The 57671-nt window shown below is 33.6% G+C and carries 56 protein-coding genes, 1 pseudogene and 1 riboswitch (1 of these 58 only partly in view); of the genes and pseudogenes, 18 read left to right on the top strand and 39 right to left on the bottom strand.

Annotation, left to right across the window (positions count from 1 at the left end; all coding sequences use genetic code 11):
- The first annotated feature begins 8 nt into the window (after positions 1–8).
- On the top strand, positions 9–464 hold the full coding sequence (locus D2K40_RS08740; RefSeq protein ID WP_117155065.1) for a hypothetical protein: 456 nt from the start codon (positions 9–11) through the stop codon (positions 462–464).
- Between the two features lie 134 nt (positions 465–598).
- On the opposite strand, the gene yfcE is transcribed toward D2K40_RS08740, so the two are convergent.
- Both yfcE and D2K40_RS08730 read right to left on the bottom strand, forming a co-directional pair.
- Positions 599–1141: a phosphodiesterase gene (gene yfcE / locus D2K40_RS08735; protein ID WP_117155063.1), complete on the bottom strand. Its 543-nt coding sequence runs from the start codon at positions 1139–1141 to the stop codon at positions 599–601.
- A gap of 308 nt (positions 1142–1449) precedes the next feature.
- On the bottom strand, positions 1450–3468 hold the full coding sequence (locus D2K40_RS08730) for an SIR2 family protein (protein WP_117155061.1): 2019 nt from the start codon (positions 3466–3468) through the stop codon (positions 1450–1452).
- Between the two features lie 562 nt (positions 3469–4030).
- Between D2K40_RS08730 and D2K40_RS08725 the strand changes: the two genes are divergently transcribed.
- Positions 4031–4540, top strand: coding sequence for a sigma-70 family RNA polymerase sigma factor (locus D2K40_RS08725; RefSeq protein WP_162879179.1), 510 nt, complete (start codon positions 4031–4033; stop codon positions 4538–4540).
- A 327-nt stretch (positions 4541–4867) separates the two neighbouring features.
- Here D2K40_RS08725 and D2K40_RS16710 read toward each other — a convergent pair whose 3' ends face one another.
- The 3 genes from D2K40_RS16710 to D2K40_RS08720 form a co-directional block, all read right to left on the bottom strand.
- Entirely contained in the window at positions 4868–5002 is a 135-nt protein-coding gene (locus tag D2K40_RS16710; RefSeq protein ID WP_268237316.1) for a hypothetical protein, read from the bottom strand.
- Between the two features lie 28 nt (positions 5003–5030).
- Positions 5031–5177 carry a hypothetical protein gene (locus tag D2K40_RS16395; protein ID WP_162879178.1) on the bottom strand — a complete coding sequence of 49 codons (147 nt, stop codon included), beginning with the start codon at positions 5175–5177 and terminating at the stop codon, positions 5031–5033.
- A gap of 385 nt (positions 5178–5562) precedes the next feature.
- Entirely contained in the window at positions 5563–6651 is a 1089-nt protein-coding gene (locus D2K40_RS08720) for an acyl-CoA dehydrogenase family protein (RefSeq protein WP_117155058.1), read from the bottom strand.
- A 424-nt stretch (positions 6652–7075) separates the two neighbouring features.
- Here D2K40_RS08720 and D2K40_RS08715 point away from each other — a divergent pair, with 424 nt between their 5' ends.
- Positions 7076–7333, top strand: coding sequence for a helix-turn-helix domain-containing protein (locus tag D2K40_RS08715; RefSeq protein ID WP_162879177.1), 258 nt, complete (start codon positions 7076–7078; stop codon positions 7331–7333).
- Positions 7334–7336: 3 nt separating this feature from the next.
- Positions 7337–7801: a competence protein ComK gene (locus tag D2K40_RS08710; protein ID WP_117155054.1), complete on the top strand. Its 465-nt coding sequence runs from the start codon at positions 7337–7339 to the stop codon at positions 7799–7801.
- A gap of 43 nt (positions 7802–7844) precedes the next feature.
- Here D2K40_RS08710 and D2K40_RS08705 read toward each other — a convergent pair whose 3' ends face one another.
- Together D2K40_RS08705 and D2K40_RS08700 are read right to left on the bottom strand one after the other, a co-directional pair.
- Positions 7845–8063, bottom strand: a complete 219-nt coding sequence (locus D2K40_RS08705; RefSeq protein ID WP_117155052.1) for a hypothetical protein — start codon at positions 8061–8063, stop codon at positions 7845–7847.
- Positions 8064–8365: 302 nt separating this feature from the next.
- Entirely contained in the window at positions 8366–8563 is a 198-nt protein-coding gene (locus D2K40_RS08700; protein WP_117155050.1) for a helix-turn-helix domain-containing protein, read from the bottom strand.
- 569 nt (positions 8564–9132) lie between these two features.
- On the opposite strand from D2K40_RS08700, the gene D2K40_RS08690 reads away from it, so the two are divergent.
- Positions 9133–9507, top strand: coding sequence for a hypothetical protein (locus D2K40_RS08690; RefSeq protein WP_117155047.1), 375 nt, complete (start codon positions 9133–9135; stop codon positions 9505–9507).
- Positions 9508–9595: 88 nt separating this feature from the next.
- The gene (istA, locus tag D2K40_RS08685; protein ID WP_117155045.1) at positions 9596–11005 is read left to right on the top strand and encodes an IS21 family transposase; all 1410 of its coding nucleotides are present in this window, start codon (positions 9596–9598) and stop codon (positions 11003–11005) included.
- Between the two features lie 215 nt (positions 11006–11220).
- On the opposite strand, the gene rfbB is transcribed toward istA, so the two are convergent.
- The 26 genes from rfbB to D2K40_RS08555 form a co-directional block, all read right to left on the bottom strand.
- Positions 11221–12243, bottom strand: a complete 1023-nt coding sequence (gene rfbB / locus D2K40_RS08680; RefSeq protein WP_117155043.1) for a dTDP-glucose 4,6-dehydratase — start codon at positions 12241–12243, stop codon at positions 11221–11223.
- Entirely contained in the window at positions 12244–13098 is an 855-nt protein-coding gene (gene rfbD, locus D2K40_RS08675) for a dTDP-4-dehydrorhamnose reductase (RefSeq protein ID WP_117155042.1), read from the bottom strand.
- Between the two features lie 6 nt (positions 13099–13104).
- Complete coding sequence (rfbC, locus tag D2K40_RS08670; protein ID WP_117155040.1) at positions 13105–13665, bottom strand: dTDP-4-dehydrorhamnose 3,5-epimerase; 561 nt, start codon at positions 13663–13665, stop codon at positions 13105–13107.
- 16 nt (positions 13666–13681) lie between these two features.
- Positions 13682–14560 (bottom strand): glucose-1-phosphate thymidylyltransferase RfbA, encoded by an 879-nt coding sequence (gene rfbA / locus D2K40_RS08665; protein WP_117155038.1) that lies wholly within the window; start codon positions 14558–14560, stop codon positions 13682–13684.
- Between the two features lie 113 nt (positions 14561–14673).
- Positions 14674–15699, bottom strand: a complete 1026-nt coding sequence (locus D2K40_RS08660) for a glycosyltransferase family 2 protein (protein WP_162879176.1) — start codon at positions 15697–15699, stop codon at positions 14674–14676.
- Positions 15700–15966: 267 nt separating this feature from the next.
- Complete coding sequence (locus tag D2K40_RS08655; RefSeq protein ID WP_117155034.1) at positions 15967–17235, bottom strand: flippase; 1269 nt, start codon at positions 17233–17235, stop codon at positions 15967–15969.
- Between the two features lie 92 nt (positions 17236–17327).
- The gene (locus tag D2K40_RS08650) at positions 17328–17834 is read right to left on the bottom strand and encodes an acyltransferase (protein ID WP_117155032.1); all 507 of its coding nucleotides are present in this window, start codon (positions 17832–17834) and stop codon (positions 17328–17330) included.
- A 110-nt stretch (positions 17835–17944) separates the two neighbouring features.
- Positions 17945–18979 (bottom strand): pseudaminic acid synthase, encoded by a 1035-nt coding sequence (pseI, locus tag D2K40_RS08645; protein ID WP_117155030.1) that lies wholly within the window; start codon positions 18977–18979, stop codon positions 17945–17947.
- 16 nt (positions 18980–18995) lie between these two features.
- Entirely contained in the window at positions 18996–20447 is a 1452-nt protein-coding gene (pseG, locus tag D2K40_RS08640; RefSeq protein ID WP_162879175.1) for a UDP-2,4-diacetamido-2,4,6-trideoxy-beta-L-altropyranose hydrolase, read from the bottom strand.
- Between the two features lie 17 nt (positions 20448–20464).
- Positions 20465–21199, bottom strand: a complete 735-nt coding sequence (locus D2K40_RS08635) for a cytidylyltransferase domain-containing protein (protein ID WP_117155026.1) — start codon at positions 21197–21199, stop codon at positions 20465–20467.
- Positions 21200–21208: 9 nt separating this feature from the next.
- Complete coding sequence (gene pseC / locus D2K40_RS08630; protein ID WP_117155024.1) at positions 21209–22381, bottom strand: UDP-4-amino-4,6-dideoxy-N-acetyl-beta-L-altrosamine transaminase; 1173 nt, start codon at positions 22379–22381, stop codon at positions 21209–21211.
- Positions 22382–22426: 45 nt separating this feature from the next.
- Positions 22427–23395 carry a UDP-N-acetylglucosamine 4,6-dehydratase (inverting) gene (gene pseB / locus D2K40_RS08625; protein ID WP_117155022.1) on the bottom strand — a complete coding sequence of 323 codons (969 nt, stop codon included), beginning with the start codon at positions 23393–23395 and terminating at the stop codon, positions 22427–22429.
- On the bottom strand, positions 23389–24846 hold the full coding sequence (locus D2K40_RS08620; RefSeq protein ID WP_117155020.1) for a hypothetical protein: 1458 nt from the start codon (positions 24844–24846) through the stop codon (positions 23389–23391). The genes pseB and D2K40_RS08620 overlap by 7 nt, the downstream gene beginning before the upstream one ends.
- A gap of 74 nt (positions 24847–24920) precedes the next feature.
- Positions 24921–26048, bottom strand: coding sequence for a glycosyltransferase (locus tag D2K40_RS08615; RefSeq protein ID WP_117155018.1), 1128 nt, complete (start codon positions 26046–26048; stop codon positions 24921–24923).
- A 38-nt stretch (positions 26049–26086) separates the two neighbouring features.
- Complete coding sequence (locus D2K40_RS08610) at positions 26087–26893, bottom strand: glycosyltransferase family 2 protein (RefSeq protein WP_117155016.1); 807 nt, start codon at positions 26891–26893, stop codon at positions 26087–26089.
- Positions 26894–26895: 2 nt separating this feature from the next.
- Complete coding sequence (locus D2K40_RS08605; RefSeq protein ID WP_117155014.1) at positions 26896–28152, bottom strand: hypothetical protein; 1257 nt, start codon at positions 28150–28152, stop codon at positions 26896–26898.
- Positions 28153–28207: 55 nt separating this feature from the next.
- On the bottom strand, positions 28208–28981 hold the full coding sequence (locus D2K40_RS08600; protein ID WP_117155012.1) for a glycosyltransferase family 2 protein: 774 nt from the start codon (positions 28979–28981) through the stop codon (positions 28208–28210).
- The gene (locus D2K40_RS08595) at positions 28978–29850 is read right to left on the bottom strand and encodes an NAD-dependent epimerase/dehydratase family protein (RefSeq protein WP_117155010.1); all 873 of its coding nucleotides are present in this window, start codon (positions 29848–29850) and stop codon (positions 28978–28980) included. The genes D2K40_RS08600 and D2K40_RS08595 overlap by 4 nt, the downstream gene beginning before the upstream one ends.
- Entirely contained in the window at positions 29847–30476 is a 630-nt protein-coding gene (locus tag D2K40_RS08590; protein WP_117155008.1) for a sugar transferase, read from the bottom strand. The genes D2K40_RS08595 and D2K40_RS08590 overlap by 4 nt, the downstream gene beginning before the upstream one ends.
- Positions 30477–31368: 892 nt before the next feature.
- Positions 31369–31779 carry a type II secretion system protein gene (locus D2K40_RS08585; RefSeq protein WP_117155006.1) on the bottom strand — a complete coding sequence of 137 codons (411 nt, stop codon included), beginning with the start codon at positions 31777–31779 and terminating at the stop codon, positions 31369–31371.
- A 439-nt stretch (positions 31780–32218) separates the two neighbouring features.
- Positions 32219–34045 (bottom strand): polysaccharide biosynthesis protein, encoded by a 1827-nt coding sequence (locus tag D2K40_RS08580; protein WP_117155004.1) that lies wholly within the window; start codon positions 34043–34045, stop codon positions 32219–32221.
- Positions 34046–34071: 26 nt separating this feature from the next.
- Entirely contained in the window at positions 34072–34959 is an 888-nt protein-coding gene (gene galU, locus D2K40_RS08575) for a UTP--glucose-1-phosphate uridylyltransferase GalU (RefSeq protein ID WP_117155002.1), read from the bottom strand.
- 241 nt (positions 34960–35200) lie between these two features.
- Positions 35201–35968 (bottom strand): tyrosine-protein phosphatase, encoded by a 768-nt coding sequence (locus tag D2K40_RS08570; protein WP_117155000.1) that lies wholly within the window; start codon positions 35966–35968, stop codon positions 35201–35203.
- Positions 35969–36134: 166 nt separating this feature from the next.
- Positions 36135–36896 (bottom strand): tyrosine-protein phosphatase, encoded by a 762-nt coding sequence (locus tag D2K40_RS08565; protein WP_117154998.1) that lies wholly within the window; start codon positions 36894–36896, stop codon positions 36135–36137.
- 351 nt (positions 36897–37247) lie between these two features.
- Positions 37248–37943 (bottom strand): CpsD/CapB family tyrosine-protein kinase, encoded by a 696-nt coding sequence (locus D2K40_RS08560; protein WP_117154996.1) that lies wholly within the window; start codon positions 37941–37943, stop codon positions 37248–37250.
- Complete coding sequence (locus D2K40_RS08555; protein WP_117154994.1) at positions 37918–38682, bottom strand: YveK family protein; 765 nt, start codon at positions 38680–38682, stop codon at positions 37918–37920. Before D2K40_RS08555 ends, D2K40_RS08560 begins: the two co-directional genes overlap by 26 nt.
- Before the next feature lie 388 nt (positions 38683–39070).
- Positions 39071–39163: riboswitch (cyclic di-GMP riboswitch) on the top strand.
- Positions 39164–39231: 68 nt separating this feature from the next.
- Here D2K40_RS08555 and D2K40_RS08550 point away from each other — a divergent pair.
- The 9 genes from D2K40_RS08550 (at position 39232) to D2K40_RS08510 (ending at position 49054) form a co-directional block, all read left to right on the top strand.
- Positions 39232–39963, top strand: a complete 732-nt coding sequence (locus D2K40_RS08550) for an EAL domain-containing protein (RefSeq protein ID WP_117154992.1) — start codon at positions 39232–39234, stop codon at positions 39961–39963.
- A 216-nt stretch (positions 39964–40179) separates the two neighbouring features.
- Positions 40180–41646 (top strand): zinc ribbon domain-containing protein, encoded by a 1467-nt coding sequence (locus tag D2K40_RS08545; RefSeq protein ID WP_162879174.1) that lies wholly within the window; start codon positions 40180–40182, stop codon positions 41644–41646.
- A 23-nt stretch (positions 41647–41669) separates the two neighbouring features.
- On the top strand, positions 41670–42464 hold the full coding sequence (locus tag D2K40_RS08540) for a zinc ribbon domain-containing protein (RefSeq protein WP_117154988.1): 795 nt from the start codon (positions 41670–41672) through the stop codon (positions 42462–42464).
- Between the two features lie 140 nt (positions 42465–42604).
- On the top strand, positions 42605–42760 hold the full coding sequence (locus tag D2K40_RS08535; protein WP_117154986.1) for a DUF1540 domain-containing protein: 156 nt from the start codon (positions 42605–42607) through the stop codon (positions 42758–42760).
- Between the two features lie 837 nt (positions 42761–43597).
- Positions 43598–45532, top strand: a complete 1935-nt coding sequence (locus D2K40_RS08530) for an anaerobic ribonucleoside triphosphate reductase (protein ID WP_117154984.1) — start codon at positions 43598–43600, stop codon at positions 45530–45532.
- Positions 45529–45999 (top strand): anaerobic ribonucleoside-triphosphate reductase activating protein, encoded by a 471-nt coding sequence (gene nrdG / locus D2K40_RS08525; protein ID WP_117154982.1) that lies wholly within the window; start codon positions 45529–45531, stop codon positions 45997–45999. Before D2K40_RS08530 ends, nrdG begins: the two co-directional genes overlap by 4 nt.
- Before the next feature lie 169 nt (positions 46000–46168).
- The gene (locus D2K40_RS08520; protein WP_117154980.1) at positions 46169–46525 is read left to right on the top strand and encodes a PilZ domain-containing protein; all 357 of its coding nucleotides are present in this window, start codon (positions 46169–46171) and stop codon (positions 46523–46525) included.
- Between the two features lie 96 nt (positions 46526–46621).
- Positions 46622–47575, top strand: a complete 954-nt coding sequence (gene corA, locus D2K40_RS08515; RefSeq protein ID WP_117154978.1) for a magnesium/cobalt transporter CorA — start codon at positions 46622–46624, stop codon at positions 47573–47575.
- Between the two features lie 522 nt (positions 47576–48097).
- Entirely contained in the window at positions 48098–49054 is a 957-nt protein-coding gene (locus tag D2K40_RS08510) for a nuclease-related domain-containing protein (protein WP_117154976.1), read from the top strand.
- A 30-nt stretch (positions 49055–49084) separates the two neighbouring features.
- Here D2K40_RS08510 and D2K40_RS08505 read toward each other — a convergent pair whose 3' ends face one another.
- Positions 49085–49306, bottom strand: coding sequence for a hypothetical protein (locus tag D2K40_RS08505; protein ID WP_117154974.1), 222 nt, complete (start codon positions 49304–49306; stop codon positions 49085–49087).
- A gap of 63 nt (positions 49307–49369) precedes the next feature.
- Between D2K40_RS08505 and D2K40_RS08500 the strand changes: the two genes are divergently transcribed.
- Positions 49370–50554: an MFS transporter gene (locus D2K40_RS08500; RefSeq protein ID WP_117154972.1), complete on the top strand. Its 1185-nt coding sequence runs from the start codon at positions 49370–49372 to the stop codon at positions 50552–50554.
- A gap of 46 nt (positions 50555–50600) precedes the next feature.
- Here the strand turns inward: D2K40_RS08500 and D2K40_RS08495 are convergent, their stop codons facing one another.
- On the bottom strand, positions 50601–51767 hold the full coding sequence (locus D2K40_RS08495) for a nucleotide sugar dehydrogenase (RefSeq protein WP_117154969.1): 1167 nt from the start codon (positions 51765–51767) through the stop codon (positions 50601–50603).
- A gap of 162 nt (positions 51768–51929) precedes the next feature.
- Between D2K40_RS08495 and D2K40_RS16805 the strand changes: the two are divergent.
- A pseudogene (locus D2K40_RS16805) lies at positions 51930–52114 on the top strand (MFS transporter); the annotation flags it as partial.
- A gap of 89 nt (positions 52115–52203) precedes the next feature.
- Here the strand turns inward: D2K40_RS16805 and D2K40_RS16390 are convergent.
- Positions 52204–52347 carry a hypothetical protein gene (locus tag D2K40_RS16390; RefSeq protein ID WP_162879173.1) on the bottom strand — a complete coding sequence of 48 codons (144 nt, stop codon included), beginning with the start codon at positions 52345–52347 and terminating at the stop codon, positions 52204–52206.
- Positions 52348–52602: 255 nt separating this feature from the next.
- On the opposite strand from D2K40_RS16390, the gene D2K40_RS08490 reads away from it, so the two are divergent.
- Positions 52603–53589, top strand: a complete 987-nt coding sequence (locus tag D2K40_RS08490) for an LCP family protein (RefSeq protein WP_117154967.1) — start codon at positions 52603–52605, stop codon at positions 53587–53589.
- Positions 53590–53621: 32 nt separating this feature from the next.
- Here D2K40_RS08490 and D2K40_RS08485 read toward each other — a convergent pair whose 3' ends face one another.
- From D2K40_RS08485 to D2K40_RS08475, 3 genes are all read right to left on the bottom strand, one after another.
- The gene (locus D2K40_RS08485) at positions 53622–54701 is read right to left on the bottom strand and encodes a glycosyltransferase family 4 protein (protein WP_117154965.1); all 1080 of its coding nucleotides are present in this window, start codon (positions 54699–54701) and stop codon (positions 53622–53624) included.
- Between the two features lie 203 nt (positions 54702–54904).
- On the bottom strand, positions 54905–55468 hold the full coding sequence (locus tag D2K40_RS08480) for a hypothetical protein (RefSeq protein WP_117154962.1): 564 nt from the start codon (positions 55466–55468) through the stop codon (positions 54905–54907).
- A 142-nt stretch (positions 55469–55610) separates the two neighbouring features.
- Positions 55611–57671, bottom strand: partial view of a M14 family metallocarboxypeptidase gene (locus D2K40_RS08475; RefSeq protein ID WP_117154960.1) — the 3' portion only. It continues 342 nt past the right edge of the window; only the last 2061 of its 2403 coding nucleotides appear in the window; the start codon falls outside the window, past its right edge — the gene reads right to left on this strand; its stop codon occupies positions 55611–55613.

Genomic DNA, 57671 nt, shown 5'->3' with positions numbered 1-57671 from the left:
TGAGAAATATGGTCAGGAAATACAAGACAGATCCAGGATATGTAACCATTCCTGAAGCTAATGATATTGTTAGACGAATGCTTAGAATTGTAGATAAAGATGACAAAACATACTACAATAAAATTTTAGAGAAGGCTAAACATGGTGCTTTTGGTGGAAAAAAATATAAAAAAAGGATGTATCAAGTACGCAGAAAAGATATTGAACAATATGCTCAAGAACTATTAAAAGATCAACAACTTAACTTGTATGATTTTGAATTTACTAGTAATTTAAATAACGTTAATAAAATTAATAATCTTCATAACATAGATTCTGACACAGCACGAAATATCAATTCTTACCTAAACTATTTAAAACACTTTGAAATCATAACAGAAGAAGCATTTCAACACGGAAAAAGAAATTTAATTTTGCTATTAGAGTTAAACAAATTAGCTGTTAATCACCACAATAGTCTATAACTGTAGCCGTTAAAAAACGTGAACACAGCTACAGTTATAATGTTCTTCCATAATAGAGCTACTAGTTGATGTTTAAGATGTTTATATAAAGCTTAGCATAAGCCCCCTGGTATTTGTCCTACGCCGCATCACACCTACAACTTTATACAATCGATTACAGCTTGGCTTTCCAAATCCCAAAGTTCAATTTGTCCATTCTCATATAACGCAATGGACCTTGACCCATCTTTAGGAATGGTTGTACTTCCAGGATTTAATACGATAATCCCGTCCTTTTCTTTGAGTACTTTAACATGTGTGTGGCCGGAAACAACAACATGACAACCAAGTTTTTTTGCTTCCTGAATTCGCTCATCTTCCGTCTCTTCATATCCATGTACAAGATAAAATTTAAAGTTGTCAAAGGAAACTACCCTCGATTTATTAGAAAGATCTTGCCCTAAGACCATCTCGTCAACATCCGCATCACAATTTCCACGGACATAGACAATATCTTCCCGTCCCTTAAGAACTTCAATTATCTTTTTAGGATCGTACGTTTCTGGAATGTCATTTCTTGGCCCATGATAAAGAACATCCCCGATGTGACAAATTTGCTCACAACCTTCAAGCAGATTAAGAGCTTGTACTAAATCATCATAACCTCCATGCGTATCACTTATAAAACCCATTTTCATACAATCATTCCTTTCATGTTACTGTATTTTTTATGAAACTCTGGACTGTTTGCTTCGAGAGGAACCTAAAGACAAACGTTTTTTATCACATACGCTGATGGTTAAAATTTGCCGTTTATGTTTATTTTGAATTCCAATCTCGCTATAGTCAGAAGCCACTCCTAAAATTTTATATTCATCACGACATACTATAAATCCAGGAAGTGACAAACACTCCCCACAAGACCCTCTCAATATCTTAAACTATTTGATTTGACAAAAAGGGGGAATGAGGGTCACCAAACATAAAACGTGCACACTCACTAATATTAATCTACTATTGAATCCTCTCTCAGCCATTTTACTATATTTTCCTGCAATATTTCTTTTATAGCATTTATGATATTATCAGTTTTTGATTCCTCAATTGGTATGCTTGTTTGATCTATCTTAAGTATCATATTTACGTTATCACAATCAACATAGTATTTGATTAGATGAATTTGATTATTGACGATAAAGTTAATTTTATCTAATCCCGAATAAAATTTGACACTTATTTTATTAGTATCTTTTTCAAATACATATCCCTCTTCATCCCAACTTTCCTCATAGTTTAACTCATCAGTTAAAATTTCTTCTAAATAATCACATAGCTGCCTTTCAAGTTTAAAATCAATCTTAGGTCTTATAATATACCGATATTTTAATTTGCATTGGTTACGTTCATCAAGTGAAGCTAATAAAGCACTCATTTGTTCTTTTTGAATTTTATTTCTAAAGGGATTATTTGAAAACTTTTCTAATAGTTGCTCTATCATATCAACACTTAATACGTTTAATTTATGTTTGACATCATTCAGACTTTCCCATGAGTACCCTAGAGTTCTGCTATAAGTTAAATATCTATAATTGGAGATAAATGCATCAATAAATTCTTCTTCAAATCCCCATAACTGACCGTTGTTTAATTGATAAAAATCTAATAACGCAGTTGCATACCGCTTATAAAGATAAAAATCATTTATTGAATTAGATACAGATATAAGTGTTTCTAAAAACTTTTTCATGTAGTTATTATCAATAAATATCTGCTTTAGTCTCTCGTCTTCTTGAAGAATTTCAATTATATATAATATATGATTACCCTCTACAGCTAAAATATCGATTATTTTGGATTCATGTTCTCTTAACTCATCTTCCGTAAAATGTGATATTAACTTAAAAAAGGCTTTGTTTATTTGATCTCTTTCTCCTTCGCTTACTGTAAACTTATTAAACAAACTTGTTAAAACCTGTTCTTTTTTCTCTGAAAAGTTAATCTTATTTATCAGATCAGTATAAGTAGTATCATTTGTTTTTTTATCAACGAGATCCTCAACAGCCTTTTCCCATTCAGCTTCAACCATCTCCAAATCTTTCCACTTAGTTTCTGTTAAGATAGTTAGTTCATCGAGAAAACTAAGAATCTCTGTTTGATCAATAATTTGAATAGAGTAGGTATTTTCATAGAATTTTTTATCTGTTTCATTAATTCTATCTCTGTTAATCCAATAGATTTTTTTCTGTTGCAATTTATTACTTTTAATCTCATCAATTACTTCACTAAGTAGACTTCTAATATTAGGATCATTTAGACTGTATCCGATAAAAACTATATTATTCTCCATAAATGTTGAGTATATTTTATTTAATATGTATTTATTACTACTATTAAAGTTTTGATAATCCTCCTCTGTAATTACAATTTCATTTTTTTCATCTTCTATACATCCATGTATCTTATACAATCTTATATTGTCTTTTACATATTGTCCTCTATTGTTATTTATGCTCTCTAGGTTCCTATGAACTACTGATACGTTTTCCAGACAATATTCTATGTTTGTATCATAATTCGTTGTGATTATCTCTGTAATATAGCTATCAATCTTATTAAAAGCTTCTCTATATTTACGATATTGGGCTTCATTTTCTACTCTTTTTGACTCAAACTCATAAATATGCTCTTTAATTTCGGAATGGATATCTTTATTTCTATCCCTTAATAATAGATCAACATACCCCGCTAACCTTAAAAAGTCTACTCCTATCAGTTTGTCTATAATCAGGTCGTTAATACTTTCAAAGTCTTCATGTTCATCATTAGATAATAAGTAAAACAGACTAGATTGTTTTAATTCTCTCATAAGCCCATGTTCAGCTATGATATTCTTTAGTAATTCACCCCAACCTGGATAATTTAAATCTCTTGAAAATCCTGCTCCTATAAAAAATACAATTCTATTACCTATTAAATCCATAGCTATATTACTTATTTTCTTTATCTTATAATTATTTGAAGTCATCACAACAACCTCCCCTAGGCATACAAAAATATTATCTATCTAGTAGACTAACTTAATTTTACCATAAAAAGAAATTTTTTTTGCATTCCTCTGAATAACATACTCCTTTAAGTCGTTAATAGAAATACAAAATTTATTATATTCCTCACAAATTCAAAACACTATGTTACCCCCATGGATTTTCCTACTGATATCAATATAGTTTTAATTAGTATGAGGTGTAGATGTATTTAAAAGGTCAAAAAATAAGCTCATCACCAGGGCCATAAGTTTATTTTGCAAGTAAGATTTTCGTCCTCTCTTCACAGATAAGCTTCAATTTGTCTTTCGACAGGGGGTTCGCTTATTGCCCCCGTTAGAAGAAGCAAAAATCAACCCTAACTTACTATATACCCCCTCCAAACTCACTTTTCTCTTGCAGGTTTTTCGATTTCCACCAGTCAAACTACAATTTCTAGCTATGCAAACTTAATTATCCCTTCTGCACCAATCTCACCTTTCTCTTAAACTGAATTTACCGCGGAATAACTGTTAAAGGTGCACTTTTAAGATAGAGGCTATGATGAATGAAGAGAAAATGCTAGATTTTGAAAATGTATTAAATGATCATGAAAATATCATTTACCACTTAATTAACAAGTATAGGATTCGTGATTCGGACCAGGAATTCTATCAAGAAGGAACGATTACACTTTGGAAGGCGATGGAGACGTATGATGAAAAGCGGGGGAAATTCTCTAGTTATGCATACTTTCTGATAGATAAAGCTTTTCTCAGTATGATTCGATCGCGGGTTCGTAAAGCGGAGTTGCAGGAATCCTATATCGCTGGGATCGCATCGGAAACTGATCAACTGACAGCAACACTTGAAATAGACTTTGATCCTTATTTACTAGAGTCCATCGAGAAACAGTTATCAGCCAATCAAATGAAGTGGTTTACGCTAGCTGTGTTATACGACAAAACCTATAAAGAAATTGCCACGCAGGAAAATGTAACCGTCGATGCAGTAAAAAATTGGGCAAGACTTGCCAAGCCGAAAATCAAAAAAATATTAGCAAATGAGTGCTGAATCTTACATCAATCAACTTTAACAAAAATTACACAAATGGAGGAATAATATGATAGAGCAAAGTCAATGGGATAAAAGTATAAGATCTAGATCAAAGTAAGTGAAGAATATTAATCTACTGACTTCCGACACCTGAGGTATATTATCAAATTCAAGGTGGTAGATTTAAACATGGTGGCGGATCAATTGCAGTTCTACGGTACTTATTAATGAAATATAAATTTTGAAAACCAAATATTATAGTAAAGGGAGCATGCAACTAGTACATGCTCCCTTTACCACTTAACCCTTAACGATCCCTACGTCCAAAATCTCAGCAAGAAACCATTAATTTTCTTGCATTTGAGTTAATTCTTTTTGCATTAGTGACATTACTTCCTCTATTCCAGCTCCATTATTTGCATCTTGGTATACCTTTGTTAGAAGTTCTTTTAACTTTTCTGTATGAGACAACGTTTGCACGATCAACTCTCCATTCTAAAGATTCAGACTATTTATCTTGTAAAATTTCTTTTTTCTTTTGTATTGCTGCTAATAACTGCGTTTCTATATCTGCAAGATTCTGAGCTTCAGCATCTTGTAATATATATCGAACGGTCTTTTTTACTGTTTTCGGTAGTTTATGAAACTTCGTCATAGGAACATTCCATTTCTCTGCTAGTCATAAAATAATTTTCAATGTATTTTATTATATCAGAATATCTATGTCACACAAGAGGATAATAGTCTGATTTAACTAGGTATTAGACAATAATTTTACAAAAAAGATACATTCTATTCACAGAGTTTCTTTACCACAAGAAAAACGCCATTAATCACGTAACTTAATTAGCCCAATACAGTTAAATGTGAAATTGTACAATTCATAATTTTATTCTGATATGTATACTAGCTTAGTCATTGATTTATTCCTAAGAAATAACCGTCTATCCACTAGTCATGGAGACGGTTATTTCTTTGTTTGAGTGATTTAGTTTCAGCTACCAGTTGATCACCAGCATTTCCTATTTAAGACTTATAATCTAAAATGGTCTTGAATCTTCATCTTTAACTGGGATTAAGAAGGCATGTTGGGAGGCTGTATATAAATCACGCCAAATTTGATTTAAGTCATTAGGTTCTTTAACAGCTTGCATTCCGATGTGTCTGAATAAGTTATTTGCACAAGTGATCGCTGATGATGCGCTCCTTTTTGCAACCGTTGAGAATCGTTCGATAAGTTCTTCTGAAAGTACACTGCCATTACTATGAATGTCCCAAGATTCTTCTACTATGTTATGAAAAGCTTGATTTGCCTTTTCCAAGCGCTGTTTTTCAGATGCTAGTTTTCGTTTAAGTAATTTATAGCGATCGACCGGTCCCTGCTGCCAATTCTGTTTACTTATTTCTAACAAGGAACCAACCTCTTCCAAGAAGTGTTCACCAATCCCAAGAGAAACTGCAGCAAATGATGCTTCAGCAAATGGCACAAACGGGAATGTATGAACTAGACCTCCAAGGTGATTTTGGTTCTCAAAAATAGAAAATGCACGGTGATTAGGAACAAATTGATCAACAACTTCAATACTATGGCTGCTTGTACCTTTTAATCCAAACGCTTTCCAGTCTTCTATAACGGTCACTTGATCCGGATCAAGTATAAAAGCGAGAATTTGATCTTGCTCTGTAGTTTCACCTTTCACACGACAACTCACTGTGAATAGCGTCGCATATTGGGAACCACTACAGTACATCCATTTCCCATTAATGATATAGCCATCTTCTCTAACTTCTGCTGTACCGGCCGGAAAGCCACTACCTGCAATGACAGCATTTTTAGGTGAATAATAACTTTTAGCAGCTTGTGTCGTCATATTTTGCGTGAACATACCACCGCCTGAACCTACAGTGACAAGCCACCCGAAGTTACCATCAATAGAAGACGCTTCTTGAAAAATCCTTACAGCACTTGGCAAGCCAAGCATCTTCCCACCCATTTCCTCAGGAACAATAAGTTTAAACAACTGATGCTCCGTCATAAATGCATGCAAACGTTCGGTTAAACGTTTGTTTTGTTCGCACCTCTTACTTTCCCTTCGAATAAACTGAATTTGTTCTGTAGTAAACAACATATAAAAACTCCTTTTCAAAAAGCAGGGACGGTGGTCCTCTGCTTCCTGTTTGCTTTAATATCAAATTCGGTGGTACACATTATTTCCTGAAGCACGGTAATAATGTATGATTTCAATTTGGTAGTATCTCCTTCCAACTCCCTACATTTATTATAACTTTTATAAATGACCTTTCTAATTCTGGTTTTCTATAACTCCCAATCAGCCCTGGGTATCTATCATTATAATCTTGTGCGATCGGAGTAAAGCCATAACTAGATCCCCACCAAGAGATAACAAATCTCTCCACAACGAGGATCTAACCCCAACATCTTACCACACAAAAAAATATCACCAAAATCCCATATACTACCATAATTCCAACCATAGCTTATGTTACTCTGTTTTGCCTATATAGATAATGGGTTTAAAAAGGGCGATTCTGATGGAAAATCCAAAGTTACTAGAGGAAGAATTGGGTAAGTATTTACGCTTGCGAAGAAAAGCATTTGATCTAAAACAAGCAGAAGTAGCAGAAAAAGCAAAACTTAGTGTAACTTATTTAAGTCAAATTGAGAATGGTTCCAGCTCGCCTTCTTTTATAACATTATTAAAATTAGTTGAACCATTAAAAATTGATCTGGGTGATTTATACAAACAATTCAAACCACTAATTGACCAAATCAAAGAAAAGGAAGAGTAAACGATGCGACAGATTGATGACGCCTATCATATTACTCGAGATACACTAGCCATCGTCCCTATAAGACATTTCGATTATACGACACGTATTATAGAAAAGAACCAAACTTTAGTGACGCGCCAAGCACCTCTAGCGATCATTAAAGGAAATTGCCTAGCTGGTGCATCCTCCTATCAAGGAAGACGAAAAGCCGCAAGTCATCTAATAGGCGCGATCCATAAAGTACCGATTCTCATTTATGAACGCACAAATATTTATGGATTACCGACACAATCACCTACTAATTATGCTTGTAGTTGGCTGTTTGCACAGCATATACTTAAAATAGTCCAACACCCAGATACCAACCATTCAACGGTCATTTTCCGTAATGGCACTACACTAAACCTCGAAGAATCTACCTATCAGCTACGCACACAACTTAAACGTACGATACAACTACACTATGCCATCAAGTATCATAATTAACACCCATTTAAAACTGTTTGAAAATTGACAAAATGCTTTCCTTTCAAAACTCCTTCATGCATTCCAACAAAATCCCTAACATCATGTTATTTGAAAAATAAAATACTTCTCCCTCTTCAGGGACAAATCTATCAATTTGTCTTTTGAATGGTTCTGACCATAGCCCTTCACTTCCTCCTCTAATTTCTTTTTGTATTTCTTTTCTTTTAAGTATGTCCCGGGTTTTGTTCCGGAATGGTTCCGGATTTACGCCTGGAATCATTCTGAAATTGTCCTAGAAACAATATTGAGCTTCCCCTTATTCCTGCTTGATTTCCTGCCCCGCAACGCATACATAAAATGCTCGCTAAATAAATAGTTCGTGTATTCCTGTAATATTTATTTATAACAACCAAGACAATAATCGCTACAAAGTATTAGATAATTGTTTAATAGTTACAGCTTCTAGATGTTGTGCCATTAAACCAACTAAGCCAATTCCAAGCAGCGTGTACCATTAAGCTATGGCACACGCTAGTTGTTTATAGCAAAACGCCCACGCTATTATAAGGATCTAAGCCAACATCAACTCTCACCCCTGCTGGTTACAGAGGCATTTGACTGATCTCGTACCCATCCATCAATTGCTTCCTTGTAAAACAAAATCTTCCTCCCGAAACGAATATGGGGAAGGCATCCCTCACGCACCAAATCATAAATCGTATCCGTGTGCACACCTAAATACTTTGCTACTTCTTTTACAGTAATTGTACACCTTTCCATTGTTATTACCTCCCCTTATAGCTCTTTATATATATATGATCGTTACATTGCTGGTGTTTAGTGTCTTAGTTGGGTGAGATTGTATGAATTTATAATTTACTTTTCGTTTAACCGATAACAAAACATAGTCAATATCACAAGTCACAATTACATAATGGTAAAAAAGGAAGAATGCATTTAGGTCACAAGGAAATGCTTTTGGGAGTCGTCTGTCTTCCTGACATCCCTTCATCTTCTTCTCTATTTTCATTTTGTATTTCTTTTTCTTTAAGTATGTCCCGGGTTTGGTTCCGGAATTACGCCTGCATTCCGGAACCAAACCCGGAAACAATATTGAGCTCCCCCTTATTGCTGCTTGCTTTGCTGCCCACTCGTATTCATAAAATGCTACACTACCAACCAGTATACGGACCGCAGTCTGGACAACTACTTGACGGTTCCATTATTAAACTAAAAGAGTAATGAAAACAGAATATACAACAAACAGACACCAACTGAAACGATCCAAACGATTATAGAATCGAACGGAGATTTATAATAAACACTTCACATAAACAGGAAGCGATCAAATGAACTACATAAAAGAAATCAATCCTTTATCCTCATCCGCTGTTGTTGCTTTGTGGCATACGTTGATGCATATCAATAATAAAAGAGGATGGAAACAAACATTCACTGTTGCAGCTGGCGTGCTCCGAATGAAAGCAGGACTAAAAGATAGTGCATTCAAACGCGCTCGAATAGAATTACAAGAAAAAGGCTATATATCCTTTCAATCCAAGGGCGGCAATCAAGCAGCACGGTACGATATGAAATCACTACAGTTTACTATTGAAAGCAAAAAAGTTAAAGACAAACCACAGGAAATAAACCATGCGTTGGAACAACACAGCACAGAAATAGAAGGAGAAGCACCACAAACAGCACTTCTCATTCAGAAGTAGATATATACTTTCATAAAAAGATCTTTAGTTTTCAACCAGATAATGGTAGTCTATTAACTTGCTAGATTAATTTAATGGAGTTGTATAAATGACACTAGATGAAACAAAATACACCGAGATATTAGAATTTGTTCTAAACGGAAAACCTTATCGTGAAATCGCTGATTCAGTTGGTGTATCAAAGAATACAGTAACAAACCTTATTAAAAGATTGCGGGAAACAGGGTCGATATTTCCTTCAACAACAAAGCAATCCATATATGATCCGGTCATAAAGGAAATACAGGAACATATCATATATTTTCTTCGATTAAGAAGAAGTACTTATAATTTACGTCATAAAATCAAATTAAGTAATAAAGAAATTTACCTTTTACTACTTGCAAAGGGATATAATATTTCCTTTACCAAAGTGAAAGAACTTATTAAGCTTGGGAAAAATGTTATCAAGGAAAGTTATCTAAATATTGTTCATTTGCCAGGTGAAGCAGTAGAATTTGATTGGGGAACAATTAGAGTACAGATAGGGGATAATCCGAAAGCTACTAAGGTCTCTCTAGCGGTATTTTCATTTCCATATAGCAATTATAAAATGGCCTATGTTCTACCTAATGGTAACAGTGAATCATTTGTTATTGCTTTTAAGCAATTTATAAACGACATGAACGGTGTACCACCTAAGCTTGTGCTAGATAATATGAGAATTGCTAGAATATTTTCTTCTGCTAAAGATAGTGATGTAAAATTAACAACATTATTTGAAGATCTGTCTAGTCATTATAAATTTAACGTCTCCTTTTGCTCTCCTCACTGTCCTAATCAGAAGGGCAATGTTGAAAACAATGTTGGCATTCTTAAGAAGCAATTCGAACAGTCTTATATTAATTCATTTGACTCCATGGAGGAACTTCAGGAATATGTTGATAACATTACAAGAGAGCTTAATATAAGGAAACATCCGAGAAAGAACGATAAGTGTGAAAATCTAATTAATCATGAACGTAATAGGTTGATTGCATTACCTAAACATGAGTACATATATTATCATAGAAAAGTTGGCAAGGTATCTAACAATTGCATGCTACGGTTTAAAAACAATCAATACTCTATACCAGAAATGTTTAAAGGCGAGAAAGTTTTAATCAAATATAATGATAAAACAATCTACATCATCACAAAAGACGGAAAAGATGTAATTGCAAAATACGCAAACAATAAACAAAAGGGTAAGAGGAAACACCGCGTTTGGTATATCATCAATAAATTAAAGGGAAAATCAAACGGCCTACTGGATAGTGAAGAATATAAAGCGATGTCTAAACCAGAAAAGCTTTTACTTACCAAAGTGTTTAAATCTAATAGTGATGATTTTCTTGCTTTTTTAGAAAAGATAAAACACAAGCCTAGAAATTTGATTCGAAAATTTGTATATAAAAACAAATATACGTTGGAATATTTTAGTAGCGAACAATTAATGCATGAAATCTTAAAAATCTAGATTATTTCCTGCACCTTGAAATTTTTAAAAATGAATTTATAAAATTGGTTTTTTATAGCCTTTTTCATTAACGGAATATTCTGAATTATACCATAAATACAAATAAGCCCTCTAATTTCTAGAGGGCTTTCTTTTGTACCAAGTTTAAATAGTTATTTTTTGATTGAGTCGTTAATTTCTATCCATCATACTTTTAGACAAGTATTTTTAATTTATTACTTTAAACTGTATTGCTTTACGAAATAATTCTGATACTCTCCACTTATAATACGTTCCCACCACTCCTGATTATCTAAATACCATTGTATAGTCTGAGCAATTCCAGTATCAAATGTGTAAGTAGGTTTCCAACCCAATTTTTCTAGTTTTGAAGGGTCAATTGCATAACGTTTATCGTGTCCTAGTCGATCCTTTACAAATTCAATTAGCTCTTCAGATTTACCTAAAGTTTTTATTATAGTTTTAACTACTTCTAAGTTGGTCCGTTCATTATGGCCACCTACGTTATATACTTCGCCATTTACACCTTCATGTAGCACTAAATCAATCGCTGCACAGTGATCAATTACATGTAACCAATCACGAATGTTTTTTCCGTCTCCATAAACAGGCACCTTTTGCTCATTTAGAACACGTGAAATTGATAAAGGGATCAATTTTTCTGGAAAATGGTAAGGCCCATAGTTATTTGAACAGCGTGTAATATTGACTGGCAATCCATAAGTTTCATTATAAGCACGTACTAATAAATCTGATGATGCTTTACTTGCACTATACGGACTATTAGGCTGTAAAGGAGTCTCTTCTGTAAAGAATGTAGTAGGATTAAAATCTAACTCGCCATATACTTCATCTGTTGATACGTGAACAAATTTTGTAACATCAACTGCTCTCGATGCATCTAATAATACTTGTGTGCCGACTACATTCGTTTGCACAAAAACCCCAGGATCTACAATGGAGCGGTCAACATGACTTTCAGCAGCAAAATGAACAACGTAATCAAATTTTTCTTTTTCAAAAAATGCTATTATTGATTCACGGTCAGCAATGTCTGCTTTAACAAAATAATAATTGTCTTTTGTTTCAATATGTTTGTGCTTTGTTAAATCCCCAGCATAGGTTAATAAATCTAAATTATAAATGTCATATTGAGGATACTTGTCTACCATATATTGAACAAAGTTACCGCCGATAAACCCGGCACCACCTGTAACAAGAATTTTTTTTCGTGCCACTTATCTCACCTCTTGTGCTAATTCATTTAAATAATGTTTTAAAGCATCTCGCCAATTTGGTAATGGCTTAAATCCATTGTCAATTAGCTTTTGCTTTGACATACGTGAGTTTTTTGGTCTAACAGCACGTGTTGGATATTCTTCTGTTGAAATTGATTTTACTGTAACATCTTTATTAGCTTGTTTAAAGATTTCAGAAGCAAACTCTGCCCATGTACAAAAGCCTTCGTTTGATGCATGGTAGACACCATACTTGTCCGTTTGAATCATATCAATTATTAACCGTGCTAGATCAAATGTATATGTTGGTGATCCATATTGATCTCCGACAACATTTAATTCATTTCGAGTTTCTGATAATCTAAGCATGGTTTTTATAAAATTATGTCCGTTGATTCCGAAAACCCATGAAATACGAACGATAAAATAATCTTCTAGGAATTCTCTTACAATCTTTTCTCCCTCATACTTTGTTAAGCCATAATAGCCTACTGGATCAGGTGAAGCAGCTTCTTTAAAGGGCTCTTCCCCTTTACCATCAAAAACATAATCCGTACTGATATACATTAACTTTGCATTTGCTCTCTTAGCTGCTGTAGCTATGAATTTTGTACCTAATACATTTATATTCCAGCATGTTTCTTTATCATCTTCAGCATTGTCAACTGCTGTATATGCAGCGCAATGAATGATTACATCAGGTTTTGTATTTTGTACATATTGATATACTTCGGCTTCATTAGTAATGTCTAAATCTTCTCTGCCAATTCCTAGTATACTAATTCCACGCTTTTTACCCTCACGTACAACATCAAAACCAAGTTGACCAGTGTAACCAGTTACTAAAACCTTCATAATATACTACTCTCCATAATAAAAGTTATTTTCAGCATCCTTTAATTGCGGCGCATTTTCATCTTTCTCAGAAAGAATAGGGATTATGTCCTTTGGCCACTTAATACTAATTTCAGGATCATTCCAAAGAATACTTCGGTCATTTTCTGAGGAGTAAATCTCATCGACTTTATACTGTACCTCAACATTATCTGTTAAAGTTATAAAAGCATGCGCAAATCCTTTTGGAACTAATAATTGTTTTTTGTTTTCAACTGATAATTCAATTCCAAACCATTCACCGAAAGAAGGGCTATTTTTTCTGATATCAACAGCAACATCAAAAATAGCCCCTTGTGTGCAACGTACTAGCTTTGTCTGCGCTTTAGGGTTTAATTGATAATGTAGTCCTCTTAATGTACCTTTAGCTGCAGAAAATGAATGATTATCCTGTACAAAATTTAATTCTATTCCAGACTCTGAGAACTTTACATCACTGTATGTTTCCATAAACCAACCTCGATGATCACCAAATACCTTCGGTTCTATAATTAATACACCTTCTAAACTCGTTTCAATAACCTTCATAATTCACCTCTTACGATTAATATTTTATTTCTCCATTTGCAACTTTTAATAGATATTGACCGTATCCCGTTTTAGAAAACAATTCACCAGATACAATTAACTTTTCTTTTCCAATCCAGCCATTAATATAGGCAATTTCCTCAGGTGCAGCAATCTTAACTCCTTGGTGCTCTTCTACAGTTTTAACAAAATTAGTTGCTGCAACTAAACTTTGATGAGTACCAGTATCCAGCCATGTATAACCACGACCTAAAAGTTCAACTTCAAGTTCTCCAGTATCTAAATAAGCTTCATTAACTGAAGTAATTTCTAATTCACCACGTTCAGAGGGTTTAACTCTTTTGGCGATCTCTACTACACGGTTATCATAAAAATATAGACCAGTAACAGCATAATTTGATTTTGGCATTTTAGGCTTTTCTTCTAAACTAATGACTTTTCCTTCACCATCAAATTCTACGACTCCGAATCGTTCTGGGTCTTGCACATGATAACCAAATACAGTGGCTCCACTTTCCTTATTCGCTGCACGTTGAAGAATTTTCCTCATACCGCTACCATAGTAAATATTATCTCCTAAAATCATTGCAACAGAATCTTCACCTATAAATTCTTCACCAATTAAAAAAGCCTGAGCTAATCCGTCAGGGCTTGGTTGTATTTTATATTCAAGGTTAATTCCAAACTGTGAGCCGTCCCCCAACAAAGCCTTAAATCGAGGGGTATCATCAGGTGTTGAAATAATCAATATATCTTTTATTCCTGCAAGCATTAAAGTAGACAAAGGGTAATAAATCATTGGTTTGTCATAAATAGGCAACAACTGTTTACTTGTTACCAAAGTTAAAGGATACAAACGTGTTCCGCTTCCCCCCGCTAAAATTATACCTTTCATAATAGAAACACCCCTTCTATCGAATTCACTACACTATATCCAAGAATAAAATTTGTTGCAAAAAGTATTGGTGTCGTAACCAAACTACTTAAAATCCTTAAGTTACTTAGATATCAACATCGCTTAAGATATCTTTTCATAATAAATTCATTTTTAATAATAAAAATAAAAATTCTTATGTTAAACTGAAAAATTTTATGATAAATTCTTTGTTTCAGAGGTATATTTTTATAGTATATATTTTCTTCAATACTTGAAATATGTTTGTATACGCCTTTCTTTATTTCTCCTAGTTTTTGGTACGGTACTTTATCAAATTTTGTAACACAAGAAATAATAGTATTAATGTAATATAGTTCAATAAAACGGATATTTATTTCTTCTTGAAATTCGTAATAGTAACCTTGTTTCACAGCATTATTTATTATATTCTCGGAGGTAATTAGTCTATCAAAAAATGCTGGATTATTTGGAGTTCTAGTTATTGATTTTTCACTTTGCCAATAATAGTATAAATGTTCATCGATTTTTTCAAACTTTTGAGCACATAATATTAAACTAATAATAGCTTCATTGTCTTCATAGATTAACCCCTCAGGGAATCTAATTTTATTATGAACAAATAAATTCTTTTTAAATAATTTAGTTACTATTCTTCCGTGATTCCTAATTAAGTGTTTTTTTTGCTCTTTTTCGCTTAATTGAAAGATATAGTTTGGAATGGATATTCTTTTTATGTTATTAGTTTCACTTTGAATAGCATAATCACAATCAACAATATCTGCATTGGTTTCCTTATATTTTTCATATAATTTTTCATACATGTTCAATTCTATAAAATCATCACTATCAACAAAACCTATAAGATTGCCTTTTGCCGATTCAATCCCTACATTTTTGGCATAGCTAACTCCTTTATTTTCCTTTAAAGTTATAAGATAAATATTTTTATCTATAGAACTTTCTATATAATCTCTTATCATTTCTACACTATTATCGGTAGAGCCATCATCCACAATTATAATCTCTAAATTTCTAAAAGTTTGATTTGTTAATGAATCCAAACATCTTTTAATATATTTCTGTCTATTAAAAACAGGAACAACGACACTAATTTTATCTTCATTACTGTTAATCATTATTAATAATGCTCCTTTACCCTTTATAACAAACATTGTCCATAACAACTACTATAAAAATTATTTCAGCTATTACATAAGATAGGTATTTGAAGAACAGAAAATTTGTTCTTAAATTTAATTTTTTAGAACCAAGCGACCTCTTTGATAAGGGGAGAATCAAAGTGGAATGTTTAATAAAAAAAATTCTAATGCTTATAGTGAATTTAAAAACTATAAAATAACAACCATCAATCAGTTATTTGATAAACATAGTTAAATTAACTATTAACGGTATTTAAATAAATTCCATGGCATAAAATGAACTTTTGATGCTAATATCCACGTTAAAATAAATGACACAAAAAATGACAGTGTAGTAGCTTGTGCTGCACCTACTGCTCCATTTAACTTAATTAATACATAATTTAGAACAAGATTTAACATTGCAGTAATAAATGTAACTAGAGATAGTAATTTAGTTTTCTTTTCATAAAAGATCACCCCACCTACCATCTTATACATTCCATTAAAAGCATATCCTAAAGCAACCCATATAACAAACTCACTCGCACCTGCAAAAGTGTCAGATAAAAACCATTCAGTAATCAATGGTGAAAATAAGCTTAATAATAGAGTTATTACTAAAATTACAATAAAATAAATATACGTGATTTTTACAATCTTTACTTTTAGGTTTAATCTATTCTGTTTTAAATTCTTGTATAAATATGGGATCCAAGCTCTATTAAACGAATCTTGTAGAACTTGGATAATCATTCCAATTTGATATCCAACAGTGTAAATCCCTGTTTCATGTATCCCAACCATATTAGTTATAAATATACGATCAGACATAGTTATAAAAAAGGCTCCAACTGCATGTGGTATTAAGGGAATACCGAAATGTAAGATGTCTTTAATATATAAATGATTTTTTTTTAATGGTATCTTTTCATTTTTAATGATTATAAATAAACCTATTAAACTACATATACCAAAAGCTATTACTTGGCCGTTTATTCTACCTAACCAGCCATAGTCAAATCGTATAACAAGAATTAATGATATAATTATATTCAAAGTAGTTAATACTATTTGGAAAATCCCATAAAGTACTGCTTTTTCTCGAACCTGCCACAATGATAAAGTAATTTGAAAAATAATATTTCCTAAAATACACAATATAATTAGGTGCATATAGCTTTTAGGGAATAATGTTATTCCCTGTATAATATCAGAAAACAAGAAAATTATAATAGAGAAAATAGTAATACTGATAAATAATAAATAAAGAGCAGATGATATATATAAACCAAAATCTTTGTTGTCATCAAAAAACTTACGACTTATAGCACCTGATATATTAAGTCCAGCTATAGGCATAAAAAAACCAATTAAAACTGTAAACATCGATACAACGCCATAATCACTAGGCGTTAAATAAACTGTTAATATTGGCAATAGTAAAAAGGGGATAGCTTTATTGATAATATTCGTAATTGTATATATTCCCGAAGCTTTTAACAAAGATGATTTTAAAAATACTTTAAACATAGTTTTACCTGCTTTGCAATAAAGTTTAACGTCACTAACTTTTCAACCATTACATAATTCTTTATAATTCCTTTGTTACCTAATAAATTACTTTATACAAACTTCTCTTGCTCTTTCAAACGTTTATAATGCTCAATATCTCTATATTTAAAAACTTTTGCTGGACTTCCTCCTGCAATAGCATATTTCGGTATATCCTTCACTACAACTGACCCAGCTTGTATTATTGCACCTTCTCCAATGGTTACCCCACCTAGAATAAGTACCCTTGTTCCTACCCAGACATTATCTTCAATTTTTATATTTTTTAATAAATAAGTATAATCATATGGAATAGAGGTTCCTTCATAATTATGGATTTCAGTAATCATTCTACACTCTTGACCAGAGTGGAAATTGTCACCAATTTCCACTGTTCCTCTTCCACTTATAATCAATCCATTAAAGTTTGTGTTCTTCCCTAAAATTGTGTTTTTTGTTAAATAAGATTTGGAACTTACTGTTATAGGTTCCTTATATGAAGAAACTGTTTTTTTAGCCTTTTTTGTATAATAGTACCTTCTAATATTTTGTAATATTCTTTTAATTCTACCCTTCATTTTCTCAGCCCTTTTCTAGCACCCTACTTTTCTTTCAAATCCAAATCTACTTCTTACTACCTTTTACAAGCCTGTCTAATACCATTTCATAAAGGTATATATGTTAGAAATTACTCTATAAAACTCCAACTTAAAGGAGTACCTTTTGCTATATCTTGTCCCACTTTTTTACCAAGTACTGATTTAAGGTGTTTAGGTTTTAAACCAAAACCTGGCCTAATTGATTTAACATTTTCCGTAGTAATAATGTCACCTTTTTTAACATCTTTTACAACAAACAAAGAACGTGAGAATTCCCTACTTTTTAGTTTTTTATCAGTAATTTCATAATCAACGCAACCAATTGATTTTTCTGCATCTCTTATTGTATCAACAAGCATTTTAAATTCTTGCTTGTCCAATGAAAAGCTAGCATCTGGTCCACCTATATTTTTATCTAAAATAAAATGTTTCTCAATAACTTTTGCTCCTAATGCAACGGAAACAATAGGTACTGTCACTCCTAAAGTATGATCTGATAATCCCACTTCAACATTAAATGTTTCTTTCAAATTTTTCATCGTTAATAAATTTGCATCTTCAATCTTTGCTGGATATGCAGAAGTACATTTTAGTAAAATAATTTGTTCGTTACCAACCCTTCTGCATGCTTGTACAGCTTCGTCAATTTCGCCTATAGTTGCAATGCCAGTTGAAATAATTACTGGCTTCCTCTTTGAAGCTACATATTCTATTAATGGAATATCTGTTATTTCGAATGATGCTATCTTATAGGCAGGGACATTTAGACTTTCTAATAAATCAACTGCCGCTTTATCAAACGGACTTGAAAAGCAAATCAAACCGAGTTCTTTGGCATAATCCATTAACTCTTCATGCCATTCCCATGGAGTATAAGCTTCTCTATATAGATCATATAAGGTTCTTCCATCCCAGATTGTACCTTGTTTTACTTGGAAGTATTCATTATTACAATCAATCGTTATAGTATCAGCTGTATACGTCTGCAATTTTATAGCATCGGCTCCAGCTTCTTTTGCGGCTTTTATAGTTTCTTTAGCAATATTAATATCATGCCCATGGTTAGCTGACATCTCTGCAATTACGAATACTTTTTTGGTTATATCAAAATTATCGATATGCATTTATTATATTCCACCTCTATTTAAATGAGTAAACATACCTAAATAAACTGTTATTACTTTCATGTAATATAAATCCTACCTTTTCAAACAACTTTTTGGAGGCAATATTATCATTTGAGACATATGCTATAATATTCTCTAATTCATTTCTTTCCTCGTAAATTAACTCAATGCTCTTTTTTAATAATTCTTTACTTAACCCTTTTCCTACAATTGTTTTGCCAAAGCTAATACTAACGATCGCAGATTTATCCTCTATTTTATATCTCAATTGTCCTAAAAATCGATCTGTATAATCAGTTACAACAAAAAATACTTGATTATCAGATTTAATAATGTTTTGAAACCATACCTTATGATCCTGCCAATCAATTTTTGTAGTATTAATTGAGTGCTTTCTTACATAATCCTCATTAGATAATTGAAAAACATCAAAAATATCTTCATCTTTCACTTTTCTTAAAAAGTATTCCTTTTCCATAATCTCTCCTGATAATAGAGTTTCAATAATTCGCCTACTGCCTAACCCATCAATTACTCCCTTATATTTTTTTACCCATTCTGCACGGGTACTGAATTTCATCAAATTTTCAAATTCAAAAATTAACTTTTCACTAAAGAAAGTATCATTGTATTCGAGTGCTGTCTCAATCAAATTGCATTCTTTTAAAGCTAAAAGATTATAGTGCTGATTGTCTATTACCTTTATTGGAATAAAAGGTGTTTGAGTAGCTAGCAATTCATAAATTGTCTGTCCTGCAGCCGTTATGGCAAAATCAGATCTAAGCATAATAGATTTCATTTCCCTAGCTGAGACATTCTCATAAAAGTTTATGTTCTTTGAGGAGAAACTCTTTATTTCTTCAATATTATTAAATGCACTTCCTATTACTACATTGAAAGTAATTTCTGAGTTTTTATTACCCAGTCGATTTAGAATACTTGGAGTTAAATTGTGTATGTCAGAGCCACCTAGTGTTATTAGTACTTCTTTTACTTGCGGGTTTATATTCTCTCTATTAACTTGAATGAAGGGGCTTCTTAAAATGATATATTTTGTTCCAAGTAAATAGCAGTTAGTATCATTTATAGGATACTTAACTGCTTCAGTGCTCAGAGAAGGGTTAACTACAATACCTTCTGGATATTCAATCCTTCCATTATCATCAATAAATAGGGACTTTTTGGATTGATTTGAAATAACTAGATATAAGTCTTGACTAGCCAAATAAGAGTCAACAATGCAATAGTCGCTTTGCTTAATATAGTTTGTTAAGAATTCTTTTGATAGCCAATTAATTACCTTGTATTGCTTATTTTTTATTATTTCAATTTGACTAGTGTCGCTATTAATAATGAATTCAACTTCAATTTCTCTGTCTAACAATTCATCATATAAGGAGCTACATCTTGAGATATGCCCTAAGCCTATTTGACTACCGCCTTCTGTAAAAATTAAAGCCCTCATACTTTTCATCCTTATGTTTAATTGATTTTCTTTTGCTCAATATGTGCATTGATGGTAAAAAGTGTCGGTTCTTGGTTAAATATATCTATAATATCTTGAAGATAAAAATCATGTGTTCCTTTATAAAGTCTACTATATATTTCACTTATTAATTCGAAGTCCTCTTCTGTATCTAATGTCCACCGATGATTAGAATAATTAACATCATTTTTGAAGTAATGTATTTTAGTACTTTTTTCGTAAATATAAGGAGTGACATGTTCTCTATGATGTTTTTCTCTCCCATTTTTAAATGCCTCTTCTAATATTTGAAAAGAAAATACTTCTGTGTCCAATCCTCTAGGAAATGTTCTTTGATTTAAATCTGATCCAGCATTTGTTACGATGTCATATTTTTCTTCTAAATAGAAATTAAGAATTTTATCTAATATATTTGCATCAATTAAAGGACAATCAGAAGTAATCCTTACAATAATATCTATATTGTTTTCTTTTGCTGCTAAATAGTAACGGCTTAGAACGTCTTCTTCGCTCCCCATATAAACCTTAGCACCACATTTAATTGCTTCGTTTTCAATGACATTATCTCTCTCTTGTACTGTTGTAGCAATAATAATTTCATCTATTAAATTAGATTGTTTAACTCTTTCTATAACATGCGATAATACAGTTCTTCCCTTTATATCTTTCATTACTTTTCCTGAAAGTCTAGTTGAACCCATTCTTGCTTGTATAATAGCTGCAATTTTCATGTAATTACCCTACTTTCGATAAGTATTTATTACTTTATTTACAGCTGCTATTACATCCGTTACATCTTCTTCTGTCATTGCAGGGAAAAGTGGTAATGTTATGATTTCCTCATACAGTTTCTCTGCACCAGGGCAAATACCTCGTTGATAACCTAATTGTGAATAGTATGGCAGAAGGTGGACAGGAATATAATGCACGTTAACACCTATATTTTCATTAACTAAAGCTTCAAATATTTCTTTTCTACTCACCGACAACTTAGCTAAATCTAAACGTATAATGTATAAGTGCCAGCTTGATATGCCATTCTTATCTTGATATGGAGTTTGAATTTCGTCTATCTCTTTAAAAGCCTCATTATAAGTCGATACATACTTCTTTCTTAAGTCAACAAAATTATCAATCTTCTTCAATTGACTAGTACCAAGAGCAGCTTGAATATCTGTCATTCGGCAATTAAAGCCTAAGAACTGCATTTCGTAATACCAAGGACCATGATTTTCAATCAACTTATCGGGTTCTCGTGTTATGCCATGGGATCTAAATTGCAATAGCTTTTGATAATATTTTTCATTATTAGTTGTAATAACTCCGCCTTCACCCGAAGTAATATGCTTCACAGGATGAAAACTAAACATTGTCATATCACTTAATGAGCCTATTTTTTTACCTTTATATGTTGCACCAAGAGCATGTGCAGCATCCTCAATTACCACCAGATTATGATTTTTAGCAAGTTGATGAACTTCATCTATATCAGCTGGTTGTCCTGTGAAATGTACAGGAATAATCGCTTTAGTGTTCTCGTTAATTAACTCCTCAACTTTTCTAGGGTCAATATTATAAGTTTTGGGATCTATGTCGGCAAAAACTGGATTTCCACCTTGATAAAGAACACAATTAGAACTAGCAGCAAACGTCATCGGTGTTGTAATAACTTCATCTCCTTCACCAATACCCGCTGCAAAGCAAGCACCATGAAGTGCTGCTGTTCCATTCGAGAATGCAACAGCATACTTAGCTCCAACGTAAGAAGCAATAGCTTTCTCAAACTCACCTACCGCTGGCCCAGTTGTTAAATAGTCACCTTTTAATACATTCAACACTGATTGAATATCTTCTTCATCAATCCATTGTCTTCCATATGGTAAATAACTGTCTCTGATTGGTTTAGCACTCATGTTTAACTTCCTTTCCATTCCATTGAAATAGGACAAAAATAAAAATCACTCTTTTACTAATTCTCTTAGTTCATCAACAGTTAACCAATGGTCATTTACATCACTTATATAGGTAAAGCCTTCAGGTAATGGTTTACCACCGTTCGAATATTCTTCTCTCCACCAAGGAAATTCTGGTTGGATAACATAATATGTGTCATATTCTAAAGTCTGGCGAGCATCATCTTCATTAATCATTGCTTCATGCAATTTTTCTCCTGGTCGAATTCCAACTATTTTTATTTCACATTCCGGAGCAATTGCTTCAGCTAAATCTACAACTTTCATACTAGGAATCTTTGGTATAAAGATTTCTCCACCTTTCATTCTTTGGAGATTGTCAATAACAAATTGTACACCTTGATCTAACGTAATCCAAAAACGTGTCATGCGTTCATCTGTAATTGGAAGCTGGATCTCACCTTGTTCTTTAAGCTTTTTAAAGAATGGAACAACACTTCCTCTGCTTCCTACTACATTACCATAACGCACAACCGAAAATCTTGTTACTTTATTACCTGCATAAGAATTTCCAGCAACAAATAATTTATCAGAAGCTAGTTTTGTTGCACCATATAAGTTAATTGGACTTGCCGCTTTATCAGTGCTTAGTGCAATTACTTTTTCAACACCACGATCAATAGCAGCTTCTATAATATTTTGAGCACCATGAATATTGGTCTTAACAGCTTCAAAAGGGTTATACTCACAAGCACCTACATGTTTGAGAGCTGCAGCATGAATGACGATATCTACCCCATCAAATGCTCTATATAAACGCTCTTTATCACGAACATCTCCAATAAAGAAACGAATTCGAGGATCAGTGTATTCCTGGGCCATTTCATATTGTTTTAATTCATCCCTGCTAAATACAATAACTTTCTTAACATCTTGCTCTAATACTTTTGAAATAAATTTTTTACCGAAAGAACCTGTTCCACCCGTAATTAGTATTGTTTTATTATTTAACATTGTATTTTCTCCTTTGCATCAATAATCTCTTTTATATTCTTTTTTATATTATCTATACTTTTTCCATTCCAAAAATAATTCATATCACTAAAAATAGGTCTAAGTCCTGCTTCAATATACTGCAATAATTCATCTGCATCTCTAACCAAATATGCTAGTTTGTTCATAAAAAGCTCTTCAAGGTATTCATGTGTAGGTAGTTTACAAACAATTGTTTTTAACCCATAGCCAATACCTTCAAAAACCGCTGTCGAACTAACTCCCACCTGAATATCGGCATTGGCAAAGAAGTAATGCATATCGTAAGTATTTGTATCGATTATCTGCATATCACTAGAAACTAGCCATGGATAATCTTCCCTCCACCTAGCATATTCACCTGGGTGAAGTTTATAAATCATCTCATATTTCTTTAAATCAATTTTTCGCGATAACTCTACAGCGATTTTACTCAAATGTTTACCAATATGCCCTTGTGAAATAAATAGTATAACCTCTTTATTCCTGTACCTCTCATTCTTATTATTTTTATAAGAATTTACTTTTTGTTCGTAAAATGGCCATCCTACCACCTTAATTTTAGAATCGGAAATAGGAAATCTAGTTTGATCTTTCCAGAATTGTCCAAATAGAAATATATAATCGGGAAATGTACTTATATCCTTTATTTCTTTTGCAAAATTATAAGCAACATGATATTTACCCATTGTCCCATGTTGTAGCTCTATAGTTGGTATCCCATTTTTTTTCGCAATGTTATTTATTACAAATCTGGAGAAATCATATGAAACTACTTCGATAATAATTTTTGGATTCACCTTTTTTATTATATTGTTATAATATGTGTAGAATAAGCGATATTTTATAATTACCTTTTCCACTAAAGTGAGTATATATTGATTTTCAAAATCCACATCAAAAAAACTATTAAGTTTATCAACTAAATTTCTGATTTTCTCTCTTTCAACTTGTGATATAACCTTTTTATTTAACAACTTATGGAACATCCACCTAATTACATACTTGTTATGAATAACATCTGTATATTTTAAATTCTTAGTAACTGCCGGTTTTAAATGAACATCCACCATAGGGTCTTCAATTACATAGTATGTTAACTCTAAATTAGTAAGAAGATCGTCTGTATAAAGACATTCATAATAGTCCCCCATTTTAAGTCTTCTATGATGATTTAAAACTAAAATGTCTTTTTCTTTTAAGTTCACCGGGCTTTTGGTTAAAACAGATGGAACTTGTTTAATCTTCTTTAAACCTCGACTTATTAGACTATTATTTTTTGAAACTCGATGTGCTAGATCAATATCCTCTTTTTTTCTCTTAATTTCATCATATATTTTTTTTCTTATTAAATGCCAATACTTGATATCACTTATTTCATCATCAAACAAGCATAATTCAGTTTCAAATTTTAAGAATTGATCTATTTCCACCAGATCACCTCTTTTCTATCGATAATTTTCCACCTAACTATTATTAAAGCATTCTGTCAACTAAATGATTTCATTTAGTTCTTTATATACTCAACTACATCCTTCATAGTAGTTGAGACATCACAAACTTTATATGCATATTTTCGAATCTTTTCTGCTACAGATAACTTCGATTCTCCATTACCGTATATTTCATCATAAAACTTAACAATTTTATTCATATCAATTGATGAGCTATCACTAGGGAATTCCAAATAATAAGGTGAATTATCTTCTAACAAATCAACTTTACAGCCTGATACAATTGGAATCCCTTTGGCTAGATACTCTCTACTTTTGAGTGATGTAGACATAGAATTTTCAGTTTTATATCTACCAAATGCATCTAATGCTAAATCGCAAATATTATATACCTTATTAAGATCTTCGCCAAATAAACTACCATAAAACAGCACACTATTTTCTAATTTATAATCTTTAACTAACCTTTCATAGTGTTGGCGTTCTGAACCATCCCCCACTAAATGTAAAACTATATTTCTTTTTCCATTATTTTCATAATAGTTAAATATTCCCTGAATTACTCTTTCATACCCTTGCCATGGGTTTAAACTTGCTACTGCACAAAGGTTAATTTGGTTTGAATCATTTTGTTCTAATGGTTGCCGTATCTTAATATCATCAACCTTAATACCATTGGTAAAATTAATTGTTGGTATACTAAATAAAGTATCAATATCATTTTGAACTGCTATTCTATCTATAATTTGATGTAATTTTGAACGATTATAAATATCCTTAATAAATAACGGAAAATACCTAAGTTTCACCTTCATTTCCTTATCATAGGGATAGGTAGGGATCTCTAATATAGTTTTTACTTTTGGGTTATTTTCTTTAATTTCGGAAAATACTTTTAGCATATGGACAGTGAAACATGTAGGTCTTCGAAAATAAATAAAGTCAATATTATTATATTTTTCACTATATTTCCATTCAGGATACCTATTTCCGTAGGGGATACTAACAAGAAATTGATCCATTAATGTTTGAAAAAACGATTCTTTGTTTTTGTCTAAAATTACTAACTCGCAGTCAATCCCATTTTCTCTAAAAGCCTCTAATTGCCACAATACTTTTTTATCTATTCCTGATAGATTGCTATAGTTAATCTTTTTATAATAGATGAATATACCCTTCATGATATCCCCTTACTTTCGTTATTTTTATACCAGTTAATTTAGTCTCTATTTCTCCAAAAATGGTAGTATTCTGTATAGGATTGCTTCATATACTTGAAAGTTGAATCTTTTATACTTTCAGAACTTCCATCTTCAAAGTGTAATACTTTAATACCTTTATCATAGAGTATGGGGATGCTTAGCTTATTTGTTAAACGCGCTAAGTGTTCTTCTTCATGAAACAAGAACATCTCTTCGTTAAATGGTAATCCTAATTTTTTTGCAGCTATATTTCCAATGAAAAAACAAGCTCCATGACAGGCATACACCTTCACTTTGGCTTTAAAGTTTAAATTGTCTAAAGTTATTCTGAAAATTTTATTTATTGCTACTCCTAAGTAATATGCTAACTTTTTATTTTTAGTTAAACCTACATATTTTAACCAATCTACTAAAGGAACATGAAAGTAATAATAAGGGTTTTGCTTCTTTCCATTTTTAGTGATTATACTCGGTGCAATTATAGACCCATGTAGATCTTTAGTTAGATGATCTATTGGAAAATTTTCGAAAACTATGTCCGGATTACAAATACAAAGGAAGTCGTATTGATACTTTTCATTTGCATATTCCATTCCGCGATTATTTCCATATCCATACCCTTTGTTTTCTATATTTAAAAAATCGCAATTATTTTCATTTGCGATCTTTTCAAATTCAGCCTTTGTAGCTTCGTCGTAGTAGCTATTTACAATAACTATTGCTAGTTCTTCTCTGTGCTCTTTCAAGTTATTAATCAATTTTATTAAATCTCTTGTTTCACGATAGCATAATACAATAAAAGCCATTTTTATTTTAACTTTCAAGTTTATAACCTCAATTCATTGCCTTTTTTAGTTATACCATTTTTTTGTCGAATAAAAAATTCATATGAAATAATTAATATACTCATTAATTCGAACAGGCTAGTAGAAAAGAAAAATAATATTTTAAAATTCCCAACTAACATAGTTAGCAGTATATAAATCAATGATATATATACCAGATAGTAGTAACTATTGAAGTTTCTATACTTAAAATTATTTATATAAAACCATTGATATAAATAATAAAAGGTTATAAGAACAATACCTATAAGGCCAATCGAATTATAGATTTTGCTGTAACCAGGGTCAGCAGGACCTTCAAGTCCTTTTCCAAATAAAAAAGTTTGTACTGATTCCAAGCCGAAAACAAAATGATTAGTTAACAAACTTCCTACATCATCATCTGAATATGTTTCAATTATATTTAAATATAATTCATCCGCCCAACTGTAACTAAAGATATATGACCTCATTAATGGAAAAACATCTGTCGTTATAGTCCATAATCCTATTCCTATAGTCCCAGTGATTATAAATATTATCGATATAAAAACTTTGAATATGACAACTCTATTTTCATTAGATTTTTTCAGTATAAACATAAGTATAAAAATCATAGCAATAATACTTAATCTTGACGTGAAAATAGTTGCTAAAATGCTAACCAGACTAATAATTAAATATTTCTTCTGCCGACTCTGTATATACATTACCGAGGAGAGTAATAGACCGAAGTTTGTATAAATCCCTGCAAGATCATATGAATTGACTAAACCATTGGCTCTATACGCATAAAATTTCCTACTCGATCCTGAAAAAGGATACATTAGTTCCCTAATTTCAGGTAATATTATTTCTACTATTATTATTAACGAATGCAAAAATAATATTAATACAAAACTATTAATTAATTTTTTTATATTTATGGTTGAATTACTGATATAGAGTATAATAACGGACAACGCTAAGAAAGCTCTAATATACCTAATATAAACATAGTGATCCCCTGAGGAAGAAGTTAAAACAACAATTGCACTATATATACTAATCAGTAATAAAAATATTAGCGTGTTTCTTACATACCTAGTAATTATAATATCGTTAAAATAACCCCCTCTTGATAAACTTACTAATATCCAAAAAAAGTATATTACAGGTCTTACATCAATAGGTAAATATTGGGGAGCGAAAGACATAGAAAAAATAAACAAAAATATTTCTAAGGTGCTAACCTGCTTTCGATTTTGTCTTTCTAACATATCTATTTTTTGCACCTCTCTCTATAGACTACAATTAAAGTACAAATAATGAATACTACCTTAATTTGAATAGCGTCACAATAATCCAATAGGCAATTAGATAACTCGACTTAATAATAGATAAATGCTCTATTTCTCTGTAGACCCTCCAATGATAACCTACTAAACTCGATTTATTACTGGATATTGCATTCGTCCTGATACGGTGGCTACTCAAAGGTTCTTCTAGACCATGTAAATACTTTTCCTTTTTTATTACCTGTAACCACATTACATAATCATTTCTCTTTTTTATATCTGGAATTTTGAATTTCCCTAATTCATATGCGTTATATATAACTGTTGAGTTTCCTGGACAGGTTTTTAAAACTCCATCATAATCACTTCTACTCCGCGCTCTAATTGTACGATTAAGGTAGTTTCCTTGTTCATCAATCTTTGTATAACTGGTACATGTAAAGTTATAGCCGTTTTCTTTCATTACTTTAATCTGCTTTTCTAATTTTTCTGGAAACCAAACATCATCACTATCAAGAAAAGCTATATATTCCCCTTCTGCAAGGTCAATTGCTTTATTTCTGGCCACCGCAGCTCCAGAATTCTTTTCCAACTTAAAATATTTTATTCTATTATCCATGGATATAAAATCTTTTACTATTGCTTCAGTATTATCGGTAGAACAATCATCAATTATAATGATTTCCCAATTTTTATATGTTTGACCTATAACAGATTTAATAGTAATTCCAATATAATCTGCACAATTATATGCTGGCATTATAATTGAAACTAAAGGCTCTAAAACATCATGACTTTTTAAATCGTTCATTCTTGTCCACTCTCCAACTCTGACAATTCTAATGAGCTTCTAAAATCTCTTATCTGGTAATTCTCCTTATATATACTCATATTTTTTTCGTAAACCAAATTACCAAACGCTTTATTAATAACTCCAATCTTAAATCCGATAAGGTTTAAAATTGGATTGAATATCTTAGTAAGTTTAATCCTCTTACCGTGAATTTCAGCAATAATCTTTACCATTTCACTAGTCCTAACATATTCGCTGTTCTGCGGAAAAAACAACCCACTATCTTCATGATCAACTATAACCCTAATAAACTCACTAAGGTTATCAATATGAAGCATACTACGCTTATTATCTACATCAGGAAATACAGGTAGACTTTGAGCTATTTTGGCAAGCTTAGGGTAATTACCTTTTGAGTCTTTCCCATAAATCATTGGGGGTCTGATAACAGCAATTTTGAAATCTTTACTATCTAATGATTTGATACCTTCTTCTGCCTGCAGTTTACTATTACCATAAAAGTTACTAGGAGTAGGTGTTGTATTTTTATCAATCACTCTTTCTTCACTACTACTATCACCATATACTATAATACTACTCATAAAAATAAACTGCCTCACACCTTCGGCTTTTGCTTTTTTGGCAGTTTCTATTGTTAAATCACGATTTACTTTATAATACAGTTCCTCCATTTTAGGATCTGAAGAGACATGAGCAATTCCAGCAACATGAAACACAACATCATATACAGAGAAGTCCGTTTCTTTCCATGAATCATTTCTTAGACTAATCAAATCTATTGAATACCCATCAGGATAATTTCCGAGCCACCTTTCAAGGTTCTTCCCTACATAACTATTTTTCCCCGTTATCAGTATTTTTTTCATTTAGAAGTACTCTCCTTGCTACTAACAGTTTCCTTCTTTGAAGCAATACTACCTTCAACAACCCCGTCACTTTTAACAACACTTACGATTGTCCCAAAGAAGCACTTAACATCCATCCAAAGACTAATTCTCGAAACGTACTCGCCATCTAACTTTGCCTTTAGCTCAATAGGAAGTTCATCTCTACCATTGATTTGTGCCCATCCAGTCAATCCAGGTGGTACATCATTGGCACCATATTTATCTCGTTCATCAATCAAATCATATTGATTCCATAGCGCTGGTCTTGGCCCAATAATACTCATTTGGCCAACAAAGATATTCCAAATCTGCGGTAACTCATCAAGAGAAGTCTTTCTTAAAAACTTCCCCATTTTAGTAATGTATTGATCAGGGTTTTCTAATAAATGAGTTGGAGTGTCCTTAGGCGTATCTATCCGCATAGTTCTGAACTTCAGTATATTAAAATGTGTTTTGTTTATTCCAACACGCTTTTGCTTAAAAAGAACCGGTCCTCTTGATTCGGTCTTAATAGCAATTATTAGAATTAAAAAAATGGGTGATAAGACAATAAGTCCTATTAAAGAAAGAATAATATCTATGAATCTTTTAACCTTCATATACATCCAGCTACACTCCTCGTAAAGTTATTTTAGTGAGTTAGGACTTATTTGGAATTCTCTACATTTCCAACCAACTACTAAACCACTAAAATTGTTATCTACCTCTAATAGCCACCTCGTAATATCTATTCAATCTACCTAACAAATACGGATTAGATATTCTCGCATTTACCTCCCTAAATCGAGTTTCTTCCTATTATATATACCATTCAATCAATCTATAATTCTCACTAAACAAGCCTCAAAACCTTATCCCGCAAGGTTTCTAGCGTTCAATCTAAGCTCGATAGTCAGTTCCTTGATTTTATTCAATCATTTTTCCATTTTTAGGAATATGAAAAGCCCGTCAAATCAACGTTTTTAAAATTTAAACTTCCAGATTTTAGGTTGAAATAGACCTTTTTATCTTTTTCGATTGATCAAAAAAGAGTATGCACTATAGATATAATCAATATATTGTATTAAAAGTGCAAATTTACACCATTTCCAATACTACATATTGTGTTAATCTAACTACGATAGTCAGTTCCTTATCTATATTCAATCTTTTTTCCGTATTTACCCAGTTATAAAGCCCGGTAAATCAACGTTTTCAAAATTAACACTTCCATATTTTAGTTTAAAATAGCCTTTTTTATCTTTTTCGATTAATCAAAAAAGAGTATATACAATAGATAAAATCCATATATTGTGTTATTTGTTGATTTTTAAGGGTTAAAACACACTATATATTGTGTTGGTCTATAAACACTAGTCAGTTCCGCTCTGTTATTCAATCACATTCATTCTTTTCTAAAGTAATCATATAAATTTTATAATAATTCCGACCATATATTTATATATGGGAAACTGGTGTATTCACTATCAGTTATTATCCGTTCCCACAAATACCCTATTATAAAAAAGGAACACTTCCACCTTCATTGTCTTCAGGTACTTCTGGTATATCTGGTACCTCTACTTCTGGCAATTCATTATCAGAATGTATACTACAATGGACCTTTCCATCGATGTAACTATATTCACCATGATCATTACTTTCATTTAAATGATTATCTCTCAAATAATTAGTAAAGCGCTGATCAGAGTGCTCTAATTCTTCTAAAACTAAATAATCTTCATACATACGTTCAATTTCTGCTTGGTTAACGTAACAAACTTCTCTCTTGCTATTCTCAATAATCCCGTAAACAGATGGAACAGCAATTGCTGCAATGACACCTAAAATGACAAGCACAGATAATACTTCAATCAAAGTAAATCCCGCTTCATTTTTTAGTTTCTTTATTTCTTTAAGCTTTCTCATGTCTCACTTCCATAATGTAAATTAGCTACTAATCATTAATAAAATTAGTAGCTAATTATTTTCCCCGCATTAACGGGCAGTATTACCTCCACACATAAACAATGTGGGGTAACTGCCCGTAAAGGCCGGATTGGTTTAACTAACCCTCAGTGAAAACAAAGAAAGTGCTCACTGAGGGAAGTTTCACTTTATATGTTTCTTTCCTATTTTGCAAATTTACTATTCTTCCTTTTATCTTCTTAATCGGGGCATTTAACCCCACCTCACCACCACACTACTGACAACAAGTGTCTAAGGTCGCTTGACCCACAGCATAGCCGAGTGCCTCCGGTTGATAGTGGTAAAGGAGACATTACCATTCTTAAACATCGTAACCTGTATAAGTTTAGCAGATTCTGTCATGTATTAATAGGACAAAAAGAGAATTTCTGTAAAATTTTTACCCTTCAACAGCCTTCAATTCTTTCTCTGCATAAACAATGCCCATTAATGCATCTTTTAATTCTTCTTTCGTTAATCCCTCAAATCGATCGATTAAGTCTAGTAATCTATCGATATCAACATCTATTGTGCGTCCTACATAGATCTTCTCATAAACTTCACCTGGCAAAATTTCGCCATCACCTAATAATTCTTCATACATCTTTTCACCTGGTCGAATGCCAGAATATGCAATTGGAATTTCTTCTTCGGTATAACCAGATAATTTGATCAAGTTTCTCGCAAGGTCAACAATCTTAACTGGTTCACCCATATCAAGAACAAATATTTCGCCACCTTGGGCTAGTGTTCCAGCTTGAATCACTAATCTTGAAGCCTCTGGGATCGTCATAAAGTAACGGGTCATATCTGGGTGTGTAACGGTAACTGGCCCTCCACTTTCAATTTGTTTCTTGAATAATGGAATGACGCTGCCACGACTACCTAATACATTACCAAATCGTACAGCAACAAATTTGGTTTGACTACGTTTTGCTAAGCTTTGTACGACCATCTCAGCTAGACGTTTTGTTGCACCCATCACATTTGTTGGATTGACAGATTTATCGGTTGAAACTAACACAAATGTATCTACACCATAAGTGTCACATGCATCGGTAACATTTTTCGTTCCAATTATGTTGTTCTTTATCGCTTCATGTGGATTATATTCCATTAGCGGTACGTGTTTATGCGCTGCTGCATGATAGACCATCGTTGGATGATACTTTTCTACAATTTCAAATATACGCTTCCGGTCTTGCACATCCCCAATAATTGGAATGATTTCAGTATCTTTGTTTTTAAATGTCTGACGTAGTTCCATATCAATGGAATAAATACTAAATTCACCATGACCCACTAATAATATTTTACTAGGACTAAAACGCATCAATTGACGACAAATCTCTGAACCTATCGATCCACCCGCACCAGTGATCATAACTGTGTTACCTGTAACAAACTCTGCGATCTTTCCTAAATCTAATTTTACTGGTTCACGCCCTAAGACATCTTCCACATCAACATTACGAAGCGCACTAACGGAAACACGTCCAGTTGCCAAGTCTTCAATTTTTGGTAGCATTTGTACCTTTGCATCTGTTTGATTACACGCAGTGATCACATCGGTTAATTCCCCATTTTTTAGTGAAGGAATGGCAATGACAATATGATCGATATCCATCTCTTGTACAATTCGCGAAATGTCCCCGGTGTCACCCACTACAGGAATACCATACAATTGCATTTTATGTTTGGTGAAATCATCATCAACAAATGCAACAGGGCAAAGATCTGTATTATGTGGTTCATTTTTTAACTGACGTGCAAACATGGCACCAGCTGCGCCAGCACCTACAATCAATGTATTCTTTTGGTTTTTTTCCGATGCAATAAATCGATCCCGGAAAACACGCCAGAAAAAGCGTGATCCTCCAATAAAGATAATATGTAACATCCAGGTAACGATTAATGCACGTCGATACATTGTGAAATCATTTACTAATAATTGAATAATTGCGGTAGATAAAATCGAGAAAGTAATAGCTTTAACAATAGAAATTAGTTCTCCTACACTAGCATATGACCAGACTTTATTGTAAAGCTGATAAAGACTTGCATATAGGTGATGGAATAATAAAAGTGCGATTGAACTAATTAGGATCGTATCCATCGACCAAACGGAAGTCGATGGATAGACAACCCACGAAGCAATAAAAATCGCTGAACTAACAATAACGGAGTCAAGCAGGACTAATAACGTCACTCTTAATTGATAAGACATGGGAAATTCCCTTCTTTCATCGTTGTCTATTTTGTTGTTCCTTTCATTTCTTCTACAAGTTCTTGTAACATTCGCTGTACATCTAAACCGATTTCTTTATTTTGTAGTGCAAATTCAATTGTTGTTTTAACAAAGCCTAATTTTTCTCCGACATCATGTCTCGTACCTTCAAAGTCGTAAGCATAGACTTTTTGAATTTCATTTAACATTTGGATCGCATCTGTCAATTGAATTTCGCCACCTGCTCCAACTTGTTGACGATCTAAGAAACGGAAGATTTCTGGTGTAAAAATGTAACGCCCCATGATTGCTAGATTAGATGGAGCTGTTCCTTCTGCTGGCTTTTCAACAAAATTATTTACTTGGTAACGGCGTCCTATTTGCGCACTTTGATCAACAATTCCATAGCGATGTGTTTCATCATACGGTACTTGCTGTACGCCGATTACGGATGACTGTGTTTCTTCATATTCGTTGATCAGTTGTTTTAAACAAGGAACATCACTTTGGACGATGTCATCCCCAAGAAGTACGGCAAATGGTTCATCTCCAATAAATTTACGAGCACACCATACCGCATGACCAAGTCCTTTTGGTTCCTTTTGACGAATATAGTGAATATCTGCTAATTGGGACGATTGTTCAACCTTGTGTAAGAGGTCTAATTTGTTTTTTTCTTTTAAGTTTTGCTCTAGTTCAGGGGCAAAGTCGAAGTGGTCTTCTATTGCACGTTTTCCTTTACCAGTTACAATAATAATATCTTCAATTCCAGAAGCAACTGCCTCTTCCACAATATATTGAATCGTTGGTTTATCAACAATAGGTAACATTTCTTTCGGCATTGCTTTTGTTGCTGGTAAGAATCTTGTTCCTAATCCAGCTGCCGGTATAATCGCTTTTCTTACTTTTTTCATGTGATGTAGCTCCTTTTTGGATAGTACTTTGGTTTAGTTTTGATTAGTTTGTGGTATAAGATAGTGTAGTGAGCGTTTCTCTCAACTTCTATACCCTAACGCAATCTATATAATTAAATACGCACACCTTATTATTGCGAAAGGAACAATTTTCTCGTTCCAAATTTCATATATTTTCTTTAAAAAAGTTTAGAATCTGTAGACTTTAATGCCTTTTAGTCTCCTGAAAAGGTATAAAAACCTAGAATAATCCTAAAAATTTCTTCTTATGAATTCTGGCTGGTTCGTCGCCGATTACAGTCATGCCATCAATAAGATATTGGGCATTTTCCATGAAATAATACAGCATACTTGAACCGAATTCTTCTTTTATCTCACTACTTGCTTCTTGCATACAAAATCCTCTAGTTGTTGTATTATGCGCATCTGATGCAATAAAATGTGTTAAATTAGCATCAATTAGTTCATGTGAGAATTTCTTTATTTTTTTACCAAACTTACCTACAACACTCGCTGCAGTCACTTGTGTTAGTGTGCCATTTCTGACAAAGTCATACAACATATTCGGGTGTTCCATTAATTCTTTATTTCGTTCGGGATGGACAATAATCGGTGTTAATCCATGTACTTGTAGGTCAAATAACAATTGATTTGTATAACGTGGAACATGATTGGATGGCAATTCAACAAATAGATAGCCACTTGTTTCATTTAAAGTTAATAATTCATTATGATCATAATCTGCTACCATTTCACCATAAATGCGTGTTTCTTGTCCTGGTAAAACAGTCAGCGGAATCTCTTCTTCTTGTAATCTATTATTCAGCTGATCGACATGTGTGATAATGTCAGATTTATAGTTATCAAAGCTTTCATTTTTATGATGAGGTGTCGCAATAATCGTATGTATACCTTGCGCAACAGCCGCCTTTGCCATCGCAACACTATCTACTGCATGCTTTGCACCATCATCGACGTTCGGTAAAATGTGACAATGTATATCAATCATAGACGTACACCCTCCTTTTTTTGCAATAATAATAGTGTAACAAATGATATAGTAAAAAGATACCAAATATACTACATTTTTCTGTATATTTTCATTTTATGCCACATACTTTTCACTACTAATTTAGGAGATCATTTGCATTTATTAGGTATAACGTACTAACAAATCAAAGTATCCCAAATATTTTCTTCTTTTTAATGCGTTTTTCTTCATTTCTAATCACAGCTTTTCCTTCCATCAAGTATACAGCATTCTCAACAAAAAAATAAGTCTTTTTCTTACCATATAGTTTGTTAATTTTTTGAACGGCTTCTTGAAAGTTATAGTTTTTATGACTTGTTGCAGCTGAACCAATAAAGTGTGCTTGATTTGCTTCAATCATTTGCAAAGCGAATTTATGCGCAGTTTTATCCCGCTTGCCTATAATACTATCAGTCGCTAGTTGGGTGAGTGCTCCTCTTTTTACAAATTGATAGAGCAGTTCTGGATCATCTTGAATCCAGGGATTTTTTTCAGGGTGTACGAGTATTGGTTGGTAGCCTTTAATTTGTAAATCAAATAGGAGCTGTGTTGTATAGGTAGGAATATGATTTCTAGGTAGATCGATTAATAAATATCCTGTTGATTGATTTAATTCAAGTAAGTTATCTTTCTCAAAGCTTGTTAGCATCTCTCGGTAAATACGGATCATTTGACCAGGAAGAACTTTTAAACCAATTTGTCGTTCTTTTAATGCTTGATTAAGCTGTTCCACCTGTTGAATGACTTGATTTTTGAAATTATGGTGGTATCCATTCATATGCTGGGGTGTTGCAATTATCGTATCGATACCCTGGTTCACTGCAGCATTTGCTATTGCAATACTTTCTTCCATATTTTCAGCACCATTATCAACACCAGGTAATATATGACAATGTATATCAATCATCACTCACAACTCCCTTTTTACATTTTACGGTTAGCGTACCATAAGGGATTTGTCAGTGGATTAGAAGTTTTGTCGCACCTGACATAGAATGATTTACATTATCTGCAAGTCTCTTAAACCAGAATGATTTAAAGACATGCTCTCAAAGATATATCCGTAAGGATTATTTAATAGACTGGAATTGCAGAGTAAATTCGCTTACCAAGTTAGAATTGTGTTAAATGACCCCTCCCTTTTATACAACACTATACATTAGCTAATTTCTCTAATTTAAAGATTTTCTGCATCTAAAAACACCCCAATTGTTAGATTGCTTCTAACAATTGGGGTGCTGTTCAGATAGTTGGTGAGTTAACCTTCTCCATAATAATAGTAGTTTCCTTTTTTCTGCTCACGGTCATTCAATATCACACCAAGTAATTTCGCTTGTGCAGGCATTAGTAATTCTTTTGCTTTTTCAGCATTTTCAAACTCTGTTTGCTTACTACGAACAACTAATAGTGCACCGTCCGATATATTCGCCAAGATCTGTGCATCCGTCACAGCAAGTACTGGTGGTGTATCAAAGATAATTAGATCATAATATTCAGATGCATCTGCAATTAATTTCTTCATAGCTTTTGATCCCAGCAATTCAGATGGGTTAGGCGGAATTGGACCACATGGTAAGACATCTAAATTCTGGACATCACTTTTAGCAACAGCATCATGTAGTGCTAACTCTCCAACTAGAACACTACTCAAACCACGACGGTTGTCAATACGAAACGTATAGTGAACGGTTGGTTTACGTAAATCTGCATCGATAAGCAATACGCGCTTGTCCTGTTGCGCGAAGACAATAGCAAGATTTGCAACGGTTGACGATTTTCCTTCAGATGGTCCTGCTGATGTTACAAGCATTGTTTTTAATTCTTCGTCTACTGATGAGAATTGTAGATTTGTTCGAATCGTTCGAAATTGTTCTGAAATTGGAGATCGCGGGTTTAATTTCGTAATCAAATGACGGACTGTATTATTTCTAGCTTGTTTTCTTCGCTTCGCCATTGAAACCTCCCCTTTCTCTTCTACTATGTTTTGTTTGTACAATGTTTGTAGGTGCAATATCTTTCTCTCCAACGTGTGAGATCACACCAATTACAGGTAATTCTAATTTCGTTTCAATGTCTGCTTCTGTTTTAATCGTATTATCAATATATTCTAATAGGAAAGCTAAACCAACACCAACCATGCCACCAAGTACAAGTGCAATTGCCATGTTTAAGGTAAGGTTCGGGCTTACTGGTTGTGGATCTGCAGGTAGCACTGCTTCTGATAACACACTTACATTATCTACGTTCATTAAATTATCGATGTCATTTTGGAATATTTCTACTGTTGTATTCGCAATCGCAACTGCCATTTCTGGATCAGGGTCTGTTGCAGTAACAGTTACAACTTGTGAATTTTGCGCATTTGCTACACTTAATTTATTGCTTAATGTTCCAGATGAAATTGTTAAATCTAACTCATCCACCACTTGATCTAGAATCCGGGAACTTTTAATAATGACATTGTATGTATTTATGATTTCAACATTTGATCGAATATCATTAACACTAACATTATTATCTTCACTTGATTTTTGATTAACAATAAACTGGGAACTAGATTGATAGGTTGGCGTTATTAAGAAATGCGTAACAAGTCCACTAACTAGTGCAGCACATAAGGTAAGCGTGATGATCATTACCAGACGCTTTTTCAGCACCTCGAATATTTCTTTTAAAGATATCGTTTCTTCCATAGATATGATCCTCCTGAGGCTTATTTCTATCATTTTTTATATATTGTCAAATTAGTAACAAATGAAATTATAGCACAAATATTTGTCTTAATGGCACTAAAATTGGAAATTGTGTTATAAAAATATTGGGAATGAGTAGATAGTTTGATTGAAATGGTGTGTGTATATGTAAGACTACCTATGAAAGACAGATTTCTAGTGATCAATCTTATTATTTAAGGAAATCATTTTGTATAAGAATATAAAATTTACTTTTTCAAGACAATCGTCCCATTATATCAATTCTAGCTAAAACATCACTTTTTATGTAAAACCTATTGGAATTTTGTCGAAATTTGGTATAATATACAAAATAAGATTATTTGAACGTACAAATTTTAATAAGGTTTACCGATAAAGGCAAACTTATCGAAAGGTAAGGACGCAAAGCCAAGGGTCTAACGTATACATGAATGTATGCCACGATTGCCGAGCCACCGAAGAAACTAGACATTGGGTGAACCTATCTGTGAATAGGTTCACCCTTTTCTATTTCAGGGGGAAAAGACTATGCTCATCGATGATTTTATTGAAAAGGAACAATTCCATCATGACTTCCAGCCGATCTTTAATATCGAAAACGGACTAAGAATTGGTTATGAGATATTGTTACGTACTACCATTTATCCAAATCCTGAGTTTGCTTTTAATGAAGCAAAGAAAGCGAACCGATTATTTGATTTGGATTCCCAATCCATAGCTAAAGCATTATCCACCTATGGATCGGGAGGCGTAAGCCGTAAAGATGAATTATTATTTATAAATGTGTATCCTTCAACCATCTCGGACTGCACTTTTATTAGACTTTTGCATCAATTAACAAGGCAAAATGAACTATCTAAAGAAAATATCGTGCTGGAAATAGCCGAATCTGAACTGATCGAACACCCAAACTGTTTTATGCATGAACTACAAGCACTCAAACAACAAGGGTATAGGATAGCACTAGATGATGTCGGCAAAGGCTACGCTAATTTTGACATGCTAATTGAATTAGAACCTGATTACATTAAGCTTGATAAGATGTTTGCCAACGATCTTGATACTTCGACAAAGAAACAAGGACTAATCCGATTTTTTCTATTTTATTGCAAAGAAAATCAAGTGACTTTAATATTAGAAGGTTTAGAAACAAAAGCTGAGCTATTGATGGCCAAAGACTTAGGTATACCCATCGGTCAAGGTTTTTTTCTTGGAAGGCCTGCTGCCTTGAACCAGGCAAGCAAATATACTATTGGTTAGTTACTTATAAGGGGGGATAGATTTAAACTACCTCATAAAGCATCTCCCCTTACAAGCAGTGCACTTTCCCCAAAACACTTGTCTCATTCATGCTAATTCCCCTTTAAAATAACATGCATTATTTTTCAAAAATCTACAAATTATGCTAGTAGCCCTAGGTACATTGCGCTATACTTATTTATTGTATGACAATTTAATTATGAAAGGATGAAACCTATGAGCTACTGTAAAGAATGCGGTCATGCATTAAAAGCCAACTCCAACTTTTGTCCTGAATGTGGGACAGCTGTGCAGCATGTACATACGCAAGCACCACCTAATCCGAATCCTACACCTGTTTTTTCAACATGGCTTAAAAAAATAAAGCATGCATCGAAAAAACAAAAGATTATTGCGATTAGTGTAATTGCGTTACTACTAATAGTAATTGGTGGCTATCAAGTCGGTGCGAAGATGACCGATAAAGAACGAATCATTGAAAAGTTCGAAACGGCTTTACAAGAAGAAGATGCTGCAACACTGACTAAGCTGTTGGAATCAAGTGATAGTCGGTTAGAGATTACTGAAGAAGAGGTTACTAAGTTAGTAGCATTAATTAGTGAAACACCATCCGCTTTACAATACTTTATTGATGGACTTGAGCAGCAAGCTAACGCTTTTGATGGTGATTATGAACAAGATTCTAGTACGATTTTTTCACTTGAGAAAGACGGAAAAACGGCACTTATATATGATCGTTATTATATCGAGGTCATGCCCTTCTATTTTGAAGTTGCGACAAACATGGCTGATACGCAAATATTTCTTGGTGACAAAGAAATTGCAGTTACTGAGTCAGAGGCATTCAGTAAAGAGTTTGGGCCTTTTCTGCCTGGTGTTTATACAGTAAAGGCTAGCTTTGATAATGATTATGCCCTACTAGAAAACCAACAAACAATTGAATTATTAGAGCCTTATCATCAAGAACAATATGTTGACCTGACTTTATACGGCGAATATATTTCATTTAACTCAGAGTATCAAGATATTGCTGATTCTGTTACGTACTACCTGAATGATAAAGCACTTGATATCGAAACCGATGAATCTTTTGGTCCTGTTTCTGTAGATGGATCAGTAAATGCTCATGCTGTTCTAAGCTTTCCTTGGGGTGATGTGACTACTGAAAAAACTGCAGTTGATTCGCGTTATATGAATTTGCAAGTTTCAAATCCTTTTAGCGAAGAAATGCAAACAGACATTATTGATACAATCCATATATTTGGTCAAGACATGGCTGTAGCAAATGAGGCATTAGATCCCTCTTTATTTACAACCACAACGAGTACTTACCAAGATGATGTTGCTACTAGCACCTTTAATTCGATGGAAAATTGGAACAAGCAATGGATTGGAAGCTACGAGAAAACTGTTGTTGACTTGGATAGCTTTTATTTGTCTCAAGAAGAAGACCAGTATGTATTAAATGTTAATGCAGCACTATATTTTGATGCAGCAAGCTATTACGAATATGAAGATGAAGAAATAGATACAAGTGAAATTGAAACAGCTGAAGAAATAAATGAGTGGCAATTGAAATTAATTTACCAACCTGAGGATGATGCATGGTTGATTGAAGATCACTATGGCCTTTGGTCATTTAATCCAGACAATACTGTAGAACGTGTTATGGAAGCAAATTAATCAAATGAAGGAGAGAGATAGATATGAACTGTCCAAACTGTCAAGCTGCACTAGAAGAGAATGCTAAGTTTTGTACAAATTGTGGTACAAAAATAAATGAGGAAAATGTAGCTCATGTAGCTACTAGTGCGCAACATACAGAAACTGCACAACATGTGCCTAATCAACAAGAACAAACAGGAGATTATGTACAACAAGGGAAACAAATCAGCAAACAATATTGGAATTTTATCTTGCAAGCAATGGCACATCCGTTTGAGGTAAGTAAAAAGGTTCGTGAAGCTGATAAAGTAAATGGCATGATTACATTGGCGCTATTTTCATTATTTGTTCCTTTATTTACGTACATTACAATCCATTCGCTTAGTGGTGGCTACCTAGCACCGACTTTTACCGATGTTGTATTAAAGCCATTCATCATTTTCCTAATCTTTTTTGCTTTGCTTATTGCTGTGAAATTCGGTGTTGCTAAATTAATGAAAGCAAATGTTTCATTTATAGATGTAATGACTCGATTTGGCACATTAATGGTATTACCTACAGCAGTGGCGATGACAGCTGTTCTTTTTGCTATTTTAGATAGTTACACATTTAGCAGCATTTTGCTACTACTCGCAATCAGCACTGCTTCTATGGCAAGTACGGCAACAATCTTTTCATTAAAAACAAAAGCGCCAGCAACTAGTGGGCTTGATGTCTATTATGGCGTTGTTTTAACCTATGTAGCAATGGCAATCATTTTACTACTTATTGGTGATAGCATATTAGGTAACCTTATTAATGAAATGCAACGTGGTTTTTACGGGATACCATTTTAATATTTTCTTATGAGATACAGGGTGGAGAGCTATTATAAGCTTTCCACTCTTTTTTGGTTGCAATAAAATTTTCCTACCAAAATTTAGCGTACATGTTTTTGCTTTTCTGACGGATGCTAGTGGTGTAGGAGGCGGGTGCTTTGGCTGAAGATGTACTATGTGAGGTGCAGAATTGTAAGTACTGGGCGAAAGAAAACCATTGTAGTGCAAATTCCATTTATGTGGTGAGCCATCATGGTAAAAAGGCTGCCAATCAAGAAGAAACTGATTGTCAAACTTTCGAACCACACCATTAGCATAACCTTCTTTAACGGAACGGATTCGGATGCCTACCGAATCCGTTCTTTCTTGTGCGCGTATACTCTTTTCTCAAACATTGTTGCTTCTTAATATACAGACTAGATTATAGGTACGAAGTAGCCTTCTCATCCGCTTCTCAAATGAAATTAACTCCCTTTACGCAGGCAGGGCTTTATGATGGGGTGAGTAATCGCAGTCCCACGGCTTCAGCTAACTGGGAAGCAATGTTTTCGTGGGCCGAGTAACCGCAGGCCCAAAGAACGCTTCCGAGTGGATCTTCAGCTCGCGCTGTTCCTGCAGGACAAGGAATGCTTCAATGAACTCACATCGCACGAAGGAAATCGAACTGTATTTCCGAGGAGTGTCGTCAATTTCATTTGATACGCTAGTTTAGTCTAAGAAATATAATAATGCAGTATAGATCACTTTAGTAGCATAAAAGCTTATTGAGTATTATGTTAATCCATGATTAGGTCCACTAACTAGCGCAAGTAAGCAAATGGATGACTCCTATGGTTGGGTAGATAACAGGCTCGCGCATTCAATAGTATCACGTTTCCTGCAGCCCCCCTACGATCAAACACTACGTTAAAAAGTTCGTATAGTTATATATACCCTATTATGAAATTTCTGTGAATAATATTTATCAATTTATGCCGAAAATCCACGTGCTTTCCCTCTACTACAACAAATCAAGCTAAAAATCTTTTTAATCAATTGTGATATTAAGCACAGTTTTTAATTTGATTTTCATGCTAGACTAATCACCGTACACTAGATATAGATTTTAAATTCATACATAAGCACTATATATTGTAATAGGAGTGAGGTTAATGCACACAACAACTCTAACCAAATCAACTGAAGATGCACTTTTAGCATCATTAAACGAAATTGTCGACGCAAGTAATCAAGACCTTATTCAGGAAAATGCCAATGTCGATGGGCAATCTCCAATGGGGCAAATGTCAAAATTCGCATCAGAAGCTGCCAAGCATTATGCCAAAAAAATGATGCTAGGTGCAGACGTAACAGAAGCAATCGAGGAAAATTTCATCCATCCACATGATTTAGATTTCATGCCAACTGGAACAACGACTTGTTGTCAGATTCCGCTTGGCGCTATTTTAAAAGATGGTTTTAATACAGGACATGGTTATATGCGTGAACCGAATGACATTGTGAGCGCAATGGCACTCGCATCGATTGTCTTCCAATCCAACCAAAACATGCAACATGGCGGCCAGAGCTACCCCATGTTTGATTATGACCTAGCACCATATGTACACAAAACATATCTAAAACATAAAAAGCGTCTAGCAGGCTATGAAACTACCTACCAGGCAGAAGAGATTGAAAGAATTGCATGGGAAGAAACAGATCGTGCAGTCTATCAAGCATGTGAAGCATTCGTGCATAACTGTAATTCCATGCATTCTCGTGGAGGTGGACAAGTACCATTCGTATCGATTAATTATGGTACAGATACTTCAGCAGAAGGCCGCTTATTAGTGAAAAATATCTTACTTGCAACCAAAGCAGGTCTCGGAAATGGCGAAACACCAATTTTCCCAATTCAAATCTTTAAAATGAAAAAAGGTATTAATTTTGAAGTGGACGAGCCTAACTATGATTTATATCAATTAGCACTTGAGACAACAGCAAAGCGTCTATTCCCTAACTTTAGTTTTATTGATTCTACATTTAACGGACAATATTATAATGGCACACCAGAATCAGAGGTTGCCTATATGGGTTGTCGTACACGGGTAATGGGCAATCGTCATGGCGAAGAAAATGGTATCCAGCGCGGTAATTTATCCTTCACTTCAATTAATCTAGTTAAGATTGCCTTAACGACTAATAGTGAAAATGCTTTTTTTGAGAAACTAGAAGATTATATGGAACTGACAATCAAACAATTATTAGAACGCTACCAGTTCCAAATAAAAAAACAAGCACAACACTTCTCCTTTTTATATGGACAAAACGTTTGGTTAGGTAGTGAGACGCTTGAAGCGAATGATACGTTAGAAGATGTTCTAAAACATGGTACATTGAGCATTGGTTTTATTGGATTAGCAGAGGCGCTTGTTGCATTAATTGGCGAGCATCATGGTGAATCAGAAGAGGCATTTCGTTTGGGATATCGGATTGTTGAGCACATGCGTAATAAAGTAGATCAAGCTGCAATCTTTTATGATTTGAACTTTTCTTTGATCGCAACACCTGCGGAAGGCTTATCAGGTCGATTTACAAAGAGAGATCAAGCTGAATTTGGTGTGATTCCTGGTGTAACAGAGCGTACCTATTATACGAACTCATTCCATGTGCCTGTCTATTACAAGATCAAAGCAATTGATAAAATTAGAAAAGAAGGCGCGTTCCACAAATTCTGTAATGGTGGTCACATCTCTTATGTCGAGTGTGATGGTGATGTATCTAAAAATACGAAAGCACTAGATAAATTAGTCAAAACAATGGGTGAAAGTGATTTTGGTTATGGGTCGATTAACCACCCCGTTGATCGTTGTACAAGCTGTGGCTACACCGGCATTATTGATAATGCGTGCCCGAGCTGTGATACTTCTGATGAAGATAAAGTTGAGCGAATTAGACGGATTACTGGTTACTTGGTTGGGGATATGAAAAAGTGGAATTCCGCAAAACGCGCAGAAGAAAGTCAACGTGTGAAACATCAGAGCAAAATGCGTGAGGATGATCAGTTATCTATTTTTGACACAATAGAACGTGTGGATCCTTCATGAAGGTAATGAATATTATTCACGATTCCGTTGTTGATGGCGATGGACTTCGTACGGTTATTTTTTTTGCAGGGTGTCCCCACTTTTGCGAGGGATGTCATAACCCTGCTAGCTGGAATATTCGAAATGGAACAGAAATGACAGTAGATCAAGTTGTTGAGGAAGTCGCAACTAATCCGTTAACTGATGTAACACTCTCAGGTGGAGAACCTTTCTTCCAAGCAGAGGAGGTTGCTCAAGTGGCACGCCGCTTAAAGGAATTAGGCAAACACATTTGGGCATACAGTGGTTATACCCTTGAGCAGCTGCAACATTCTGAAGATAAAGCAAAACGCAAATTACTCAGCTACTGCGATGTCTTAGTTGATGGTCCGTTTGTCTTAGCAAAACGGGATTTAACATTAAAGTTTCGAGGTAGTAGTAATCAACGTGTGATTGATTTAAATAGATTGGAAGTAAATGCGTATTGAATATAATAAGAGGCTCCACTTTACCTTGGCAGAGCCTCTCAATTTTTCAACTAGCCTGTTTTGTTTACCGCAAAAACTTTCCAAATATTCACCAAATTGTCATTGACATTGAATATCATTATCGATATGTTTAAGTAGTAAAATTTTCTAATTGAAGGGAACTATTTTGATGCCCAGAATGTATGCTCGTGCACATTTTTCAAATCCTCCCGTAATTAATGCTTCGATTCAAGTAGCTGATGGATCATGCTTGTTACAAAAGGATAGTAAGATTGTTATACACAACATAGGGTTACAAGGGTTACGTTTTTCTTCTATGACAGCGTTTTCCGTTGGAGATACAATTAAATTGCAAGTAAGTTTGTTTTCACCAACTAACCGCATTTGCGGCGAAATCATTTGGAAAAAAGAGGATCCTGATACCTACCACTATGGATTGAAAATTATTACGTCCGACTACGACTTTTTTCAATTTATGCACTCCTATGATACCTACATAAATGAACACCAATATGCACCCCAATAAAAACGGCTAAAAGCCGTTTTTATTTTTCTTGAAATGCGATTACTTGTCTATCTTTGCTGGCTATACTACACTACATATAGAGGCAGGTGGCAGTCGATGATCGACATTTTAGCAGTAGATAAATACAATAATCTTATAAAGTTGGATTCCATTGAGGGATTACAACAAGGTGACTATGCATGGTACTGGATTGATTTTAATCAACCAACAGACACAGAAGTTATCCACCTTTCAGAAAGCCTGCATTTTCATCCGTTAGCAATTGAAGACTGTCTACAACAGTTGCAACGAGCTAAGTTAGATTACTATGATGCATTTAGTTTTTTCATCATGTATGCAATAGACCCTAAGGATTTGTCACAACAAGAACATGATTTTTTCCTTCATGAAGATTATATTGTCACGTTTCATAAACAACCTTCAAGGCAAGTATCACAAGTGTGGGAACGCCTGATTAAAATGCAGGCAAAAGATATTGATAATTGGGGCCCTTATCGGATATTCTATGAGATTTCTGATAAGATCGTTGATCACTATTTCCCGCTTATTTATGAATTAGAGGATCAGCTAAATGAAGTGGAAGATAATCCAAACGAAGAAGCAATGTCTGTCCTATTGGATAGGTTATTTGATATTAGGCACCAGCTTTTACAATTACGACATACGATTAATCCAATGCGCGATCTGTTTTATCGAATGTTAAATTCGAGTCATTTGACAGGGTTAAAGGAACGGCGCGCCTATTTTACTGATGTGTATGATCATTTATTAAAACTATCAGAGATGGTTGCATCGAATCGTGAAATAGCAAATGATATACGTGATAATTACTTATCGTTGAACTCACACCAAACGAATGAAGTGATGAAAGTCTTGACTATTATCACTTCTATTTTCGCACCACTCACTTTTATTGCTGGTATTTATGGAATGAACTTTGTTAATATGCCAGAACTGGAATGGGAATATGGTTATTTTGTTGTACTGGGTGTAATGGGTGTAATGGCTGTCGTGATGTATTTGTGGTTTAAGCGAAAAGGATGGTTTTAGTATTTGTAGGAGGCTCCGCTTTGGTTGGCGGGGCTACTTTTGTTGTATTCGGCGTGGCGTGACGTTGAGTTGATTATTCGGCGACTTTTTAATTTATTCAGCCATCTTGAGCGTTATTCGGCGAAATTGAGAATTATCCGGCGAAAATGGAAATTATTCAGCGAAAACACCTAAATAGAGCGGTTAAAATTTAATTAGAATTGATTTTTTATGAAATGTCGTAATTTGCTGGATTTTTTTAGAATAGTAACTTATAATTACAATATTAACCACGCCAAACCCGTTAATACAAGCTTTACATCAGCATGATTCCCTCTCACCTTTCAAATCAACCAATTTTATATTTACACATCCCTAAGTAATACTGTATTCCCACCAATTATTTGATTTGCGCTAAACTAGATTATTACACTACACCTAAACTTCTACGACCAACTTCAGTAATTTTCAAATTTCTTTTAAGTACACTCACTTATGCCCTTTTTCAATTACCCACACCCTTGATAAGAAAGGAGTTTTTCATTGATAATATTACCTTGCGAGAAAACGGCTGAACTACGACAATTAGAAGTTCTAATGGCTAGGCTAATGCGGCGTGATCCTAATTTTCAGAAGTTAGATGAATTATACGGGAAGGTATCTAGCGGATATTTTGGTGAAAGTTCTCTAGATTATTATTTGAAATTGGTTGATTTAGATGATGCATTTATTTTATACGGATTGCGACTCCCCGAGTCTGGTAGTTACTTTCAAATTGATGCACTCATATTAACCTCAAAGATTTGTTTCATTATTGAGGCTAAGAATTTCAAAGGGGAAATAAGCTTCAATCGTGCTGGACAGATGATTCGGACACTTGATGGGATTAGTGAAGCATTCAGTGATCCTATGGCCCAAGCGCATGCTCAAAAACAGCGATTGCAGCACTATATCATGGCGCTGGGATATACACCTTTGGAGATTCACTGCATTGTTTCTTTTACGCATCCAAAGGTGATACTTAACCTTGAAGAGAACGATACTATTGATATCATGGTAAACCAACATTTACCTAGAAGGATGGATGAGGTTTTGTACAGTCGGCAGAAGCAGTCTTATCAGATAGAGGAATTACGTTTGCTTGCTACTATCTTGAAGAAAAACCACAGCCCAAGAGAATATAATGTGATCGAAAAATACGAGATTAATCCGTTTAATATTAAGAAAGGCGTTTGGTGTCCATCTTGCAAAGATGTAATGTTAGATCGTCTGCATAGTAATTGGAGTTGCCCGAAATGTAAGTCCAAAAATCGAAATGCTCAATTAAATGCACTCCAGGAATATGCGATTCTATATAATAATCAAATAACGAACAAAGAGGCTCGCGAATTTTTAGGACTGCAATCTAGTTCTGTCACAAAAAGAATTCTTCATCATCCTAAAATCCAGAAAGTAGGGACAACAAAGGACTCCTATTACATATTGGATGGGGTTATTTGAGGCTGTTAGGTTCCAGTGTGCCGGAACCTTTTACTTTGAATTGCTTTTTGGATCGGATTTGGGTGACTTCGCTGAATAATTGATGGTTTCGCCGAATAATGCTTGAGATCGCCGAATTAATTCGATTTCCGCCGGATAATTCTCATTTTCGCCGAATAATCTCTGAAATCGTCGGAATACAACTCTCGATCGCCCAATCCACATCAGCTCACCTCCAATAATGACAATTTCCAAACATATAGGCTGTTTCATTTCAAAACCTCCTAAACTTGTGTATAATATATTTCGAGTGTCGAAGGAAAGAAGGAGACTACTATGGCAGAATATACAGAAACACAAACAATAGATAAAGAAAAGATTTGGACAAAAGACTTTGCCCTGATTTGTGCGGCAAACTTTTTTATTTTTCTCGGCTTTCAAATGACCTTGCCTACTATTCCATTATTTGTGCAGCATCTCGGTGGTAGTGACCAGTTAATTGGGGTAGTTACCGGCATATTCACCTTTTCCGCACTATTATTTCGACCTTATGCTGGACATGCCTTAGAATCAAAAGGACGTCAATTTGTTTATATGCTTGGACTCGGGATCTTCGTATTATCTGTTGCATCCTATTCCATTATTGGTGCAATTGGATTTCTAATTATCATGCGGATGGCACAAGGTATAGGTTGGGGGTTCTCGACGACTGCAACTGGAACAATTGCAACTGATTTAATTCCACAAAAACGACGTGGTGAAGGAATGGGTTACTTCGGATTATCCGGTAACTTTGCATTAGCACTTGGACCTACCTTAGGGTTAACCTTAGTTGGAATGATTAGCTTTTCCCAGTTATTTTTAATCTGTGCTTCGCTTGGGCTCGTCGCATTCTTACTATCTACTCAGATTCGATATAAAAAGGTCGAACAGTCCGAAAGTAAAGCAGCAACGATTAAATTTGACTTCTTTGAAAAAAGTGCGGTTAAACCTGCTTCTTTACTATTTTTCATTACTGTTACATTTGGCGGAATTGCCTCTTTCCTCCCTTTATATACTGCACAAAAAGGAATCGAAGGGATTGAGATTTACTTTCTGTTCTTCGCCTTATTTTTAATGATATCACGATCATTTGCAGGAAAATTATATGATTTAAAAGGACATATTGCAGTATTTATACCGGGGACTTCCCTTATTATCGGGGCTATGCTTCTGTTAGTTTGGTTACCAAACGCAACTGTTCTATTTATTGCAGCTGCACTATACGGATTAGGATTTGGAAGTGTCCAACCCGCCTTACAAGCTTGGGCTGTTAACGAAGCCGCCGCCAATCGAAAAGGAATGGCTAATGCTACGTTCTTTGCATCGTTTGATCTTGGAGTTGGTGTCGGGGCAATGACATTCGGACTAATCGCAGCAAGTTTTGGTTATAGCATCATTTATTTAGCTGCTGCAGTTTCTGTTTTAGCGTCGATGTTGATTTATATTACATTACTAATTAAAAATGGACGGACAGCCTAATCTAAAAAAGTACGCTCTCGACTTGAGAGCGTACTTTTTCTATTCATTAATCTCTACTATATAAATCTCTTGTGTAAACTTGATCCTCAACATCCTTTAAATCTTCTGTTAGGCGATTGGCAACAATCACGTCAGAAATTTGTTTGAACGTTTCGAAATCCTTAATCACTTTGGAATTATAAAAATCCTCTTCTTCAAGTGCTGGTTCATATACAACAACTTCGATGCCTTTTGCTTTAATACGCTTCATTACACCTTGAATCGCAGACTGTCTAAAGTTATCAGAGTCTTTCTTCATTGTTAAGCGATAAATACCAACAACATTAGGATTCTTTGCTATAATACTAGTCGCAATATGGTCTTTTCTTGTCCTGTTTGCATCTACAATCGCTGCCATAATATTGTTAGGTACATCTTCGTAATTTGCTAGCAACTGCTTCGTATCTTTTGGTAAGCAGTATCCACCATAACCAAATGAAGGATTATTATAATGCGTACCAATTCGTGGGTCTAATCCAACACCTTCAATAATTTGTTTTGTATTTAGGCCTCTTACTTCCCCATATGTGTCTAGCTCGTTAAAGAATGACACACGCATTGCCAGGTACGAATTAGCAAATAGTTTAATTGCTTCAGCCTCGGTTGAGTTTGTCAACAACACATCAATATTCTTTTTCAATGCACCTTGTTCCAACAGGCTAGCGAATTGTCTAGCACGATCAGATTGCTCCCCAACAACGATACGTGACGGATATAAGTTATCAAATAGCGCTTTTCCTTCACGTAAAAATTCTGGTGAGAAAATGATATTTCCTGTTTTAAACTTCGCTTTCGTTTCAACTGTATACCCTACAGGCACTGTTGATTTGATAACCATTGTTGCCTGTGGATTGATCGCTGTCACCGTTTCGATAACTTTTTCAACTGTACTTGTATCAAAATAGTTTTTGTCTGGATCATAGTTTGTTGGTGTAGAAATAATAACAAAATCAGCATTATCATAAGCTGCATTTACATCTGTTGTTGCGGTAAGATTTAAATCCTTTGTTGCTAAATACTCTTCTATCTCCGGATCAATAATAGGTGATTTTTTATTGTTTATCAGATCGACTTTTTCTTGGATAATATCTAGGGCAACTACTTCGTTATGTTGTGCTAACAATATGGAATTCGACAATCCTACATACCCGGTACCTGCAACGGCTATTTTCATAGATATGCACATCCTATACATTTAAATTTGTTGAAATGTATCTATTGGCATATATAGAACTGGAATTATTGCTGATTTAATAACTTCATTACATTGTATTCTCACATATATATATCTGATAATTACTTGAAACTTATTTTCTAATGTGGCTGCAGCAAATCGAAAGGCATGGCTAATGCTACGTTCTTTGCATCGTTTGATCTTGGAGTTGGTGTTGGGGCAATGACATTCGGACTAATAGCAGCGAGTTTTGGTTATAGCATCATCAATTAGCTGCTGCAGTTTCTGTTTTGGTATCAATGTTGATTTATATTACATTGTTAATTAAAAATGGACGGACAGCTTAAATGTCCTTCTGTTTACAATTCCAATATATTAAGTAAACATTAAAAGGATAAGCCAGTAATTAGTGGCTTATCCTTTTTTCTATAGGTTACTATGTTCTTTTTAAAATTCGAGGTAATTCTGCTTGAAGTTGATGCATAACTTCTTGTAGCGAAGCTCCTTGCGATCCTTTTTGATAAACATTAGATAAAAGAGCTTTTAATTTATCACTATCTGTAGCATTTGTATCTTTCATCTTATATTCTCCCATAAATAATAGTAATGTAATATAATTCTAATACCATGTAGGTAAAGAACCCAATTAATCCTACAATCGAGCTTTTAAAAATATTATCATAGATATATATTTTTGTATATATTCTAATCAGAATTTACATAACTAGCCAATTATGAAGTGTTTTATACTTAATTTTACTATCTCATTGAAACTTTTTTTAAATATCTCTATAATAGATAAAGTCAATTGTATTATATTTAAAGGAGAATGGATATGGACCGTAAAGAATTGCGAAAAAGTAAGAAGAAACGAAAGAGAAATCGCATTATATTAATTTCCCTTTCCTTACTTCTTGTTTTGATTAGCTTTGGTGGTTATTTATTTTTCCGAACCTATCAAGCTGCCAATGAAACATATGATGATTTAGGAAGAGATAAATCAGAATTAAGACAAAAGGAAGTTTCTATTAGTGATGACCCTGTTTCCATTCTCTTAATGGGTGTAGAAAACTATTCATCTGGAGATCAAAGTGGACGTTCGGATACACTCATGGTAGCTACTTTTAACCCAAAGGATGAACACTTAAAACTTTTAAGTATTCCTCGTGACACACGTGTTGTAATACCTGATCGGGATGGTAAGGACAAAATTAATCATGCATTTGCGTTCGGTGGAAAAGAACTAACAATACAAACAGTCGAACGATTTCTCAATATACCTATAGATTATTATGCAACTGTTAATTTCGATGGTCTTAAAAGTATTGTTGATACTGTTGGAGGAATTACGGTTGATGTTCCTTTTGATTTTAAACAGAATAGTGATGATAGAGTTGCTGAAAAATTACAATTTTACGAAGGTGAAATGGAATTAAACGGGCGTTATGCATTAGCATATGCAAGAATGAGGTTAGAAGACCCTCGTGGGGACATTGGTCGAAATGAGCGTCAAAAACAAGTTGTAGAGGCAATAATCGAAGAATTAATCTCTGCATCAACTATTATGAAAATTGATAATCTAGCAAAAGACTTAGAAAGTAATTTAGAGACAAATATGAAACTAAGAGAGGCAGTAGCCTTTTTCAGAAGGTATTCTGATTTTAGAGTAAGTAACATTGATCAAATTACACTAGAAGGGGAAAGTCAGTACATTAATAGCTTATCTTATTATATACCTACTGAAGAATCCTTAAATGAAGTAAAAAACGAGTTAAGGAACCACCTTGAATTAGAGTCAGATGGTAATATGACCGAAGAGTAAACATCAAAAAAAACCAGGATATCCTGGTTTTTTTATTCTACCTTTTTTGCTCTTAAACCTGTTATTTTTCGTATACTATCCAATAAAGGTTGTTGACCATTGAACACTATTCCTGATAACTCAGCAATTAATTGAATACCCAAAATAACTAGAGCTATGATAATTAATGAGGCAAGCATTGTAGCACTATTAAAAACAATAGCCATGATTCCAAAAAAGGCGCTAAAACCATAAATGATTAATACCGATTTCCGATGACTATAACCCATTTCTAGAAGTTTATAGTGAATATGTTTTCGATCAGGTGTACCAATACTCTGTTGACTCATAACCCTTCGAATAATTGCGAAGAGTGTATCAAAGATCGGAATTGCCATAACTACTATTGGCATGATAAAACTAAATAGTGCTACATTCTTGAATAAACCTAATGTAGAAACTACAGCAATAGCATATCCTAAAAATAATGCACCAGTGTCACCCATGAAGATTTTTGCGGGATAAAAATTATGATAGAGAAAACCAATACAACTACCAACTAATGCAACTGATAAGTAAACTACAACAATTCGATAATCCATAATAGCAATGATTAGAATACTAATTAGACCTATCGCTGATACACCCGCTGCTAATCCATCTAATCCATCAATCAAATTAATCGCATTAGATACTCCAACAATCCAAAAGATCGTTAAAAAAATTCCAAAATTGTCAAAATGAACTGTCCCTAGAAATGGCATCGTTAATTTATCAATCACTAGACCAGATGAAACCACGACAGATGCTGCAGCTATTTGGCCAGTTAATTTGTAAATAGGCTTTAAAGTAATAAAGTCATCCAGTACACCTACTACCACAATAATCAAGCCACCAATAATAATTTCTAGCATATGTGGGTGTTGTGGCTGTAAATAAGTTAAACCCACAGCTACACCAACAACAATTGCTAAACCACCTAATCGAGGCATTTCTTCTGTATGCTTTTTTCTATAGTCTGGTCGATCTGTAGCACCAAGTTTAATTGCCAACTTCTTTATTAAAGGAGTTATTACTATTGCTGTGATCGCTGATAGTAAAAATCCTGTAACTAACTCCATTATATTATACATCTATCACACCTACTTCGTTTCATTGTTTCTTCATTACATCATTTTATCATAATTTAACCTAACTACCTATCAATTATTTAGACGTAATATAAATGTTAAAGTTACATGATTACGTATATAAAACTTAATATTTTCTTAATATTGCTTTTGTATTATTATCCAGAAAAATTAAAGCAGGTTATTATTATCTCTCAAACAATAATTTATTTAATATTCATTTCCCTTACAGTTCCATCATTGAAAACTCGGTATTCATTAATATTTTCATTTTTCACATAATAACAACTGATATGATCAACTCTATCGTCATACCAACCAACAAATAGTTGCATATTTATAGTATTATTCATTAAACCATCTATATTCACATTATCAATAATACCATTTTCCTTCTCAAATTCAGTAAGAGGGGTGACATAATCATCTTCTCCTCCTATATCGTATCTCCATGTGGTATTGTCAGTCTCTATGTTTAGTCCCTCAAAGTCCGGATCACCAATTAGTGTTTTCACTTCTTCTTTTGTGAGACCAATTTTTATATTTTCTTTGATATAATCAATATCAATTAGAGTAGTGTCTTTATTACTTTCTTGTGCATCTTCTTCACTAGTATTTTTTTCTGAAGTTTTATCATTGACTAAATTAGAGGTTTCATTACCTTTATCTTTATCAGCTAAATCACCAACTGTTTTTGTATTATTTTCTTCACATGCAAATAAGAAAAAAGAACTAATTATTATTAGTAAATAAAGTCTGCATTTCCTCAAAAAGACCACTCCCTTATGGAAATTACCTAAATAGACGTAATATAATCCAGTTTAGGTTCACTTATAAAATATTTTTTTGTTTTTAAATATAAAAGTAGGGTATCCATAAGCATCGCTTTGAATAATACCCTACTTTAAATCATTACCGATTATTTCGATTTCGATAAGCTTCCTCTGCTAACATTAAACCAATAGAATGGTTCTGATTCCAAATAGAACTAAAGTTTGAAAGCGGAACTGGCCTTTCTCCAACAGGTGGTGAAATTTCAGGAGTAAATGCAGGTTTATTTTGAGAATGCATAAACCAATCTGTAAAACCTCCACCACTTTGATTTGGCCCTGGCATAACCAAACTATATCCAGTTTTATCACTGATCATATCAGCTAAATTACGACTAGTAGCTTTCGATTCACTACCATCTTTTAATTTATAATCCCAAAACAGAATCTCACCCGATGAGTGATATGCAACTGCTGTCTTAAAATCATGGTCTAAGGTGAAATCATATATTGCTTTGGTTTCAGGCTCAGTTAAAGGTGCATCTCCCTTATGATTCATATAGGAAGGCTCTGTTCTGTTGTATTTAATAGTTTCCCACCCAGCTGGATACTGACGGTTTAAATCCACACCTCTTACATTTGCTTTCCACCTAGAGAAGTCTGTACTCCCATTATTTATTTCAATAACTTTTTGAGGATTGTTGGTGCTATAAGCTCCTTCTTGCACTAAAGTAACACCATCTGGGTTCACCATTGGCACAAACCAGATCGAAACTTTATTCAAAAGATCTCTCACATCATAACCATCTATTTGGCTATTATTGATATACGCTTGGCTGTAGGTATCTATCATTTCCATTAATAGATTTGTGGTTAACCATTCTCTTGCATGGTGTGCACCATTTAAAAAGATTTCTGTGTCACCACGACCAAGTTTTACTGTATACAAGTTTCTTCCATTAACAGATTTACCTATTGACGTTGTAGTAATCAAACCTTGATAGTTAGCTTCTAATTCAGAAATGTCTCTTTCCATATCCTTATACGAGTATTCTTGATTTGGGTTTACTAGGTTTTTGGGTGTAAGCATTTCAGTACTTATGACACTTTTATGAATTAATCCATACCTTCCTGATATATTCACTTCCACCCAATTCTCAGTTTGACCAACTACAGGAATTTCTTTCCCTTCTTCTATTAAAGCAAATACTTTGTAGCTACCAACTCCAGTGTTATCGTAAACTGATACTTTATCTTTAGTAATTAATGTACCTATTATAAAATCTTTCCTACTAGTATTTCCAAAATTAGAATTAGTTATTGGTATAGTATTGGTTTTATGCACGTATCCATAATAAGTGCCAAACTTTATCTTATGATAATTTCCTGACTCTCCTACTCGCTCATATTCTTGATCTTTGACTAATAATCCTACCCGCTCATATGGATTAGAACGTATATCATATACTACTGCGTTTTCTGTCACCTGAAAATATCTATCATCTTTCCTGAATTCAGCTGATGTTGCACTTTTATGAATATACCCTATTCTACCAGCAAGAACCACCTTCCACCAATTTTTACTTCCTGTTATTACAGTATATTTAGTATCCTTTGGTATTGTTCCAAATGGTATAAAACTTCCACTAGAATTATCATATATAGCTAATTCTTTTTTTGTTTTAATTACTCTATTGCTGTTTTTTTCATTTTCTCTCTTATTTTTAATTGTTGTACCTTTAGATACGTGAGTGTTAGTTTTATGCACATACCCATAATAATCGCCATACTTTATCTTATGATAACTCCCTGATTCTCCTACCCGCTCATACTCCTGGCCTTTGACTAATACTCCAACTCGCTCATATGGATTAGATCGTATATCATATACCACTGCATTTTCTACTGTCACCTGAAAATATCTATCATCTTTTGTGAATTCAGCTAATACTGCACTTTTATGAATATACCCTATTCTACCTCCGAGACTAATCTTCCACCAATTTTCACTTCCTGAAATTACAGTATATCTAGTATCCTTTGATATTGTTCCAAATGGTATAAAACTGCCGCTAGAGTTATCATATACTGTTACTTGTTTTTTTGCTTTAATCACAATGGTGCTATTTTTTTCATTTTTTCTCTTATTTTCAATTGTTGTACCTTTAGATACACGAGTGTTAGTTTTGTGCACATATCCATA

Source organism: Paraliobacillus quinghaiensis (genome assembly GCF_003426025.1).
In the GTDB taxonomy this organism is placed as follows: domain Bacteria; phylum Bacillota; class Bacilli; order Bacillales; family Amphibacillaceae; genus Paraliobacillus_A; species Paraliobacillus_A quinghaiensis.
Note: the sequence above shows the minus strand (reverse complement) of the source record. Positions and strands in the feature narration are given on the sequence as shown.

Coding starts and splice junctions, on each gene's coding strand:
- D2K40_RS08495 (WP_117154969.1), bottom strand. CDS start 51,767: ATGAAAATAGCCGTTGCAGGTACCGGGTATGTAGGATTGTCGAATTCC.
- D2K40_RS08700 (WP_117155050.1), bottom strand. CDS start 8,563: ATGGAAAGGTGTACAATTACTGTAAAAGAAGTAGCAAAGTATTTAGGT.
- galU (WP_117155002.1), bottom strand. CDS start 34,959: ATGAAAAAAGTAAGAAAAGCGATTATACCGGCAGCTGGATTAGGAACA.
- D2K40_RS08605 (WP_117155014.1), bottom strand. CDS start 28,152: ATGTTAGAAAGACAAAATCGAAAGCAGGTTAGCACCTTAGAAATATTT.
- rfbD (WP_117155042.1), bottom strand. CDS start 13,098: ATGAAGGTTTTAGTAACTGGTTACACTGGTCAACTTGGTTTTGATGTT.
- D2K40_RS08590 (WP_117155008.1), bottom strand. CDS start 30,476: ATGTATATGAAGGTTAAAAGATTCATAGATATTATTCTTTCTTTAATA.
- rfbA (WP_117155038.1), bottom strand. CDS start 14,560: ATGAAAGGTATAATTTTAGCGGGGGGAAGCGGAACACGTTTGTATCCT.
- D2K40_RS08660 (WP_162879176.1), bottom strand. CDS start 15,699: ATGATTAACAGTAATGAAGATAAAATTAGTGTCGTTGTTCCTGTTTTT.
- D2K40_RS08545 (WP_162879174.1), top strand. CDS start 40,180: ATGAGCTACTGTAAAGAATGCGGTCATGCATTAAAAGCCAACTCCAAC.
- D2K40_RS16395 (WP_162879178.1), bottom strand. CDS start 5,177: ATGACGAAGTTTCATAAACTACCGAAAACAGTAAAAAAGACCGTTCGA.
- D2K40_RS08570 (WP_117155000.1), bottom strand. CDS start 35,968: ATGATTGATATACATTGTCACATTTTACCGAACGTCGATGATGGTGCA.
- D2K40_RS08560 (WP_117154996.1), bottom strand. CDS start 37,943: ATGGCGAAGCGAAGAAAACAAGCTAGAAATAATACAGTCCGTCATTTG.
- D2K40_RS08565 (WP_117154998.1), bottom strand. CDS start 36,896: ATGATTGATATACATTGTCATATATTACCTGGTGTTGATAATGGTGCT.
- nrdG (WP_117154982.1), top strand. CDS start 45,529: ATGAAGGTAATGAATATTATTCACGATTCCGTTGTTGATGGCGATGGA.
- D2K40_RS08705 (WP_117155052.1), bottom strand. CDS start 8,063: ATGATTCCAGGCGTAAATCCGGAACCATTCCGGAACAAAACCCGGGAC.
- D2K40_RS08600 (WP_117155012.1), bottom strand. CDS start 28,981: ATGAACGATTTAAAAAGTCATGATGTTTTAGAGCCTTTAGTTTCAATT.
- D2K40_RS08490 (WP_117154967.1), top strand. CDS start 52,603: ATGGACCGTAAAGAATTGCGAAAAAGTAAGAAGAAACGAAAGAGAAAT.
- D2K40_RS08725 (WP_162879179.1), top strand. CDS start 4,031: ATGAATGAAGAGAAAATGCTAGATTTTGAAAATGTATTAAATGATCAT.
- D2K40_RS08720 (WP_117155058.1), bottom strand. CDS start 6,651: ATGTTGTTTACTACAGAACAAATTCAGTTTATTCGAAGGGAAAGTAAG.
- D2K40_RS08540 (WP_117154988.1), top strand. CDS start 41,670: ATGAACTGTCCAAACTGTCAAGCTGCACTAGAAGAGAATGCTAAGTTT.
- D2K40_RS08730 (WP_117155061.1), bottom strand. CDS start 3,468: ATGACTTCAAATAATTATAAGATAAAGAAAATAAGTAATATAGCTATG.
- D2K40_RS08485 (WP_117154965.1), bottom strand. CDS start 54,701: ATGTATAATATAATGGAGTTAGTTACAGGATTTTTACTATCAGCGATC.
- D2K40_RS08655 (WP_117155034.1), bottom strand. CDS start 17,235: ATGTTTAAAGTATTTTTAAAATCATCTTTGTTAAAAGCTTCGGGAATA.
- D2K40_RS08505 (WP_117154974.1), bottom strand. CDS start 49,306: ATGAAACAGCCTATATGTTTGGAAATTGTCATTATTGGAGGTGAGCTG.
- D2K40_RS08500 (WP_117154972.1), top strand. CDS start 49,370: ATGGCAGAATATACAGAAACACAAACAATAGATAAAGAAAAGATTTGG.
- yfcE (WP_117155063.1), bottom strand. CDS start 1,141: ATGAAAATGGGTTTTATAAGTGATACGCATGGAGGTTATGATGATTTA.
- D2K40_RS08595 (WP_117155010.1), bottom strand. CDS start 29,850: ATGAAAAAAATACTGATAACGGGGAAAAATAGTTATGTAGGGAAGAAC.
- D2K40_RS08650 (WP_117155032.1), bottom strand. CDS start 17,834: ATGAAGGGTAGAATTAAAAGAATATTACAAAATATTAGAAGGTACTAT.
- corA (WP_117154978.1), top strand. CDS start 46,622: ATGATCGACATTTTAGCAGTAGATAAATACAATAATCTTATAAAGTTG.
- rfbC (WP_117155040.1), bottom strand. CDS start 13,665: ATGAAGGTTATTGAAACGAGTTTAGAAGGTGTATTAATTATAGAACCG.
- pseI (WP_117155030.1), bottom strand. CDS start 18,979: ATGCATATCGATAATTTTGATATAACCAAAAAAGTATTCGTAATTGCA.
- pseG (WP_162879175.1), bottom strand. CDS start 20,447: ATGAGGGCTTTAATTTTTACAGAAGGCGGTAGTCAAATAGGCTTAGGG.
- D2K40_RS08555 (WP_117154994.1), bottom strand. CDS start 38,682: ATGGAAGAAACGATATCTTTAAAAGAAATATTCGAGGTGCTGAAAAAG.
- istA (WP_117155045.1), top strand. CDS start 9,596: ATGACACTAGATGAAACAAAATACACCGAGATATTAGAATTTGTTCTA.
- pseB (WP_117155022.1), bottom strand. CDS start 23,395: ATGTTAAATAATAAAACAATACTAATTACGGGTGGAACAGGTTCTTTC.
- D2K40_RS08530 (WP_117154984.1), top strand. CDS start 43,598: ATGCACACAACAACTCTAACCAAATCAACTGAAGATGCACTTTTAGCA.
- D2K40_RS08715 (WP_162879177.1), top strand. CDS start 7,076: ATGGAAAATCCAAAGTTACTAGAGGAAGAATTGGGTAAGTATTTACGC.
- D2K40_RS08690 (WP_117155047.1), top strand. CDS start 9,133: ATGAACTACATAAAAGAAATCAATCCTTTATCCTCATCCGCTGTTGTT.
- D2K40_RS08740 (WP_117155065.1), top strand. CDS start 9: ATGGTCAGGAAATACAAGACAGATCCAGGATATGTAACCATTCCTGAA.
- D2K40_RS08550 (WP_117154992.1), top strand. CDS start 39,232: ATGCTCATCGATGATTTTATTGAAAAGGAACAATTCCATCATGACTTC.
- pseC (WP_117155024.1), bottom strand. CDS start 22,381: ATGAGTGCTAAACCAATCAGAGACAGTTATTTACCATATGGAAGACAA.
- D2K40_RS08585 (WP_117155006.1), bottom strand. CDS start 31,779: ATGAGAAAGCTTAAAGAAATAAAGAAACTAAAAAATGAAGCGGGATTT.
- D2K40_RS16390 (WP_162879173.1), bottom strand. CDS start 52,347: ATGAAAGATACAAATGCTACAGATAGTGATAAATTAAAAGCTCTTTTA.
- D2K40_RS08520 (WP_117154980.1), top strand. CDS start 46,169: ATGCCCAGAATGTATGCTCGTGCACATTTTTCAAATCCTCCCGTAATT.
- D2K40_RS08635 (WP_117155026.1), bottom strand. CDS start 21,199: ATGAAAATTGCAGCTATTATACAAGCAAGAATGGGTTCAACTAGACTT.
- D2K40_RS08710 (WP_117155054.1), top strand. CDS start 7,337: ATGCGACAGATTGATGACGCCTATCATATTACTCGAGATACACTAGCC.
- D2K40_RS08580 (WP_117155004.1), bottom strand. CDS start 34,045: ATGTCTTATCAATTAAGAGTGACGTTATTAGTCCTGCTTGACTCCGTT.
- D2K40_RS08615 (WP_117155018.1), bottom strand. CDS start 26,048: ATGAAGGGTATATTCATCTATTATAAAAAGATTAACTATAGCAATCTA.